Here is a 56,680-nt window from a genome sequence, read left to right on the forward strand (position 1 = left end):
CTACTGCAGCGTCAATCATGCTCCTGCCGCGACCCCAGACCGTCTCATCCTGATTGTCGCGCTCTCCATCCTGATTGTCGCGCCATAGAGCGGCGATCCGCTGGACATGGATCGCCCGTCGCTGAGACGCCGGACCGTGCTGCTTGCGCCGGATCGCCGGGCGCAGGACGTTGCGCACCTCATCGTGAGCCCGACAGAAGCGGGCGGCACTGTTGGAGGACTTGAAGCCGGTCACCTCTCCAGAGAGGTGATCCTCTACGTCAGCCCTGCGCCGCCGGACAAGAGGGGGCGAAGGCTGACAGAGCTGTCTGGTTAATGATCTGCGCGGCATGCGCGACCGTGCTATCCTGCTGCTCGGCTTCGCCGGCAGGCTGTGGCGCAGCGAGATCGTCAGCCTCGACCATGGCGCGGAGGAAACTGCCGACGGCCGGCGTCTAGGTCGATGTCGGGCCGGGCAGCACGCCGCCGAGCAGCCCGATGGTGACGTTGAAGAGCTGGATGGAGTTGGGCCGCATCGCCCACGACGGGAAGCGGGTTTTGACTGACCGACTATCCGACAAGCATGTCGCCCGCCTGGTTGGTCACCGCCGCCGAAGTGAATTGTGAGCGGGTATAGGCTCCGCCGGGCAAAGGCGCTCCTCGCCCAAGGGCTCACGGTTCCTGAAGCCGCTGCGCGGATCAAGGTCGGGAAGACCCTTCCCTATGCAACACTTGGCGTAATGGGAAGAAGAAGCTAATCGCCGAAAGGAGTTTTTTGTCCGCTCCGCGCTGATGCTGTTAAGTTGACGCCCGTCGCGCTGCCCTCAAGTATAACTGGAGGAAAGCTGACTATGAATAGCGTCGGATACTCTTTCGAATCCCTTTAAGATCAGAATAATTTAGATAATATATTCTCCAACACTGGGAATTGTCCCAGTTCCAATCCCGCGATCTCGGCGGACGGAACGAAGATCGCTTTTTCCAGTAGTGCCGATAATCTGGTGCCAGGTGACGGCAACGGCGGCAAAGACATATTCGTAAGGGATCTGAACACAGGGAAAACCATCCTGGCCAGTCGGACCATGGATGGAAGGCAGGCATCAGGGGTCTTGGGCATACCATCCATTTCAGATGATGGACCAAACTTGTCTTTTCCAGCAACGACGATGATCTGGCTCCAGACGACAGCAACGGAACCGATGATGTCTTTCCAAAGGACTTGGTGACAGGCAATCTGACGCTGATTAGCCGTAACCAATACGGCATGCCGGGAAACGGGCAATCCATACTGCCAACCATTTCAGGGGACGGAAGAAGAGTTGCCTTCACAAGCGTCGCCGCCCTCGTTCCAAAGGATGGTCCCGCCTCCGCATATGACATCTATGTGAAGGATTTGACCGCCGGTGCGCTGATACTGGCCAGCGAGACCGGTGACGGTGTCCAGGCAAACGGCTCCTCATTCGGAGGCGTCATCTCGGCCGACGGATCACATGTCGGCTTTCAGAGCTTTGCCGAGACCCTCTCACCCGACGATGCCAACGGGGGGCTGACCGACGTCTTCCTCGCGACCCTCGGCCCACTGGAAGGCCCGCGAAGGAACCAGTGGAGCGGATACACTGACGGGCGGGTGGCTCGGGAAACGACAGGCTCGGCGGCGGATTGGGCAACGACCTGCTGATCGGCGGCGATGGCAATGTTCTTCAACGCGGACGATGGCAAGAATGGGCGCCAGCTCTGGATGAGCGATGGCACCGCCGCGGGTACGCGCATGGTCAAGGAAGTCGCTTCAGGTCCTGATTGGACAGCGGCAGACGATTTCAGCGCCGTCGGCGGCCAGCTTGTCTATAGCGCACTCGATACTCAACAGAATCGGGTGCTCTTCTCGTTCGATGCTGCCTCCCTGAGCGTTAATCGGATCGGCAGCGCCGACCTCGCAGGCGCATCCTACGACCTGAAGGGTATCGTTTCAATTTGAGGTGAGCCCACGGTGCGCATCAAGCCGACGGTGGACGGTTGTCAGAGGGGCGCTGTTACCGGAAGGTTGGTGGCCCGCCGCAGCCTTTCACCGTGACAGCTCGGAGCACAAGCCATGTCCCAGCGAGCACAGTTTATCACCCATGACGTGCAGAACCAGCCCGACCCCATGCCGGCCTACAACGCATGGCTGGGTGACCGGCCCCTGCGCCAGGCCGTAGAGCGGGAAGGGGGCGCTTGGGCCGCCGGCACCCTGACGATGTATGGCTCCCTTGCCGGTGGCGCGCTGATGGAACTGGGAGCGCAGGCCAACGAGAACCGGCCGAAGCTCCAGAGCTTCGATCGCTATGGTCGCCGCATCGACGAGGTGGCGTTTCACCCCGCCTACCATGAGGTGATGCGGCAGGCCATGCACTTTGGTGTTCACAGCTTCGCGTGGCGCAACGCCGGCCAGCCGGGTGCCCATGTGGCACGCGCCGCGCTGATGTACATGGGCAGCCAAGCAGAAGCCGGCACCTCCTGCCCGCTGACCATGACCTACGCCTCCGTGCCGGCGCTGCGCCAAGCGCCTGATCTGGCAGCCGAATGGCTGCCGCGGGTGACGGCGTTGGAGTACGACCCGCGCTCGATCCCCGCCGGGCACAAGACCGCCTGCACGATCGGCATGGGAATGACGGAAAAGCAGGGCGGCTCCGATGTACGCAGCAACACCACCCGGGCGATACGGCAGCGGGATGGTGGCTACGAACTAGTCGGGCACAAATTCTTCTTTTCCGCTCCGATGTGCGACGCCCATCTGGTGCTGGCGCAGGCGGAAGGGGGGCTGAGTTGCTTCCTGGTGCCGCGATTCCTTCCTGACGGCACGCGCAACGCGGTGGAGATCCAGCGCCTCAAGGACAAGCTCGGCGATTGGAGCAATGCCTCTGCCGAGGTGGAGTTCCTGGGGGCGTCCGCCAGTATGGTCGGCCACGAGGGACGAGGTGTGGCCACCATCATCGAGATGGTGGCGCTGACGCGGCTTGACTGTATGATCGGCTCGGCCGCACTGATGCGACAGGCACTGGTGCAGGCGCTGCACCACACCAGCCAGCGCCGCGCGTTCGGCCGCCTGCTGATCAACCAGCCGCTGATGTGCAACGTCCTTGCCGACTTGGCGCTGGAAAGCGAGGCGGCCGTCGCCTTGGCGATGCGCGTCGCCCGTGCCGTGGACTCCACCACCCGCAACAAGGAAGAGGCGGCGTTCGCCCGCATCGCCACCGCCATCGGCAAATATTGGATCTGTAAGCGCTGTCCGCCGATGGTGAATGAAGCGCAGGAATGCCTGGGCGGTATCGGCTATGTCGAGGAGAGCAATCTACCGCGCCTTTATCGTCAAGCCCCGCTCAACTCGATCTGGGAGGGAAGTGGCAACGTGCAGTGTCTGGACGTGCTGCGCACCTTGAAAAAGGAACCGGACAGCGCCCAAGCCCTGCTCGGCGAGTTGGACACTGTCCGGGGTCGGAGCACGGATCTGGACCGCGAGGCGGAGTGGCTTGCCGCCACCTTTGCCGATGCCGACGGACTGGAAGCACGCAGCCGACGTGTGGTGGAGCGCGCTGCCCTCGCGTTGCAGGCGACTGTTCTGTTGAAGGGCGACGACCCGCTGGTGGCCGAGACCTTTTGCCGTTCGCGCCTGGGCGGGGACCGCGGTCTGGCATTCGGCACGCTGGACCCGCATGCGCCGCTGTCCGCGCTTATTCGCCGCGCGACGATCGACGGGTAATGGGTCGCGCTTCAATCAGGAGCGTGTGGCGGGACAGGCGCGACGAGCGGCTCTTCGCTCGGGGCTTCCTTCCTACCAGGACATCCTCGATCACTGCTGCTTTGCCTGCGTCTTGGGGAAAGCGACCGCAGACGGAGGAAGACAAAAGGGCGGCCCCGCCGGATGAACCAGGCGGGGCCAAGATCATGGGATGGGAGGTGGATAATTCGCTGCTCAGCGCTGGCGAACAAGGGCGCCTTGGCCGGCGACGTTGCCGATGCCGGCGGCGAGGTTCTGCACGTTGGCGACGTTCGGAGGGCCAAAAGGCGTCCGGCCACCGGAGCGCTGGAGCACCGTCACGCCCTGCGACGCCGAGTTGCCGATGCCCGCCGCAGTGTTCGACACATTGGCCATCGAGCCGCCGGGGAACAGCCCGCCGCTGCGCTGGCCGACGAACACGCCTTGGCTGGCGGTGTTGCCGACGCCGGCCGAGAGGTTGGAAACGTTCGCCATGTTCGGGCCGCCGAACAGTCCGCCGCTACGCTGCAACGTCGTGACGTTCTGGGTGGCGGCATTGCCGATGCCGGCCGCGGTGTTCGACAGGTTGGACACATTCTGCGCCATGGCGGGAGCGGCGAACAGGGCCAGGGTGGCGAAGCCGGCGAGCAGCGAGGTGCGGATCATGGTGCGGTCTCCTTGGTGGGGCCGGTGCTCTGCATCCGGCGGGTGGTCTCGATGACATGACCCTAACGAACTCCGCCCGCCGCCGATGTGAGCTTGGCCACAGGCGGCCGCATGTCTCGTCCACGCCGAATGTTCCCCATTACGGAGGGACGGAGCGTTCGCGGCGATGCGCGCCGAATGGCGCGGAGTTTGCGCAAGCACAAAGAGGAGCCGGCATTGTCGTGGCATGGTCCGACCATGACCTTTCCATCATTTTACGATGCGGCGCCGCGGCTCATTGTGCGCGATCCGCTGAGCGAGTTCCTCGGCGCGGCCGAGGGCGGCCTGCTTCACTACGGATATGCCGACGCTGTGCGGCTTGCCGGCCATTCCTGTCCGACCGTCGCGGGATCTTACCTGATGACTGTACGGTCATTGGAGAAGCTGTATCCCGATGAAGTGCCCGAACGCGGGGCTGTTGCAGTCTCCGTTCGTGAGGCCGCCGACGAGGGTGTGGCCGGCGTGATGGCCAGCGTCGCCACGCTGCTGACCGGAGCGACGAAAGACACCGGCTTTAAAGGCATCGCCGGACGCTTCGACCGCCGGAACCTCCTGTCCTTCGGCATCGGCATGCAAGGCGCAATGGCCTTCGTCCGCACCGACACGGGGGCGGGCCTGCAGGCGACACTCGACATGAGTGTCGTTCCGGTGGATCCAGCGATGCCTCGCCTTCTGCAGCGCGTGTTGTCCGACGCGGCCACAGCGGACGACGCGGCGCAGTTCCGCAGCCTATGGCAGGAGCGGGTCCGACGCATGCTGGTGGATCACGCCGACGACCCACGTTTGGTCAGCCTTACCGTTTGGAATTCCCGCCCCGGCGCGTAACGGCGGATGAGAGCGGCGATGGCACATCGGCAACGACATGACCTCCTCCCCTTGGCGACGCTGACCGCTTCGCCCCTCAGCGCTGGCGCCAGTCCGGATGGGCTCGCCCCGGCGCGTGATCTCCTTTCACAAGGTTTCGGACATGCACACCAATAGCCAGACCGGTCAACTCCTGCACGACGATCACCACCGGACCATCGATCTCTTGAACGTTTTCGAGGCCTACCTCCAACGCACTCCGGAGGACGACGTCCCGACTCTCGACGTGGACGGCCGCGCTCTGCTGGCCACCCTTGGCAAGGAACTGGGCCAAGACCTTGAACGGCATTTCATATTGGAGGAACAGGGACTCTTCCCGCCCATCGCCACCGCCGGCGCCTACGAGATGACGGCTGACCTGGAGGCCGACCATGAAGCTCTGCGCCCACTTGTCCGCCGCCTCGCCCGACTGTGCGCCCTGGCTCTGCGTGAGGGCTTCGATGAGGAAAGTTGGCCGGTCTTCCGCCATTTCGGACACCAACTGATCGACGGACTCGTTCTCCATATCCAGAAGGAAGAGACCGCACTGCTCAGCGCCGTCGATGACGTGCTCACGCCGGCGCAGGACGTCACCCTTGCGTCGGCTTACAGCCAGGGGGAGGATTGGTTTGCCGATCTGGGTGATCACACGCCATCGCTGAATGTTCAGGGAGCGTGAAACGGCGTTTGGCTGGGTCTCCGAACCGCATCAGGTTTCGGCTCTTTCCCCGGCCGCTTCCAACCAAGTGAATGCGCGGCCGTCGATCCCGATACCGGCGAGATGCTGGCGGACGGCGCCTACGACGGCGAAGCGGTCTACCGTGCCGTAACCGCCCAAAGCCCGTACGCCAAGGTGATCGTCCCGCCGCGCTCGAGCGCGGTGGCGAGCGACACGACCGGGAGCACCCCAGCCAACGCGGCCGCCACATCCAGATGATCAACGAGCGTGGTCGGCTCGGCTGGCAGTGGATCGTACCCAACGTAAGGCGCTGGCCTCCTCGTCAATGCGTCCCCGGATTGGCCCGCGCCCTCGTCACCGCGTTCGCCACGTCGGTCCAGGCCGCCTTGTCCGGTGCGAAGCGGCCGCGCAGATACGCCATCAGATCCGCAATCTGGCGGTCGGACAGGCTGTCGCGGAAGGCCGGCATATAGCCGAGGTCGCGGGTCGCCGGGTTCTGGATGCCGTGCAGGATGACGCGGGCAAGATTGTCGGGGCTGTCGCTGTGGACGTTGCTGTTCACCGCCATGGAGGGGCTGACGCCGAACAGCGTCGGCCCTTCGCCGTCGCTGTGGCAGGCTTGGCAGGCGCCGTTGAAGATGCGCTCTCCATTGGCGGAACTGACGGGGGCGGGGGCGGCTGCAGGCGCTTCCACCGCATCACCGCCCACCTCGCCGCCCAGGGAGGCGAGATAGACCGCCATCGCCCGCACATCCGCCTCCGGCACGGTGGACAGCTCGTGCACCACCGCGGCCATCGGGCCGGCGGCGACGCCATGGCGCTGGGAGAAGCCGGTGCGCAGATAGGTGAACAGGTCGTCCTCCGTCCAGGGCTTCGGCGCCTTGGACAGACCGTTCAGGGCCGGCGCCTCCCAGGCATCGACCGTGCCTCCGGCCAGGAACGCGTCGCCCAGCTTCTCCGCCCCCAGCGCGTTGCGCGGGCTGTGGCAGGCGGCGCAGTGGCCGAGGCCGTTGACCAGATAGTTGCCGCGGTTCCACTCCGCAGTCTTCTGCGGGTCCGGCTTGTAAGTCTCGCGGTTGAGGAACAGCGTGTTCCACCCCGCCATCATCGGGCGCAGGTTGAAGGGGAAGCGCATGGTGTTGGCCGGCGTCTCGCTGCGCACCGGCTGCTGCGTCATCATGTAGGCGTAGAGCGCCTGCATGTCGTCGTCGGTCATGTTGCGGAAGGCGGTGTAGGGGAAGGCCGGATAGAGATGCCGGCCGTCGCGGCTGATCCCCTCGCGCATCGCCCGGTCGAAGGCGGCGAAGGACCAGCGCCCGATCCCGCTGTCCGGGTCCGGCGTGATGTTGGTGCTGTAGACGGTGCCGAACGGCGTCTCGAACGGCCGACCGCCGGCGTTGGTCGCACCATTCTCCACCGTGTGGCAGACCGCGCAGTCGCCGAGTGCCGCCAATTGCCGCCCGCGTTCGATGGTGGCGGACGACCACAGCCCGGCAGATGGCGGCGCCACCGGGGCGATCTCGGCGCGGAAGGGCAGGGCGCTGCTCGCCATGCCGATCATCACCCCGCATAAGCCGGTCAGCGAGGCGCCGAGCCATGCCTTCCAGCCGCGCTTGCGCGGCTTGGCCGCTTCCGGCGGGGAGGGAGGGACCGGCTCGGACGGGCCGTTCAGCGCCTCCCGCACCCGTTCCGCAGTAATCGGCAACTCGCGGAAGCGGATGCCGGTGGCGTCGAAGATGGCGTTGGCGATGGCCGCCGCGCTGGGCACGGAGGCGGATTCGCCCGATCCCAGCGGCGGTTCGTTCTCGCGCGGCATCATCAGCACGTCGATGTCCGGCACCTCGGGGAAGGTCATGATCGGATAGCCGCCCCACTCCTTGGCAGCGACCACCGAGTCTTCGAACTCCACCTGTTCCTTCAGCACGCGGCTGGTCGATTGGATGACGTTGCCGTGGATCTGGTGGCGCACGCCGTCGGGATTGATCATCTGCCCGGCGTCATGGCCGACCACCACGCGGGTCACCGCGATCTCGCCGGTCTTGCGGTCCACCGCCACGTCCGCCACCCAGGCCGCCCAGGCGGCGCCGAAGCCGGGGAACTTGCTGTGGATGTAGCGGGCATAGGCGAAGCCGCGACCGCGCAGCACGTCGCCTTCCGGCGGGGTCTGCTGCGGGGCGGTGCGCGGTTGCCAGTTGGCGCGGCCGGCGACGGCGCGGATCAGGTCGGCGGCGCGTTCGTCCTCGCGCAGGTGGCGCAGGCGGAACTCCACCGGATCGACCCCGGCGGCGAAGGCCAGCTCGTCGATGTAACTGTCATGGGCGAAGCTGTTGGGCATCGCCGACACGCCGCGCATCCAGGAGGCGCGGACGATGGGGGCCATGTCGTTGATGACCACCCGCATGTTCTCGTAATCGTAGGGCGGGATGGAGGTGCGGTCGCCCATCTCGAACACCGCCGCCACCGGATCGACCCGCCCGGTCAGCAGTAGCGCCAGGGTCGGCGCGCCGTTCGACGGGTAGCTGGTGGCGAAGTCGTAGGCGACGATGCCGCCATCGGCGCTGATGCCGCCATCGACCTCCATCAATTGCGCGGTGCCCTTCGGCTCCCACAGATGTTCCTGCTCGCGGGTCAGCTGGACGCGCACCGGACGGCCGACCGCCTGCGACAGCAGCAGCGCATCCGCCGCCACGTCGTCGGCGCAGTTGCGGCCATAGCAGCCGGCAGCCTCCATTCGCACCACGTCGATCCGCTCCTCCGGCCATTCCAGCAGCCAGGCGAGGTCGGCGCGCAGCAGATGCGGGTTCTGGGTGCCGGACCAGACGGTCGCATGATCTTCCTTGCAGTCGGCGACGGCGCAGGACGGCCCGATCGAGCCGTGCATCTGGTAGGGCCAGACATAGGTGCGCGTCATCCGCTGATCGGCGGCGGCAAGCGCGGCATCGACGTCGCCCTTGTCCAGCACTTTGCGCGGCGTGCTGGGGTTCTCGCGCAGCGCCTGGGCAAGGTTCGACAGGTCGGGCAGCTTGCGGGTCCAGGGCCTCCAGGTGATCTTCAGCTCGCGAGCGGCCTTGATCGCCTGCTCCTCGCGCTCCGCCACCACGCCGACGAAGTCGCGAAGCACCACCACCCTGACGACGCCGGGGATGTGGGCGATGGAGCCCTCATCGACGCTTTCCAGGCTGTTGCCGACGAACTCGCCGCTGTCGATGCCGGCATAGGGCGGGCGGACCACCCGGCCATGCAGCATTCCGGGAAGCCGCAGGTCGTGGACATACGAGAATTCGCCGGTCGCCTTGGCCGGGATGTCGACGCGCGGCGCGCCCTTGCCGACCAGCTTGTACTGTTCGCGCGCCTTCAGCGGGGCCTTGCCGCTGATGCGCAGTTCCACCCGCTCGCCCCGCACCAGTTCGCCGTAGGAGATGCGGCGGTTGCCGTCGCCGGCGATCACCACGCCCTCTTCGACCCGCAACTCGCCCGCCGGCACGCCGAACAGGGCGGCGGCGCGCTCCAGCAGGAAACGGCGCGCTTCGGCTGCCGCATTGCGCAGGGGCACGGCGGAGATCTGGATGGTGGCGCTGGCGATGGTGGCGCCCTGGTTCGGCGTCCGGCCGGTGTCGCCCAGCACCATGCGCAGCTGGTCCATGCGCAGGTCCAGCTCCTCCGCGACGATCTGGGTCAGCGCCGTCTGGATGCCGGTGCCGAGATCGACATGGCCGTTGAAGGCGAAGACCTGCCCGTCGTCACGCACCGCCAGGAACAGGGCGGTCTCCGGCGGCTTCGGCGTCGCGATGCCGCCCTTGGCGACCAAGCCGGAGGGCGGCTGGATCTCGTCAACGATCAGCAGGACGCCGGTCGCCGCCATCAACTCCGCACGGGTCGGCGTCGGCTGGGATTGCGTTTCGGGCGTCGGGCCGGGCGTTGGGTTGATCGTCATGATGTGCTCCGGGGGAGGAGAGAAGCCGCGCGGCCCGCATGACGGCGCGCAGGATTTCGACATGGGTGCCGCAGCGGCACAGATTGCCGGACAGGGCGCGGCGCACCTCGTCCATGGTTGGGGTCGGATTGCGGTCGAGCAGCGCCTTGGCGGTCATGATCATGCCGTTCATGCAATAGCCGCACTGGGCGGCCTGCTCGTCGATGAAGGCCTGCTGGACCGGGTGCGGGGCGGCACTGCTGCCCAGTCCTTCCAGCGTCACCACCTCGCGCCCCTCCACCCCCGCCAGCGGGATGACGCAGGACCGCGCGGCGACGCCGTCGAGGATGACGGTGCAGGCCCCGCATTCGCCGAGCCCGCAGCCGTACTTCGGCCCGTTCAGGACCAGATCGTTGCGCAGGATGTAGAGCAGCGGCGTATCGGCCATCGCCGTCACCGAGACGGCGCGGCCATTCACCCGCAGCGCGATGGTCTTTTCCATAAAGCGTCCGTCCGGTGCGATAGGTCCCGCATCCCCGCGGGCCTCCGCGGGAGTCTTGTTTGGAAGGCGTCGGCGGGAGGTTACTCCTCCCCGTCCTGTGCGATCATCTTCTGCAGGACATGGGTGACGGCTAGCCGTTCCGCCGGGTTCAGCTGTCCCATGGTCAACTCGCTGATCCGCTTGGCGCAGGGCACCATGTCCTCCAGCAGTTGCCGCCCCTCGTCGGTGAGGCAGTTGATGACCTTGCGGCGGTCCTGCGCGTCGGAGGTCTGGCGGATCAGCCCGCGCGCCTTCAGCCGGTCGACGATGCCGCGGATCGTCGCCTGGTCGATGGCGGTGGACTTCACCAACTCGATCAGCGAACTCGGCCCGTTGTCGCGAATGGCGCAGAGCGTGACGAACTGCACCGAGGTCAGTTGCGGATCGCAGGCGTTGCGCTGGAAGATGGCGAGGTGCCGCTGATAGGCCCGCCGCAGCAGATGGCCGATCTGGTCGGAGAAGACGTAATCGGCTTCTCCGGAGCCAGCGTCGGTACCGTCTTCAGGCAACAGGTCTTGGGTCATCGGGGTCAACATGCGGTGGACCGGTGGGTAGCGGACGATAGCAGCGGCGGCGGGGGCAGGGAAGGGTGGCGGGCTTCCGCCCTCATGCCGCACGTCATGCCCTGGAGGCTTCCGGCGCCACCACGTCGCCGGCCAGCACCACCGGCTCGCCGTCCAGCAGGATGTCGCAGCCGCGCAAGGGGATGTCCATGTGGCAGGGGGTCTTGCGGCTGCCGCCGACCTCGGTGTTCGGGCCGGTGGAGAACAGGAAGTTTCCGTAGAAGGCGCGCGCGTCCATGCACATGCCGTCGTTCTTGTCGTGCAGCCCCATCGCCGTCCATTGCGCCCGCGGCTGCAGGCCCCAGCCGATGTGGGAGATGCCGTAGACCTCCGGATCCTTGAAGTAGGCCATGTAGTCGCGCAGGTATTCCGCCTCGAACCCGCCATGGATGCGGCGGATGAAGCCCTCCTCGATCTCCAACGTCACCTTCTCCCGCACATAGGTCTTGAAGGGCAGCAGGATGTCGCCGACGTCGAGAACCAGCGTGCCTTCGGCACTGTCCTCGTCCGGCCAGGAGAACAGGAAGCCGCTCGGCCAATGGTCCCAGCGGCCCGGCTCGTCGGCGAATCCGTACTCCGTCACCGTCGGATACTGGCCGAGCGTCGCGCGGAAATCGCTGCCGGCCTTGGAGGTCACGGTTATGGAGCGGGCGCGCTTCAGCCGCTCCGCCGCGGCGTTGACGCGGATCTTGTCCTCTTCGGTCGGCAGGATGCGGGCCAGCACCTCCGGCGGCTCGACCGCCAGCAGGATGCGGGTGCCGGTCTTCAGGATCTGCTCCTGTTCCGGCGAATGCAGCAGCATCATGGTGTCGACGATCAGGTCGGCCGCCTCCAGCGCGCGCTGGGCGGCGAGGTTGCCGGTCAGGGGCGTGTCGCCGCAATAGGCGGTCATGTCCATGCCCATGGCGCGCGGGTGGTTGAAGGCCGGCAGTTCGACCCCGTAGACGTTCGCGCCCAGGCGCTGTGCCGCGTCCATCGCGGCGCGCACGATGCGCGGGTTGGAATAGTCGCTTTTCAGCACAGCGACGCTCTGGGTCTTGTCCACCTTGGACAGGGTCAGAACCCGTTCGAACATCTGCGTCAGTTCGCGATCACTCACCGGCATCTCATCTCTCCCAATCTTGGTGGCCATAGTCGCTGAAGCGCGATCCGGGCCGTGTTTTCGGGTGGACAACCGCCGATCATCGCGGCGGGCTGACCAGGATATATAGAGCGTATAAGCTTAATTCGACCACGAACAGTAAGGTGGTAAACCCTTCGCCGCCGCCGTGTCGATATGAACGTTAAATAGGCAACCCTGATTTAAAATGAGGCTGAACAAGGCTAAATCGTGGTCACTCCGTGCCGCAAACGGCCCTGCCCGCCCCGCAAAGGCTGAGTAGCGTTGTATGGCGAATTGTGTTGCATGGCAAGCTGAAACAGCGTACACACTTCATATCGAGTTCAATGCAACGGTCGACGGCCGGAGCCGGGGCGAGAAGCCCCCGGACACTCCTCCCGCACCCTTGCATCCGGTCGCGAGCCCTTCGGCGGCGCCGACCGAACACCCCCACGTCAGCAAAGGGCCATATCCATGGGAAAGACTCAGAGAATCGCTATCGTCGGGGCCGGCCTGGGCGGAGCCGCCGCCGCCGGGCTCCTGCAGCAGGCCGGGTTCCAGGTGGATGTCTACGAACAGGCGCCTGAATTCTCCCGGCTCGGCGCGGGGATTCATGTCGGTCCCAACGTGATGAAGGTGTTCCGCCGCCTTGGCATCGAAAAGCCGCTGGAGGCGATGGGCTCCAAGCCGGACTTCTGGTTCAGCCGCGACGGCTTCACCGGCGATTACCTGTCGCGCATTCCCTTGGGTGACTTCGCCAAGCGTGAGTACGGCGCCGCCTATGTCACCGTTCACCGCGGCGACATGCATCTGCTGCAGATGGACACGCTGGCCCCCGGCACCGTCCAGTTCGACAAGCGGTTGGAAACCATCACCGACAGCGGCGACGACGTGCGCCTGACCTTCGCCGACGGGACCGAGGCGCGCGCCGACATCGTCATCGGTGCCGACGGCATCAACTCCCGCATCCGCGAGGCCCTGCTGGGCGTCGAGGCGCCGAACTACAGCGGCTGGGTCGCCCACCGCGCCCTGATCCGCGGCGATCAGCTCGCCAAATACGACCTGACCTTCGAGGACTGCATCAAGTGGTGGACCGAGGACCGTCACATGATGGTTTATTTCACCACCGGGAAGCGCGACGAATACTACTACGTCACGGGCGTGCCGCATCCGGCCTGGGACTTCCAGGAGGCCTTCGTCGACAGCAGCCGTGAGGAGATGTTCGAGGCGTTCCAGGGCTATCACCCGACCGTCCAGGCGCTGATCGAGTGCACGGAAGAGGTCACCAAATGGCCGCTGCGCAACCGCAACCCGCTGCCGCTGTGGAGCCGCGGCCGGCTGGTTCTGCTCGGCGATGCCTGCCACCCGATGAAGCCGCACATGGCGCAGGGCGCCGGCATGGCGATCGAGGACGCGGCGATGCTGACCCGCTGCCTTTCCGAAACCGGCCTGACCGACTACCGCACCGCCTTCGCCCTGTACGAGGCCAACCGCAAGGACCGCGCGACCCGTGTGCAGGCGGTGTCCAACGCCAACACCTTCCTGCGCAATCAGGAGGATCCCGCCTGGGTCTTCGGCTACGACGTGTATGAGCAGCCGCTGCGCGAAGGCATCGCGGCATGACCGCCTCGACCTTCCTCTACGGCGCCAACGTCCAGGCCAACGGCATCCGCCAGCATTACCTGCGCTATGGCGGGGAGCGGCATGCCGGCCGCCCGGCCATCGTTCTGATCCCCGGTATCACCAGCCCGGCCGTCACCTGGGGCTTCGTCGCCGAGCGCTTCGGGCAGCAGTTCGACACCTATGTGCTGGACGTGCGCGGGCGTGGTCTGTCGGAAAGCGGTCCGCATCTGGATTACGGCATCGATGCCTGTGCCGACGACGTGAACGCCTTCGTCGCCGCGCTTGGCCTGACCGATTACGTCCTGGTCGGCCATTCCATGGGCGCCCGCTTCGCCATCCGCGCCTCGGTGCGCGGAAATGCGAAGGGCCTGCGCCAGCTGGTGCTGATCGACCCGCCGGTCTCCGGCCCCGGCCGCCGGTCCTATCCCAGCGGCCTGCCCTGGTACGTCGATTCGATCCGCCAGTCGCTGAAGGGCATGGATGCCGACGCCATGCGCGCCTTCTGCCCGACCTGGACGGAGGAGCAGCTGCGGCTGCGCGCGGAATGGCTGCACACCTGCTACGAGCCGGCCATCGTCCGGGCCTATGAGGGCTTCCACCAGGACGACATCCATGCCGACCTGCCGAAGCTGCCGGTTCCGGCGCTGCTGATCGTCGCCGGCCGCGGCGGCGTCATCCAACCGGAAGACGAGGAGGAGATCGCCCGCCTCCAGCCCGCCATCCGCATCGCCCGCGTCCCCAACGCCGGGCACATGATCCCCTGGGACGACCTCGACGGCTTCTTCGCCGCCTTCGGCGACAGCCTCGGTCATCCGCTCGCCTGACACACAGGAACCAATCCCATGTCTTCGCTGTACCGCATCGGCCAGATCGTCCCCAGCTCCAACGTCACCATGGAAACGGAAATCCCGGCCATGCTGACCGCGCGTCAGGCGATCCGTCCCGAACGCTTCACCTTCCATTCCGCCCGCATGCGGATGAAGACGGTCAAGAAGGAAGAGCTGGCGGCGATGGACGCCGAGTCCGACCGCTGCGCCGTCGAGCTGTCGGACGCCCGCGTCGATGTGCTGGGCTATGCCTGCCTCGTCGCCATCATGTCGATGGGCCTGGGCTATCATCGCGATTCCGAGGCGCGTCTTGCGCGCAAGACGCTGGAGAACGACGCGCCGGCCCCGGTGGTCACCAGCGCCGGCGCCCTGGTCGACGGGCTGAAGGTGATGGGCGCCAAGCGCATCGCCATCGTCGCCCCCTACATGCGCCCGCTGACCGAGCTGGTGGTGGACTACATCCGCGCCGAAGGCTTCGAGGTGCAGGACTGGCGCGCGCTGGAGATCCCCGACAATCTCGACGTCGCCCGCCACGATCCCAACAACCTGCCGGACATCGTGCGCGGCATGAACCTGGAGGGCGTGGACGTGGTCGTTCTGTCCGCCTGCGTGCAGATGCCGTCGCTGCCGGTGGTGCCGCGGGTGGAGGCGGAAACCGGCAAGCCGGTGCTGACCGCCGCCATCGCCACGACCTACGCCATGCTGAAGGCGCTGAAGCTGGAGCCGGTCGTGCCCGGCGCCGGCGCCCTGCTGTCCGGCGCTTACTGAGGAGCGACCACATGACCGACGGGCAAAGCGCATCCGACAATTACAAGGGCGTCTGGGGCAACCGGATCGGCTTCGGCGAGCGGCCGGCCCTGCTGGTGATCGACTTCATGCAGGGCTACACCACCGAAGGCGCGCCGCTCTACGCCCCCGGCGTGGTGAGCGCGGTGGCGGAGACGGTGGAATTGCTGGACGCCGCCCGCCGCCATGGCGTGCCGGTCGTCCACACCAACATCCGCTACCATCCCGGCCATTTCGCCGATGGCGGCATGTGGGTGCGCAAGGCCCCGGTGATGAAGGATATGGTGGAGGGCAACCCGCTCGCCGCCTTCTGCCCGGAGGTTACGCCGCGAGCCGACGAGGTGGTGATCTCCAAGCAGTATGCCAGCGCCTTCTTCGGCACGAGCCTCGCCCCGATGTTGCATGCGATGGGCGTCGACACGGTGGTGCTGACCGGCTGCTCGACCAGCGGCTGCATCCGCGCCACGGCCGTCGACGCGGTCCAACACGGCTTTCGCACCATCGTCGTGCGCGAGTGCGTCGGCGACCGCCACGATGGCCCGCACGAGGCCAACCTGTTCGACATCGACAGCAAATACGGCGATGTGGTCAGCAAGCAGGAGGTGCTCGACCGGTTCGGCCGGTGAGGGTGCGGGGACATCCCCTCTCCCCCCCGGGGAGAGGGTTAGGGTGAGGGGGGCGCGCGGCGAGGATCCTCAAGAGTCGCGCACCTCCGTGCCATAGAGAATCCACGCAATGCATCCCCCTCACCCCGACCCTCTCCCCGGGGGGAGAGGGGGATGAGCAGTTCAGGAACAATAAAAAGAAAACCGGGACCGACACCCGGCGCCGCACCCGAGACAGGCGGCGCCGGCATGCAAAAACAGGACGGGTTCACAACGCGATCAGCGTAAGGAGACAGACAGCATGTCTTATGCCCAGACGACAACAGCGAATGCCGCACCCAATGCAGTTTTGGGCGCGGCGCAGTCCGTCGATGCGGATCAGCTTTATAAGAAGATCACCTGGCGCCTCATTCCCTTCCTCTGCTTCTGCTATCTGGCAGCCTATCTCGATCGCATCAACATCGGCTTCGCCAAGCTGCAGATGATGGGCGACCTCCAGTTCAGCGAGGCGGCCTATGGTCTGGGCGCCGGCCTGTTCTTCGTCGGCTACATCCTGTTCGAGGTGCCGAGCAACCTCGTGCTGACCAAGGTCGGCGCGCGGCTGTGGATCGCCCGCATCATGATCACCTGGGGCCTGTTGTCGGCCGCCACCATGCTGGTCTCCACCCCGACGCAGTTCTACATCGTCCGCTTCCTGCTGGGCGCGGCCGAGGCCGGCTTCCTGCCGGGCGTGCTCTATTACCTGACGCTGTGGTTCCCGACCTATCGCCGCGGCCGTATCATGGCGCTGTTCGTCATCGGCCTGCCGCTGTCCAGCGTGATCGGCGGCCCGCTGTCGGGCTGGATCATGGGCCATTTCGACCATGTCCAGGGCCTGCGCGGCTGGCAGTGGCTGTTCCTGCTGGAATCGATCCCCAGCGTGCTTCTCGGCTTCCTGACCTTCGTGGCGCTGCCCAACTCCTTCCGCGATGCCAAGTGGCTGTCGGGCGATGAGAAGGCCCGGATTGCCGCCGACCTGCATGGCGACGATTCGGAAGCCAAGCATGCCGGCCACAGTTTCAAGGAAGGGCTGCTGAACCTGAAGGTGTGGATGCTGGGCGGTATCGATTTCGCCATCCTGCTGACCGCTTACGCCATCGGCTTCTGGCTGCCCACCTTCATCCGCAAGACCGGCGTGGTCGACCCGTTCCACATCGGCCTCTTGACGATGATCCCCAACATCCTGGCCGTGATCGGCATCCTGCTGATCGGCGCCAGTTCCGACCGGATGCGCGAGCGGCGCTGGCACATCATCGTCCCCTTCCTGGCCGCCTCGGCCGCCATGGCGGCCAGCACCTTCTTCGCCGAGAACCTCGTCGCCACCGTGGCGCTGTTCACCATCGCGTCGGTCGGCGTGCTGGGTCCGCTTCCGGCCTATTTCAGCCTGCCGGCTACCTTCCTGAAGGGCACGGCGGCGGCCACCGGCTTCGCCATGGCGATCTCGCTCGCCAGCATCGCCGGGCTGGTCAGCAACTCGCTGATCGGCATCGTCATCGACCTGACCGGCAGCAGCAACGCCGCCCTGTGGTTCTTCTCCGGCTGCTTGTTGATCGGCGCTCTGCTGGTCTACGCCCTGCCGCCGAAAGTGGTGAACCGCTGACCAAATGGTGTAGCACGTAAACCATATGTGAAAGTCTGAATGGAATAATCTTGCAGTCGGCCCGGCCGGCGTCTCACCAGCGGGTGCGGCGCCGGCTCGGCCGTTCCGACAGGGCCTATCCAGCAAGACGCCAGACGCCGAGGGACGAGAGAGACATGATTTCCGCATTGCGTGGTATCCGGGGGCGCCTGTTGCTGCTGCCCCTGATCACCGTCCTGGCGCTGGTCGGCGCCGGGGCCATGACCGCCAGGACGCTCGGCACCGTGATGATGGAGGAGCGCCAAGCCCGCGCCCGCGTCGCGGTGGAGATGGTGACCTCCATCATCGAACGGTTCGAGCAGCGGGCCGCCTCCGGCGAGCTGCCGGTCGCCGACGCGCAGAAGCTGGCGCTCGACATCGCGCGGTCGGCCCGCTACGACGGATCGGAATATGCGCTGATCCTCGACCGCAAGGGCAACATCCTGGCCCACCTGAACCCGCAGGTCGAAGGCAAGGCGATGTGGGACAGCACCGACAAGAGCGGCCGGCTGTTCGTGCGCGACGAGATCAAGGCGGCCGAATCCGGCGGCGGCTATTCCTCCTTCTCCTTCCCCAAGCCCGGCTCCAGCGATCCGGTGGAGAAATCCGCCTATTCCAAGCTGACCAAGGGCTGGGGCTGGGTGGTCAGCTCCGGTGTCTATCTCGACACGGTGGCCGCCGCGCGCCTGCAGACCATGCTGAACATCGCCGCGGTGATCGCGGTGCTGGCGGCGGTCAGCCTCGGCCTTGCCGTGTGGATCGGCCGGCGCATCACCACGCCGATCCTGCAGCTGACCCAGGCCACCAACCGCATTTCCACCGGCGACCTGTCCGTCGCGATCAACCACCAGGACCGCAGCGACGAGGTCGGCACGCTTGCCCGCGCGCTGGAGGAGTTCAAGCGCAACGGGCTGGAAGTCCGCCGTCTCCAGGCGGAAGCCGAAGCGCAGAAGGATCGCACCGAGGCCGAACGCCGCGCCGCCCTGCTCGACATGGCCGCCCAGTTCGAGGCCCGCGTGATGGGGATGGTTGCCGCCGTCGCCGCCGCGGCGCATGAGATGGAGAAAACCGCCTCCGGCATGGCCACCGCCGCAGACCGCTCCGGCACCCAGGCGCAGGCGGTGTCGCAGGCCTCCGAACAGGCCAGCAGCAACGTCAACACCGTCGCCGCCGCGACGGAGGAACTGTTCGCCTCCATCGCCGAGATCGGCCGTCAGGTGACCATGTCCACCAGCGTCGCCGGCCGTGCGGTGGATGAAGCCACGAAGATCGACGGCATGATCCAGAGCCTGGCGTCCGCCGCCCAGGAGATCGGACAGGTGGTGGAACTGATCAACGCCATCGCCGGCCAGACCAACCTGCTGGCGCTGAACGCCACCATCGAGGCGGCCCGCGCCGGCGAGCACGGCAAGGGCTTCGCCGTCGTCGCCTCGGAGGTCAAGGCGCTGGCCAACCAGACCGCCAAGGCCACCGAAGACATCCAGGCCAAGGTGCAGGAAATCCAGCAATTCACCGGAAATACGGTGACGGCGGTGCAGGGCATCGGCAGCACCATCACCTCGGTCAGCGACATCGCCACCGCCATCGCTTCGGCGGTGGAGCAGCAGAGCGCCGCCACCAAGGACATCGGCGCCAACATCCAGCAGGCCGCCCGCCACACGGCGGAGGTCAACAGCAACATCGCCGGCGTCGCCCAGACCGTCGGCCAGACCGGCAGCGCCGCGTCGGGCGTGCTGTCCGCCTCCAGCGGTCTGGTCCGCGAAACGGTCAGGCTGCGCAGCGAGGTCGAGGACTTCCTGTCGACCGTCCGCGCCGCCTGATCGGAGGCCTCAGCGGGCGGGGAGAGCACGACGTCGACGAAAGCCCGCCCGCGAGCGGCATCGCCCTTTGCCATCACGGTGATGCCGCACTTCGCACCATCGTCGCCCATGCCGGCACCTGTCCGGTGCTCTGCCGCTGGATCGGTGTCGACTCCGTCCTGCTGAGGCCGCCCGACGCGTCGCCTGTCACCCTGACGGGCGGCCGTCGCTCCCGGAACCCGTAGACCCGCGCAAAACAGGAGTCGCCAAACAATCCGTCCTTGTCATAGTATGCAAGTCCATATCTGTCCGACGTCACGCCAGGGGGCCGCGGCTGGGTTTCAGCGGGGTTCCGACGTGATGGAGCGGGCCGGAGCAATGGCGCTCCAATCCGGGCCGACAGCCCTGATTGGGGCTTTTTTTGTTTTATTCGCAACCGGATAGCCACCGGTTGGTCTGAGCGCGGGTTGCGGCGTGAGTGCGACGAAGAGGTGGATGCAGATGGATTGTACCCCCAAGAGCGGTGAACCGTGGAGAGTCGGCGTGCTGTTCTCGCAGACCGGGGTCACGGCGGGAATCGAACGCACCCAGCTCCAGGGCACGCTGATGGCGATCGAGGAGATCAATGCCGGCGGCGGGGTCAACGGCCGGGAGATCCTGCCGATCGTCCAGGATCCGCAATCCGATCCGGCGGTGTTCGCGGCTCTCGCCGAACGGCTGATGACCGAGGAGCGGGTCAGCGTCCTGTTCGGCTGCTATATGTCGAGCACGCGCAAGGCGATCCTTCCGGTGGTGGAGCGGCGCAACGGGCTGCTGCTCTATTCGACCCTCTACGAAGGGTTCGAATGCTCGCGCAACGTCATCTACACCGGCGCCGCCCCCAACCAGAACGGCCGGCAACTGGCCGATTATCTGACGCGGGAATATGGCAGCCGCGTCTACATGGTGGGATCGGACTACATCTATCCCTATGAATCCAGCCGGATCATGCGGGAGTTGGTGCTCCAGCGGTCGGGCAAGATCCTCGCCGAGAAGTACCTGCCGCTGAATGCGACGCAGAAGGCGTTCGCCCCGGTCATCCGCGACATCCGGCGCAAGGAGCCGGACTTCATCTTCTCCACGGTGGTCGGCGCCGCCACCGCCCACCTCTACCACGCCTATGCCGAGGCTGGGTTCGATCCGGCGCGGATGCCGATTGCCAGCCTGACCACCAGCGAGGCGGAAATCAGCGACATCGGCGTCGCCGCCTCGCGCGGGCACGTCACCGCCGCCCCCTATTTCGATTCCATCGACAGCGAGGCGAACCGCCGTTTCGTCGCCCGCTACCGCGAGCGGTTCGGGGAGCACGAGCGGACCAACGCGTCGTGCGAGGCCGCCTATTTCCAGGTCCACCTGTTCGCCCAGGCTCTGCGCATCGCCAACTGCATGGACACCGACCGGCTGCGCGACGCCATCTTCGGGCAGGAGTTCGATGCGCCCCAGGGGCGGGTGCGGATCGATCCCGACAACAACCACACCTACCTGTGGCCACGCGTCGGCCGGGTCGATGCGGATGGCCGGTTCGAGATCGTCGCGGAGTCGCTGGTGGCGATGAAGCCCGATCCCTATCTGGTGGATCATAACGTTGCCGGCGAGGCGAACATCCGCTGGCGGCGGCAGGCCACGGTCTGACTGCAAACGGGGCAAACGCCGCATGTCGATCAACCTGCTCCGCGACATCCGTTCCTTTCGCGTCGTGGTCATCCACCCGCAGGACGCCGAGGCGGAGGAGCTGTTGCGCCAGCTCCACCGCATCGGCTGTCAGGCCCGAGCCGAATGGCCGCCGCCCAAGGACCGCCCCAGCGGTGTCGATCTGATCTTCCTCGACATGACCCGGCTGCTGTCGGGGCAGGGTCGGCTGTCCTGGTCCACCGCCGACGAAGGACCGCCGATCGTCGCCGTGCTCGATTATGAGAGCCCGACCGTGCTGAAGGCGCTGGTCGATTACGGGGTGCGCGGCTTCGTCAGCAAGCCGATCCGCGCCTTCGGCCTGCTGACCACCATGTTCATGGCCCACCGTGCCGCGGAGGGCGAGCGCGGCATGCGCAAGCGCCTCCAGAAGGTCGAGCAGCGGCTGGACGGCATCAAGAAGGTGAGCAAGGCCAAGGCGATCCTGATCGAGCAGCGGCGGATCACCGAGGAGGAAGCCTACCGCTTCATCCGCGAACGCGCCATGGCCCGGCGGACGACCATCGAGGCGGTCGCCGCCGCCATCATCGACGCCAGCGAAATGCTGATGGCGGAAAATCCGACTCGCTGATCATTTTTGATATTGACGATAAGGCGGTGGGATGTGCATCTTACTAAGCAAGTGAAGCAAATCGCTCGCGTCCGCCAATGATGTCGGATCGACGGGCAGGCGATGAAGCCCCTGAAGGTGTGAAAGCCTTGCTGGGGTTTTTTTGTGTTTGAACCTAATGTACCGACGCGCACTCCGGCACCACAGATGCGAGGGAGGCCGATGGGCAGGTTTGTGCAGGGATAAGTCCGACCGTTCAATCCTTATGGACCGACGCGGCAACTCTCTTGTCGCGCAACGGTTCCTTTTACCCGGCGTCCGATCCATTCGGGGTCGGCCGGAACAATACTGGACAATCGACGCCACCATTCGTTGAATATTTTAAAATCAGCCTACACACCTTGAGACCGCACCAGGCACACCCCCGCCGATGACGCCGGGAGTTGCGCCAGGCAATGAAGCCCCAGCAGGCCGCCGGCCTGGGTGGGGCTTTTTTGTGCGCTCTCCTGTCTGTGCCGAAGAACCAGCAAGAACAGGCAAACGAGGAGGAAACACGTCATGACCTTCACACGGCGTAATTTTCTGAAATCGACGGCTGTCGCCGGATTGGCCGGATCGGTCGGCTTTCCGCACATCTGGATAAAGGACAGCGGCGTCGCCTGGGCGGCGAACGGCGAGATCAAGGTCGGCGTCCTCTTCTCGCTGACCGGCACCACCGCGGTCGTCGAGAAGTCGATGCACAACGCCACCCTGATGGCCATCGACGAGATCAACGCCGCCGGCGGCATCAACGGGATGAAGCTGACCGCGGTCGTCGAGGACCCGGCCTCCGACCCCGCCACCTTCGCCGACAAGGCCAACAAGCTGGTGCTGAACGACAAGTGCGTCAGCGTCTTCGGCTCCTACACCTCCGCCTCGCGCAAGGCGGTGCTGCCGGTCTTCGAGAAGCGCAAGAACCTCTACTGGTATCCGACGCTCTATGAGGGCCGCGAGTGCTCGAAGAACGTCATGTACACCGGGGCGGTGCCCAACCAGCAGCAGAAGGAGTTCATCCCCTGGCTGGTCAAGACTTTCGGCAAGAAGTTCTATCTGATCGGCTCCAACTACATCTATCCCAAGGAAGAGAACAACGTCTGCAAGATCCTGCTGAAGGAGTTGGGCGGCGAGGTGGTCGGCGAGGAATATGTGCCGCTCGGCCATTCGGAGTTCGGCTCGGTGCTGAACAAGTTCCGCGAGACCAAGCCGGACGTGATCTTCTCCACCGTGGTCGGCGACAGCGTGATCGCGCTGCACAAGCAGTACAAGGCGGCGGGCTTCAACCCGGACAAGATGCCGATGGCCAGCCTGACCACGTCGGAGGTGGAGATCGCGGCGATGGGCGGCGAGTACGCCGCCGGCCACTTCACCTCCGCCCCGTACTTCATGGGTCACCAGTCCAAGGAGAACGAGGTTTTCGTCGAGAATTACCAGAAGCGCTTCGGCAAGGATTCGGTGACGCACTTCGTGTCGGAGGCGGCGTATTTCCAGATGCACCTGTTCCGCAAGGCGGTCGAGAAGATCGGCAAGGGCGACATCACCCCCATCGCCGTCCGCGATGCCACGGCGGGCCTGGAGATCATGGCGCCGCAGGGCAAGGTGAAGGTCGATGGCGACAACCTGCACTGCTACCTGTGGCCGAAGATCGGCCAGGCCCAGGCCGACGGCCAGTTCAAGGTCATCCAGCAATCGTCGGATTGGGTGAAGCCGGAACCCTATTGGGCCTATCCGGGCCAGAGCTGCACCAAGGACGGTCTGAAGGGTGCGTGAGCAATAGAACGGGCTGGGGAGGGCGTCGCCCGACGCTCTCCCCGTCGGAGGGGCTTATGGATATTTTCTTCGGTCAACTCTTCACCGGGCTCAGCATCGCTTCGATCCTGCTGCTGGTGGCGCTCGGGCTTGCGATCATCTACGGCGCGATGGGGGTCATCAACCTCGCCCATGGCGAGTTCGTCATGCTCGGCGCCTACGGCACCTGGTTCCTCCAGTCGCAGTTCGGCCTGCCGCTGATCCCCTGCCTGCTGCTGGTGTTCTTCATGGTGGCGGCGGCCGGCTGGGTGGTCGAGAGCACGGTGGTCCGCTTCCTCTACCACCGGCCGCTCGACACCATCCTGGCGACCTGGGGCATCGGCATCATGCTGCAACAGGCGGTGCGCCTGTCCGCCGGGGCCGAGCTGCGCTATGTCCAGACGCCGGAGTTCCTGTCCGGCAGCATCGACATCGCCGGGGTTGGCGTCCCCAGCTACCGCCTGTTCATCCTGGCGCTGACCGCCGCCCTGCTGGCGCTGACCTGGTTCATCATCCAGCGGACCGAGTTCGGCATGAAGCTGCGCGCCGTCACCCAGAACCGCGAGATCGCTAGTTGCTACGGCATCAACAGCGCCAGGATCTACAGTCTGACCTTCGCCTTCGGCTCCGGCCTTGCCGGGCTGGCCGGGGCGCTGGTGGCGCCGATCAAGAGCGTGGCGCCGGACATGGGCACCAACTTCGTGGTCGATGCCTTCATGGTGGTGGTGGTCGGCGGCGTCGGCAGCCTGATCGGCACGGTGGTCAGTTCCGGCCTGCTCGGCAGCGGCACCGCGGGCATCGCCTTCCTGCTGAACGACACGCTGGCCAAGGCGCTGGTCTTCCTGGCGGTGGTGGTCCTGATCCGCTTCCGTCCGCAGGGTCTGTTCGTCGATCAGCGGCGCCGGTGAGGGGGACCAAGTCAATGACCAGTGTCCAGTTCCCCGACGACCAACCTTCCAACCTCCGCCAACCAGAACTCCGTAACGGGGCCAGTCCCCCGGTCAGTCCCGTCGCCCGGAGCCCGCTTATGTCGAAATCGACCCTGTCGCGCAGCAAGCCGTATGCGCAGTTCGCAGTCTATCTCCTGTTCTGCGCCGTCATCCTGGCGGTTCCCAGCTTCGTCACCGACGCCTTTCTGCTGAACAAGTTCGCCCGCTATCTGGCGCTCGGCCTCGCCGCTGCCGCGCTGGCCTTGAGTTGGGGCTATGCCGGCATCCTCAATCTGGGGCAGGGGGTCAGCTTCGGCATCGGCGCCTATGCCATCGCCATGCATCTGAAGCTGAAGACCAGCCCGGTCCACACCGGGTCGGCCGGCCTGCCGGACTTCATGGTGTGGAACAACCTCGATCACCTGCCCTGGTTCTGGCAGCCCTTCCATTCCAGCCTGTTCGCGGTGCTGGCCGGCATCCTGGCCCCGGTGGTGGTGGCGCTGCTGCTGGGATCCTTCATGTTCCGGGCCCGGATCGCCGGGGTCTATGTCGCCATCATCACGCTCGCCATGCTGGCGGTGGTCAACCTGCTGTTCATCGACCAGCAGGCCTACACCGGCGGCTTCAACGGCATCACCGATCTGGCGTGGCTGGAGGTCGGCAGCATCACCTTCGATCCCTACAGCCCGGCCTTCTACTATCTGTCCGCCGGGGCACTGTCGCTGTGCCTGCTGCTCGGCCTCGTCTTCACCCGCAGCAAGGCCGGGCTGATCCTCCAGGCCATTCGCAACGACGCCGACCGGGTGCGCTTCTTCGGCTACGACGTCGCCGCCTACCAGTCGCTGGCCTTCGCGGTGTCGGCCGGCATGGCCGGGGTGGCGGGCATGCTCTACGCCATGGTGCTGGAATTCGCCTCGCCCACCTTCATGGGGGTGCCGCTCAGCCTGTCGATGGTGATCTGGGCGGCGGTCGGCGGGCGCGGCTCGCTGCTGGGTGCCGCCATCGGCGCCATCCTGGTCAACTTCATGCAGGGCAGCCTGTCCGAGAGCTTCCTCGACACCTGGCAGCTCATCCTGGGCGGCATGTTCATCCTGGTGGTGGTCTTCCTGCCCAATGGGTTGTCGAGCCTGATCGGCATCCTGTCGGACCGCCTGACCCGCCCGGCCCGGCCCGCGCCGGCCTCTGCCCTTGCCGATGCGCCGCACGCCCGCCGCAAGCTGAGCTGAAGGAGACGACCGACATGGCCTATCTCGAACTCCACGGGCTGGAAGTCAGCTTCGACGGCTTCAAGGCGGTCAACGGCCTGCATCTGGCGGTCGAGCGCGGCGAGTTGCGCTGCCTGCTGGGCGCCAACGGGGCCGGCAAGTCCACCACCCTGGACCTGATCTGCGGCCGCACCCAGCCGACCGGCGGGCGCATCCTGCTCGATGGTCAGGACATCACCCATGCGCCGGAATATCGGCGCGCCCGCCATGGGGTGGGCCGCAAGTTCCAGGTGCCGAGCGTATTCAAGGAACTGACGGTGCGCGAAAATCTGGAGGTGGCGCACTCCCGGCTCCCCAGCCCGGCACGGACCATCCGCCTGTTCCCCGGCCTCCGCCTCAACCGGCGCATCGCCGAGGTGCTGGAGATCGTCGAACTGGCCGACGAGCTGGACACCAGGGCGGCCTTCCTGTCGCATGGCCAGACGCAATGGCTGGAGATCGCCATGCTGCTGGTCCAGGACAGCGCCCTGATCCTGATGGACGAGCCGACCGCCGGCATGACCATCCAGGAGACCGGCAAGACCTCGCGCATCTTCCAGCGGCTGCGCGGCCGGCACACGCTGATCGTGGTCGAGCACGACATGGGCTTCGTCCGCGAGATCGCCGAGACCATCACCGTTCTGCACCAGGGCAAGCGCCTGTCCGAAGGATCGATCCGGCATGTGGAGAACGATCCCAAGGTGCGCGAGGCCTATCTTGGAAGCGGGGGCATCTCCCATGCTTGACATGACCGACGTCTATTCCTTCTACGGCAGCAGCCCGGTGTTGCAGAACGTCAGCTTCGCGGTGCCCAAAGGCAGCCTGCTCAGCGTGCTGGGCCGCAACGGGGTTGGGAAGACCACGCTGATGCGGACCATCATGGGTCTGACCGACCGCGTCACCGGCTGGATCGGGCTGGGTGGCAGCGATATCCGGAGCGAGCCGACCCACCGCCGCGCCGGCCTCGGCATCGGCTACGTCCCGCAGGGGCGCGGCATCATCGGCAAATTCACCATCCGCGAGAACATCCTGATGGGCACCTTCGCCCGTCCGGACGGCAAGCGCGAGATCCCGCCCCTGGTGTTCGAGATGTTCCCCTATCTGCGGGACAACCTGAACCGCAAGGGCGGCGACCTGTCCGGCGGGCAACAGCAGCAGCTGGCGATCGCGCGGGCGCTGGCGGCAAATCCGCAGGTCCTGCTGCTGGATGAACCGACCGAGGGTATCCAGCCCAACATCGTCGAACAGATCCAAAACGTGATCATGACCCTGAACCGCCAGTACGGCATCACCGTCGTGCTGGTCGAACAGAACGTGACGTTCGCCCGGCAGGCCTCCGACCATTTCCTGATGCTCGACAAGGGGCGGGTCGCCGCCCACGGGCTGACGGAAAGCCTGACCGACGATCTGGTGCACCGGCACATGGCCGTTTAGGCCGCAGTTCCGGTCCCATTCCCGCCAACCCCGAAACACGGGTTCGCCGTCCCGCCTCGCACCGGGACGGGACGCCCTCTCCTTGTCCATCGACAGACCAAGCATCCACAGACGAAGCCAAGCATCCACAGACGAAGAAGGAAACGCACCATGTTGCACGGCGATATTTCCAGCAGCAAGGACACCGTCGGCGTCGCGGTCGTGAACTACAAGATGCCGCGCCTGCACACCAAGGCCGAAGTCCTCGACAACGCCCGCAAGATCGCGGAGATGGTCCAGGGCATGAAGGTCGGCCTGCCGGGCATGGATCTGGTGATCTTCCCGGAATATTCGACCCACGGGATCATGTACGATTCGAAGGAGATGTACGAGACCGCCTCGTCGGTTCCCGGCGACGAGACCGAGATTTTCGCCGACGCCTGCCGCAAGGCCAAGGTCTGGGGCGTCTTCTCCCTGACCGGCGAGCGGCATGAGGAGCATCCGCACAAGGCCCCCTACAACACGCTGATCCTGATGAACGACAAGGGTGAGATCGTTCAGAAGTACCGCAAGATCATGCCCTGGGTGCCGATCGAGGGCTGGTATCCCGGCAACTGCACCTTCGTCACCGAAGGACCGAAGGGGTTGAAGATCAGCCTGATCATCTGCGACGACGGCAACTATCCGGAGATCTGGCGCGACTGCGCCATGAAGGGCGCCGAACTGATCATCCGCTGCCAGGGCTATATGTATCCGGCCAAGGAGCAGCAGGTCATCATGTCCAAGGCGATGGCCTGGGCCAACAACACCTATGTCGCGGTGGCGAACGCCGCCGGCTTCGACGGGGTCTATTCCTACTTCGGCCATTCCGCCATCATCGGCTTCGACGGCCGGACGCTGGGCGAGTGCGGCACCGAGGAGAACGGCATCCAGTACGCCCAGCTCTCCACCTCGCTGATCCGCGACGCGCGCAAGAACATGCAGTCGCAGAACCACCTCTTCAAGCTGGTCCACCGCGGCTACACCGGCAAGATCAACTCCGGCGAGGATTCCAAGGGCGAGGCGGCCTGCGCCTACAGCTTCTACCATGACTGGATCAACGATCCGGAAGGGACCCGCGCCCGCGTCGAGGCGATGACCCGCGGCACCGTCGGGACCGAGGAATGCCCGATCGACGGCATCCCCAACCCGGAGACCGCACTGCATCGCTGAAGGACCGAGACCCCGTCCGCCGAATCTCCCGGAGGATTCGGCGGACGGCGCGGCGGGTGCCAGGGGACGCCCGCCGCATCTCTCCGGACCGAGGCCATTCACAAGGAGACGCGCCGATGGCGCTGGACGCACACCGGATTCTGGAGGAGCCCTATTACCGGCCCGTCGCCGGGGAGGTGGCGCTGTTCGAGGCCGCCTATGCGGCGCGCATGCCGATGATGCTGAAGGGTCCCACCGGCTGCGGCAAGACACGCTTCATCGAGCATATGGCGTGGCGGCTTCGCCGGCCGCTGGTGACGGTGGCCTGCCACGAGGACATGACCGCGTCGGATCTGGTCGGGCGCTTCCTGCTCGACCCTGGCGGCACCGTCTGGCACGACGGGCCGCTGACCCAGGCGGTGCGGCACGGCGCCATCTGCTATCTCGACGAAATCGTCGAAGCCCGCCAGGACACCACCGTCGTCATCCACCCGCTGACCGACGCCCGCCGCATCCTGCCGTTGGAAAAGCGCAACGAGCTGGTCCAGGCGCATCCGGACTTCCAGCTGGTGATCTCCTACAACCCCGGCTACCAGAGCGTCCTGAAAGACCTGAAGGAATCGACCAAGCAGCGCTTCGCCGCCATCGAATTCGGCTATCCCGGCGCCGCGGTGGAGGCGGAGATCGTCGCCCATGAATCGGGCGTCGCCGCCGACACCGCGGCCTTGCTGGTCCGCATCGCCGCAAGTTCGCGCAATTTGAAGGGCCATGGACTGCAGGAGGGGGTTTCCACCCGCATGCTGATCCATGCCGGCCGGCTGGTGGCGCAGGGGATCGCGCTGGAGACTGCCTGCCGGATCGCGCTGGTGCTGCCGATCACCGACGATGCCGACGTGCGGGACGCCTTCTCCGCCGCCGTGTCCGCGGCGATTGCCTGACCCATCCCTCTTCAGGGAGAGGAAAGAGGACCGGAGCCCAAATGCCCGACGACCAGTCGCGCCAATTTTCCGCAGACACCGCCTTCTCCTCCGTCGAGCGCCGGCTGGTCGCCTATCTGGTCGCCCTGTGGCGGTTGCGGGTGCCGATCCGCCATGCCAAGCCGGATGCCGCCGGCAACCCGCCGCGGCGGGTCAGCCTGTCGGACGGGCTGATCTGGATGCCCGGAACCTTCCGCGGCGTCGATGGCCGCCGCTCCGGCGCGCTGTTCCGCGCCGCCCTGGTTCATGCCGGGGCGCATCTGCGCTTCACCGGTCCGCGCTTCCCGGCCGCCGGGCTGAAGCCGATGCAGCTGGCGCTGGTCTCGCTGATCGAGGATGCGCGGGTCGAGTATCTGGCGATGCGCGAGCATCCCGGCCTGCTGCGGGTCTGGCGGCCCTTCCACGTCGCCGAGCCGGACGGCGCCGGCACCGCGCCCGCTTTGATGGCGCGGCTGGCCCGTGCGTTGATCGACCCCGACTACCGCGACGACGACGCCTGGGTCGCCAAGGGCAGGCGCCTGTTCTTCGCGGCGGAGTCCGAGTGGGACAGCCCGGCGGTAAGCCGCCGGATCGGCGGGCTGCTGGGCAACGACCTCGGCCAGATGCGGGTGCAATTCAATTCCAAGGATTACGTCGTCGAGCCAGCCTACCGCGACGACAATCTCGGCCTGTGGGACCATGGAGAGGCGCCGCCGACCCCGCCCAGCGATGCCGAAACCGTGTTCGAGGCCTTCCGCACCGAGCAGGAGGAGCGCGACCACGGCCGCCCGGACGATCAGGTGGGGGAGGGCGCTACCCCGGCCAGACTGTCCGCCACCGATGTCCCCGCCCGCGCGGTGGGAGAGGAGGAGATCACCGCCCCGCCGGTGCGCTACCCGGAATGGGACTACCGCGTCGGCATCGACCGTCCCGACTGGGTCGTGCTGAACGAACGCCGGACCGAGACCGGCGACCCCGCCGCCATCGCCCGCATCGTCGAACGTCATCAGGCGACCGCCGACCGGCTGACCGCGCTGGTCCGCTCGGCCAAGGTCAGCCGGCCGGTGCGCCTGCGCCGTCAGCCGGAGGGCGACCGCATGGATCTGGACGCCTGCATCGACGCGATGGTCAGCCACCGCCGCGGCGAGGCTCCCGATCCGCGGGTGCACGAAGTGCTGGTCCGCCGCAACCGCGACCTGTCGGTCCTGCTGCTGCTCGACGTCTCCGCCTCGACCGACGATCCGATCGCCGGGGGCGGACGCAGCGTGCTGTCGGTGGAGCGGGAGGCCGCGACCCTGTTCGCCCAGGCGCTGGACGAGCTGGGCGATCCCTTCGCCATCCATGCCTTTCGTTCCAACGGGCGGCAGGACGTCAGCTATTACCAGATCAAGGCCTTCCGCCAACCCTACGATGCCGCGGCCAAGGGGCGGCTGGCCGGATTGAAGGCCGGCCTGTCCACCCGGCTGGGCACCGCTCTGCGCCATGCCGGACGGCTGCTGGAGCAGCAATCGACCCATCGCCGCCTGCTGCTGGTGGTGACCGACGGCGAACCGTCGGACATCGACGTCGCCGACCGCCGCTATCTGCTGGACGACGCCCGCCGTGCCGTGCTGGGGCTGGCGTCGCGGGGGATCGACTGCTTCGTGATCGGGCTCGATCCGCAGGGCCGCGATTACCTGACCCGAATGTTCGGGGCGCGCAACGTCATGGTGATCGACCGCGCCGAAAAGCTGCCGGAGGTGCTGCCGACTTTCTACCTGCGGCTATCGACATAAATAAACCGGCCATGGTGGATCGTGCCCCTGAGCGAGGTGTAGGAGCCGGGTCGCCCATCCGATTCTCCGGCCGGTCTGGCCAGATGGTCAGGCGGCCACAGCAGCTCCTACACCACTTCAAGGAACACGACCGAGTTGGTTGACGCCGGTAAGTTGGAAGAGGGTCAATCAGCCTGTCAGTTGCCGCAGCCCCACGGATCGGGTTGACCAGTATTGACCGGCGCCGGTCGGACGGGGCAGGCTTCCGGCCGTGCGCCTCCGAACGTCCGCAAAGCGCCAAGAGCGGTCATAACGGCCGATGCTGTTTCACTTCCGTTGCGCCCGGGTTATTGGGAATGTACAACGCATTTCCGCAAGGACAGAGAAAGCAATTGATTAACGACAAAGCCCTCTCCGAAGAAGATGCCACTGCGCTGGCACTTGCAGAATGGCTGCGCGATACTATCAGCAGATTCGTACGCAGCGTGAGGAATGAGACAGATACGCCAACGACATCTCAGTCTGAAACCCTGTTGCTTCTTGAAAAACGCGGTCCGTTGAGTGTCGCCGAACTAGCGAACTGCCGTAATGTCCGACATCAAAGTATGCGACTGGTGACCGCTCAGCTTGAAACCGAGGGCTTGGTTTGCAGATTGCCCAATCCAGCGGACGGGCGCAGCCAACTTCTATCGATCACCGAAAAGGGGCGAGAGGGATTGTCTCGCTCCCGCGAAGCTCGGACATCGAAGATCGCCGCTCTGATAGAGGAACGTCTGTCCGAAGAGGATAGACGGACGCTTGAAGCCGCAATTCCCATTATCGAACGGCTTTGCTAGGCTGAAATCACGCCTTTGACAGTGCAGCAAGAACATTCGACAGAGTGTTCACGCCCCAATGTTCAGCGTATTTGCCGTCCTGAACACGCACGATATCGATAACGTCGATGGCAACGTCACGTCCTGTCGCAGGAATCCCGGCCAGTGTAGCGGAGTGAACCCCGCTGATTGTCTTGCGGGTGGTGACCTTGTCACCCTCGGCGATCTGGTCATGGATTATCACCCTCAAGCCCGACAGGGCGGGCCGAAGAATGTTCTGGAAGGTGTTCCACATGCTTTCCGGACCGTTAGGCATGCCCTGGGGTGCGGCGTGATTGATGAAGTCCGGCGCCATCAATGCGTTGAATGCGGCTTCATTGCCGTTCTGAATGACCTCGATGTTGAAGCGGCGAACCAACTCCTTGTTGTCAATCGTCATACTCGGCCTTTCAAGAACGGTTACCGGATGCACAGTCTCACTGTATATCCGGTAACCGTTCCGACGCCCGATTGCAAGCGATCTCGAAGACTGAAACACCTGATATCGCCATCCCCGATGACCGCTTCGGGTCAGATGCGGACGGTTGAAGGTGTCGCGAAAAGGGCGGTATGGCCATCTCGCCAGTATCGCGGCGGGCAAGTTGGCCAGCACCGGCCCGGCCAGTCGGCCGCCGCGTCCTCCAGGTACTGCATCACCGGGTCTCCGTCGAATGGACCTCGATCGAATGGCAGGGCCGCCCGTCCGCGGCGGCAAGATCGGCCAGGAAAGCGTCAAGCTCCAGCCCATAGGCCTCGGCCGCCTCGCGCACCGTCATGAAGGGCGCCATGGCGCAGCCGGGGCAGGCGAGGCCATGGCGAAGCAGCACCGGCACCACCGCCGGCCGCGCGCTCATCAGCTCGGCCATCGTCAGATCGGCGAGCTTCATATCGGCAAGCGCCATATCGGCGACCGTCATTTCCGCATGCTCCGGCACAGGGGGACAGGCCGCCACCATAGCCACCACGCCGCAAGCGATCTTTGCGCCACAGCAACCCTGCCGGAGATCACTCCCGCCCAGGCACCGGCGGCTTCACCGGCGGCGGCACCGGCGGCAGATCCTCGGCGATGACGACCAGCGCGTGGGGCTTGCGGATCACCACCTGCTGCCGGCCGCTCTCGACGATGCCCTGGCTTTCCCAGGCCGACAGGGTGCGGCTGACCGTGTGCAGCGTCGTCCCCGTCATCTCCGCCACATCCTGGCGCGACAGCGGAAAGTCGATCTCCACCCCCGCCTCGACCCGCCGTCCGGCCTGCCGCACCAGCCGCAGCAGGGCATGGGCGATGCGGCGCTCCACCCGCTCCGTCGCCACCTCGCGCAGGCGGTTCTGCAACTCGCGCAGCCGGCCGCCGATGATCGACAGCGCGTTGCGGGCGATGGCGGGATGGCGGTCCATCAGCTCGGTCATCGTCGCCGCCGGCCAGGACAGCTCGACGCAATCGGCCACCGCCACCGCATCGGCCGGATAGAGCCCGTCGGTGAAGATCGCCAGCGTCCCGAACATCTCGCCGGGGCCGATGAAGCGCATCACCACCTGCTGCCCGTCGGGGCCGGTCTGCACGATCTTCACCCGCCCGTCGATCAGCGCATGGCCGGCCGCCGCCGGCTCCCCCTGGGTGAAGACGGCGGTGCCGCGGGGATGCAGCCGGGGCCGCGCCAGCGCCACCGCGTCGGCCAGCGCACCGGCGTCGAGGCCGGCGAACAGCGGCATGCTGCGCAGAACGGCGGGATCGGGGGGCGGGGGCATGGCGGTCGTCCTGGCTCGCTGTGCGTGATCTGTATCCATTCGTGCACGACTTTGTTGCGGCTCAAAGCGCGAAATCCCGGCCGCCGCCAGAATGACGCGCTACACCACCGCCTGACAGCACCGCCTGACAGCACAATTGAAAGCCCCCACACCATGCCCGCTCCCGTCACCAGCGCCCACCGGCTGATGTATCCGGCCGCGTCCCTCTTCGCCGCGCTGGCCGTTCCGCTGTGGCTGGCGCAGATCGGCGGTCTGCTGCCGCTGGGCTGGTCCCCGGCGATCCATGCCCACGAGATGACGCTGGGTTATGCGCTGGCGGTGGTCGGCGGCTTCCTGATGACCCGGCTGTCGCGCCCGATGCTGGCGGCGGCATTCCTGTCCTGGCTCGCCGGACGGCTGGCGCTGCTGGCCGGACTGCCGGCGGCGCTGGCCCTGCCGCTCGCCTTCGCCTATCCCGTTCTGCTGTTCATTGTCGCCGGCCTGCCGTTCCTGCGGACCAGCCGCAGCGGCCACAACGCGGTGTTCGGCCCGCTGATCGGGGCTTTCCTGCTTGCCGAAGCACTGTTCTGGGCGTCGCAACTGGGTCTCGTCCAAGGCGTCGGCCAACCGGTCAGCCTGCTGCTGATCGCCACGCTGCTGCTGACCATGGGCGGGCGCGTCATCCCCGCCGCGACCGCCGGCGCCCTGCGCCGCCAGGGGATCACCCTGACGCAGCGAGTCCAACCGAGGCTGGAGGCGATGGGCATCGCCGGCGCCGCCCTCTGCCTGCTGTCGGCCGCCACCGGCCTGCTGCCGCTGCTGGGTGGCGCCGGCGCCGCGCTGGCGGGGACGAGCGCGCTCCTCCGCCTCGCCCGCTGGAAGCCCCATCGCCTGCTGCGCCAGCCGGAGATCGCCAGCCTGCATCTGGGCTATCTCTGCCTCGGTGCCGGCTGGCTCCTGGTGGCTGGCGCGGCGCTGTTCGAACTGCCGCCCGCCGCCGGCTGGCACCTGCTGGGGATCGGCGCGCTCGGCATCCTCGCCAGCGCCATGACCATCCGCACCACCCTGCAGCGGGAGGCGGAGCCCGATCGTTTTCCCCCCGCCGCCACCGTCGCCGTCGCGCTGATGGCCAGCGCCGCCGCTCTCCGCGTGGCGGCGGTCTGGATACCGTCGATGCCCCTGCTGACCGCCGCGGCGACCGCCTGGACGCTTGCCCAGCTTCTGACCGCCGTCGTGCTGCTCACCCGTCCCAGACGGGCAAGGCGATGACCCCTCACCCCCGCTGCCAGATCCCCTTGCCGGGCAGCCGCTCACGGTCATGCGGACGGTCGAAGTCCAGCGCCGGCCCCTTTGGCACGATCAGCGTCGGATTGATGGCGGGATTGGTGTAATAGCCGGCCTTGATATGGTCGATCTTCACCGTGTCGCGGATGCCCGGCCACTGGTACAACTCGCGCAGGTAGGCCGACAGGTTCGGGTAATCCTCGATCCGCCGCAGGTTGCACTTGAAGGCACCAAGATAGGCGGCGTCGAAGCGCACCAGAGTCACGAACAACCGCCAATCGGCCTCGGTCAGATGCTCCCCGGCCAGATAGCGGCTAGCCGACAGATGCTCCTCCAGCCGGTCGAGCGTGGCGAACAGCCCGTCGAATGCCTCGTCGTAGCTGGCCTGCGACTTGGCGAAGCCGCAGCGGTAGACGCCGTTGTTGACGCTGGCATAGACCGCCTCGTTCCAGCGGTCGATCTCCGGCCGCAACGGCTCGGGATAGAGGTCCAACCGATTGCCGGTCAGATGATCGAAGGCGCTGTTCAGGATGCGGATGATGTCCGCCGACTCGTTGTTGACGATCCGCCCCTCCTGCCGATCCCACAGAACCGGGACCGAGACCTTGCCGGTGTAGGTCGGGTCGCTCGCCGTATAGAGGCTGTAATGGTGGCGGAAGCGGTCGATGCGCGGTCCGCCGTCCTGCTCCTCGGCATAGACCCAGCCATCCTCGCCCAGCACCGGCTCGGCGGCGGACAGGCCGATCACCCCCTCCAGCCCTTTCAACACGCGGAAGATCAGCGTGCGCGAGGCCCAGGGACACAGGTAGGAAACATAGAGGTGATAGCGCCCGGCCACCGCCGGCAGGGTGGGGCGCCCGTCAGCGTCCGGCGCGCCGTCCGGCGTGATCCAGCTGCGGAAGCGGGTCGGCTCGCGGTGGAAGGCGCCGCCCTTGATCTCGCTGGCCGCGATGTCGCCCTTCACCCAAACGCCGTTCACAAGCTGCGGCATCGCGGTCTCTCCTGTCGATGTGGCACATATGCGAAGGGGCCGGCGAACCGGCCCCTCCATCCTACAACAAGTGATAATGGCCCTCTCCCGCCCCGGGAGAGGGAGGAAACCCACGAAGTGGGGAGGGTGAGGGGTAAGGCGAGAATCCCGAACCGCATGGTTCCTTGGATCACCCCTCACCCTTCCCACCGCTTCGCGGCGGGCCCCTTCCCTCTCCCGAGACGGGAGAGGGAGACATATGCAACAGCCGAAATCCGCCGGCGATCAGCTCTTGACCGCTTCGACCTCGATCAGCAGCTGGATGTCGTCGCCGATGGCCGGGGCGCCGTACTTCATGCCGAACTCGGTGCGCTTGACCGTGCCGCGGGCGGAGAAGCCGGCGGTCTCCAGCTTGCTGGCCGGGCTGACGCCGTCCTTGTTGAAGGTGACGTCCAGCACCACCGGCTTGGTCACGCCCAGCATGGTCAGGTCGCCATGCAGCTTGCCGGTCTTGTCGCCGGTCTTCTCGATCTTCGTGCTCTTGAAGGTCATCTTCGGGAACTCCTTCGCATTGAAGAAGTCCGGCGAACGCAGATGCTCGTCACGCTTGGCGTGGTTGGTATCGACGCTGGTGGTGTCGATGGTGACGTTGACCACGCTCTTCTCGACGGCGTCCTTGTCGAAGGTCACGTCGCCACCGACCGTGTCGAAGCGGCCGATGACGTTGGAAAAGCCGACATGGTTGACGATGAAGACGACGGCCGTATGCGCCGGGTCGATCTTGTAGCTGACCGGGGCGGCGAAGGCGGGAACAACCGAACCGACGGCGGTCGCGGCGAACAGGGCGGCGGCGAACAGGGTCTTCTTCATGAACGGAACTCCGAAAAAACAGGATGAATGGAGGAAAGAGGGGATCAGTAGGGCGACGCCTCGCCGCCGGTCAGCGCATAGGCCGCACCGATGGCGACCAGCGCCGGAAGGACCGCGACCACCGTGACGGCCGCCGACGAAGCGGCACGGCCGATCAGGCCGTCGCCGCGGGGAAGGAAGCGGCGGACATGGCCAGCGAACAGGGCGGGCAGGGCCAGCAGCAGCACCGCGGCCTGGGTCTGGGTGTACAGGGCCAGCACGGCGGCCAGCAGCACGGCGATGCCGGTCGCCACGCGGCCCGACAGGCCCCAGCCATGGCGCTCCACCGGCCAGTTCCACAGCAGGAACCCACCGGCCGACGCCGCGAGCGCCAGCGCCATCTGGGCGATTGAGGCCGAGGAGGCGATCAGCGCCGTGCCGCCGACGGCCAGCGCCAGCGCCAGCAGCGAGGCCGCCGGCGCCGTCGGGCTCTCCACCGTCTCGGAGCCATGGGGCTCCGAACCGCGGGCAAAAGCGACCCACGCCGCGGTGCCGAGCAGGACCAGCACACTGACGACCGCCGCCACGGAATCGAGCGCCGGCAGGGCGATCCACAGCAGCGAAGCGGCCAGCCAGACCGCCAGCACCACCGAAGCGATCCGCCCGCGCAGCCCCGCCGCATCGGCACCAACACCCAGCAGCAGCCCGGCGGCCGAGGCCCAGAACAGCTTGCCCATGCTGGACGGCGGCGGCAGGGCCGGCAGGCCGATCACCAGCGCGAAGACGACCAGGAAGCCGGCGGCGATGCCGGCCGCCGCCAGCGAACGGCGCAGCAGATGCAGGACGCCGACCAGGACCAGCCCGACCAGCAGGGGCAGCACGCTGGATTGAACGAAGGGGTCTTGAAGCAGCTCGGACATGGGGGAACAGCCGGGTCTCGATAGGGTGGCGCAGGTTGCGCTTGGTCGAGACCCTAACCTGTGCTCTGGTAAGCGCGAATTCAGGAGATTTGCAAAAAGCATCTGCAGGAATGAGCGGGAATAAATGCTGAGTAGCAGCAACTGGGACGATCTTCGCTTTCTGCTGGCCGTGGCGCGGCATGGGTCCTTGTCGGCGGCGGCGCGTGTCCTGGGGGTGAACCACAGCACGGTTCTGCGCCGGGTGACTGCATTGGAGCAGGCGATGGGCGCCCGGCTGTTCGACAAGATGCCCGGCGGCTATGTCCTGACCGCGGCCGGCGACGAGATGCACCGGGTGGCGCAGAAGATGGAGGAGGATCTGGCCGCCGCCAACCGGTTGCTGTCCGGCCGCGACACCCGGATCAGCGGCAGCCTGCGGGTGACCACCGTCGACATCCTGACCCTCTACATCCTGCCGCGCCACATCGCCGCCTTCCGCCGGCTGCATCCGGAGCTGCGCGTCGATCTGGTGGCGGCGGAGGCCTCGCTCAGCCTGACCCGGCGCGAGGCCGACGTGGCGATCCGCGCCACCAGCAGCCCGCCGGAGAATCTGGTCGGCCGTGCGGTGTCGGGCCTCGCCTTCGCCGTCTATGGCGCCGCCGCTTATCTGGACGGGACGGACCGCACCGGCGATCTCGACCGCCACCCCTGGGTCGGGCTGGACGAGTCCTTCGACCACACCAACCTCGCCCACTGGATGAAGCGGACGGTGCACGAGGCCTCCGTCGGCTACCGCGTCAACTCGGTGGCGGGCGCGGTGGAGGCGGTGCGGGCGGGAATCGGCCTTGGCCTTCTGCCCTGCGGCGTGGTCGACCGCGACCCCGCCTTCCGCCGCATCGGCGACCCGGTGCCGGAGGCCGACGCCAAGCTCTGGCTGCTGACGCACGAGGATTTGCGCCACATGGGCCGCGTCCGCGCCTTCCTCGACTTCATGGCCGACGCCCTGACCCGCGACCGCGACCTGCTGGAGGGGCGGTGTCCCTGCCCAATCTCCCTCTCACTCCCGATATCCCCCTCTCCCCCCGGGGAGAGGGTCGGGGTGAGGGGGATGCACAGGGTGGAGTCATCAGGGACCGTAGAGTGCGCGATGCTTGAGAATCCTCGCCACGCGCCCCCCTCACCCTAACCCTCTCCCCGGGGGGGAGAGGGGACTCCGCCGGCGCCGCGAGCTGCGTGCATCCCAAGGCCCGCCCGACCAGCCCGATGCGACCCCCGCCGCCGGGTCGACCACTGGTACTGCGGATCGTCGACGATCAAATGCCGGTGGTCCGACAGCCGGTTGCGCTCCAGCCAGCCGACCGTCGCCTCCAGCTCCGACAGCGTCATTTCGGAGCGTGCCTTCTTCATCAGCCGCTTCAGCACGGCGTTGTAGATGTGGTAGCCGGTCGGCCCCTCGGCGACGAGGTTGTTGTCCTCGTCCTCGATCACCTGCGCGGCGACCAGCTGGCCGATGCGCTGGCGCAGGTGATGTTCCGCCGCGCTCGGCGTCAGCGGCAGTTCCCCCGGATCGCGCGATTGCGCACCGAAATCCGGCCCCGGCGCCACCACGGCGAAGCTCAGCGCCGTCGCGTTGGATTCCAGCGGGATGATCTCCGGCTCCCGCTCCGCCGACCGTTCGAAGGGAAGCTCCTGCTGCGGGCGGCGGGTCTTCACCATGGCGCGGGTGCCCTGCTGGGTCTCCACCATGGTGCGGAACTGCTCGAACAGCGCGTCGGAGGGGTGGTAGATCAGCGCCCGCTGCCGGTCATAAGGTCCGCCATGCGGGTCCACCCGCGTCGCCCGCGCGATCGCCTGCTCCAGCCAGGGGCGGGAGCGGATGTGCGTCAAACAGGCGACATGGGTGATCGACGGCGCGTCCAGCCCCTCATAGGCCATGGCGACGGAGACCAGCACCGCCGGCTCCGGCCGCAGCCGGAAGGCGGCCACCACCTCCTGCGCGTCGCGGCAGTCCGAAATGGCGAGCCGCGCCATGCGCCCGGCCTGCTCCTTCGGCATCCAGCCCTGCAGGGTTTCCAGATAGAAGCGCGCCGTCCCCTGGTCCGGGGCGATCACCAGCAGCTTGCCCAGCCCCGGATCGTCGCGCCCGCGCGGCAGCTTCAGCTCCGCCCGCCGTTTGGCCCGATGCTCCCGGCAGGAGCGGTAGGCCTCGCGCAGCATCACCTGGGCGAAGCCGGTGCGCAGCGCGGTGAACAGGGCGTCGCGCGTGTTCTCCCCCGCCTTGGACAGGGCATCGACCCAGCGGTTGGTCCGCTCCGCATCCAGCCAGGAGGCCGAGCCGTCCATCGCGCCGAAGGTGACCGGCAGGATCGCCTTCTCCGCCAGCGCCTGCCGGCGGGAATAGCCGACCACCGCCCAGCCCGGCGCCTTGAAGTCGATCTCCCGCACCTTCCGCGTCCCCTGCGGCGCGCGGTAGGGCAGCCACAGGATCGGCCGCCCGTCGGCGCGCTCCAGCGTCCCGCTCATCAGCAGCCGGGCCGACGCGTTTTCCAGCAGCGGCAGGATCGACCGGCTCCACGCCGTTTCCTCCTCGACCGCCGCCATGCGGTCGGTGTCGAACACCGCCGGCAGATGGTGCAGTTCGTCGACCGCCAGCAGGTAGCGGTGGCGGCGGAACTCCTGCAGATGCAGGTCCGGCGCGGCGGCGACCGCCTGATAGGTGGTGACGTAGCCCTCCAACCCGCGGCAGAGGTCGCGCCCGTTCTCCGCCGCCCGCAAGGCGATGGTGTGTCCCAACAGCTCGCGCCAGCGCGGATCGACGAAGGCCTCCTCCGCCTGCTGGCGCAGGCTGTCGCGCGGCACGATCCAACAGACCCGGTCGATCCGCCCGGCCTTGTGCAGCGCCGCCGCCATGATGACCGGCAGCAGCGATTTCCCCCCGCCGGGCGTCACCGCCGCCAGAACGTCGCGAACCTCCGTCTGCTGCTGGCCGATGGCGTTGGCGATGGCGCTGACCAGTTGCTGATGGGTTCTCAGCTGCGGCATTCCACCCTGCTGGCTGTGGCACGAGGGAGGAGCAAGCCTAAATTCCCGCGTGTCCCCCGGTCATGGGTGCAATCGAAGGTGTCGAGCCCCATCGGGAGTAGCGCAGTCTCCGGTCGGGGGCAGCGATTCGCGCCGCCTAAGCCCAATGACGACGAACCGCCGACTCATTTTGACGTACGCACCTAAAATCGTGGGTCCGGCAACCTGCTGAATTTCACAGCGGATCGGCCGGACGTCAGAGCTTGTCGTTTTTACGGGCCTCCCTCGGCCGTCATCCCCGCGGAGGCGGGGATCCAGGCTAATCCGCTTCTTGGACCCTTAGAACGTCTGGATTCCCGCCTTCGCGGGAATGACGGCCGAGGCGGGCTCATGATGGGGTCCAATGCGAAGCGGTTCAAACTTGAAGCGTCTCTCAACAGGACTCACGAAAAACCACAAACTTTTAGAGCACCAATCACGCTTCAGTTTTTGAGTTGCGTACCTCAAAACACCGGCATATGTTCGCGGCATGAACAATCAAGTCAACGACGCACCCCTGACCCTGCGTGACGTGGCTGCTGCGGCCGGCGTCAGCCTTGCCACGGCCGACCGGGTGGTCAACGGCCGCCCCGGCGTCAGCGCCAAGACCGCGACCAAGGTGCAGGAGGCGGTGCAGCGTCTGGGTTTCCGCCCGCTGGCTGCCGCGGCGGAGCTGGCGCGGGCGCGATCCTGGCGCTTCGCCGTGGTGCTGCCCGGCGGCGGCAACCGCTTCATGATGGACATCGCCGACAACGTCCGCGCCCAGGCCGACTGGTTCCGCGCCCGCCGCATCGCGGTGGAGATCGTCGAGACCGACGTGTTCGACGCCGACACCCTGGCGGCGGAGCTGGCCACCCTGCCGGGCCGTTTCGACGGGGTGGCGCTGGTCGCGCTCGACCACCCGCGCATCCGCGCCGCCATCGACGATCTGGTGGAGGCCGGCATGGCGGTGGTGACGCTGGTGTCGGATGCGCCGTCTTCACGGCGCCAGCATTATGTCGGCATCGACAACATCGCTGCCGGCCGCACCGCCGGATCGCTGGTCGGCCGTTTCCTCGGCCCGCCGCGCACCGGCGAGCCCGGCGGCTCCGTCGGCATCGTCACCGGCTCCGGCAGCCTGCGCGACCATGCCGAACGCCGTTTCGGCTTCGGGCAGGTGCTGGCGGAGGAATACCCCCACCTCACCCGCCTGATCCCGGTGGAGGGGCGCGACGATCCCGAGCGCAACCGCGATCTGGTCCGCCGCATGCTGGCCGACACGCCCGGTCTGGTGGCGATCTACAACACCGGCGAAGGCTCGGTCGGCATCGGCGAGGCGCTGGCCGAGGCCGGCCTTGCCCGCAAGATCCTCTGCGTCGGGCACGAGCTGACCCCCGCCACCCGCCGCATGCTGTTGGACGGCACCTTCGCCGCCCTGGTCGCCCAGGATCCGGGGCACGAGGCGCGCTCGATGGCGCGGGTGCTCCACGCCCTGGTTACGGGCCAGGAGATCGTCGCGGCGCAGGAGCACATCCGGGTCCAGGTCATCCTGCGCGACAACCTGCCCTGACCACTCGGGGCATCAGATAAGGTCGACAGTCATGTTTCTCGGGATCGACATCGGCACGTCCAGCGTCAAGGCGGTGCTGACCGACGCCGACGGGGCCGTCGCCGGCAGCGCGTCCCGCCCCTGCACCGTCTCCCGCCCCCACCCCCTGTGGTCGGAGCAGGAGCCGGAGGACTGGGTCGCCGCCGCCATCGCCGCGGTGGACGAACTGGCCGAACGCCAGCCGGCGGATCTCGCTGCCGTCATCGGCATCGGCTTCTCCGGCCAGATGCACGGCGCCGTCCTGCTGGGCGCCGACAACCGGGTGCTGCGCCCCGCCATCCTGTGGAACGACGGCCGCTCCCACCACCAATGCGCGACGCTGGAGGAAACCCTCCCGACTCTGCGCGCCATCAGCGGCAACATCGCCATGCCCGGCTTCACCGCCCCCAAACTGCTGTGGGTGGCGGAGGAGGAGCCGGACATCTTCGCCGCGCTGGCCAAGGTGCTGCTGCCCAAGGCCTATGTCCGCTGGCGGATGACCGGCGCGATGGTGGAGGAGATGTCCGACGCCTCCGGCACGCTGTGGCTGGACGTGGCGCGGCGCGACTGGTCGGACGATCTGCTCGCCGCCACCCGCATGACCCGCGCCCACATGCCGGATCTGGCCGAAGGCTCCGACGCCGTCGCCCGGCTGTCGCCCGACCTCGCCCGCCGCTGGGGCATGCCGACGACGCCGGTGGTGGCGGGCGGGGCAGGGGACTGCGCCGCCAGCGCCGTCGGCCTCGGCGCCATCACGCCCGGCGACGGCTTCCTCAGCCTCGGCACCTCCGGCGTGGTGTGGCGGACGACCGACCGCTTCCTGCCCAACCCGGCGATGGCGGTCCATGCCTTCTGCCACGCGCTGCCGGGCGTCTGGCACCAGATGGGCGTCATGCTGTCCTCGGCCGCCTCGCTCGCCTGGGCCGCCTCCACCCTCGGCGCGCCGGAGGCGGAGCTGCTGGCCCCGCTCGGCGACGCGGTGGACGGCCCCTCGCCGGTCGCCTTCCTGCCTTATCTGTCGGGCGAGCGCACCCCCCACAACGACGCCACCGTGCGCGGCCTGTTCGCCGGCCTGTCGGCGGAGACCGACCGCAACGCCATGGTCCAGGCGGTTCTCGAAGGCGTCGCCTTCGCCTCCCGCGACAACCTCGTGGCACTCGGGGCCGGCGCACCGACGGTCTTCGACCTCGCCGGCGGCGGCTCCCGCTCGCGGCTGTGGGCGCGCATCTGCGCCGACGCGATCGGCGTCACCATCCACCGCATCGAGGACGGCGAGGTCGGAGCGGCTCTCGGCGCCGCCCATCTCGGCCGCATGGCGGCGACCGGGGAAGCCCCCGCCGCCGTCTGCCGCAAGCCCCGCCGTCTCGAGACCTTCACCCCCGATCCGGCCCGCGCCGAGGCGTACAGCCTGGCCTGGCTGCGCTGGCGCCGGCTCTACCCCCTTGCCAAGGAGTTCGCGTCTTGAGCACCGCCTCTTTCTTCGGCGACCTGTCCCCGGTGGCCTATCGCGGCCCGGACAGCCGCGACCCGCTGTCCTACCGCTGGTACGACAAGGACCGCGTGGTGCTGGGCAAGCGGATGGAGGACCATCTGCGGCTGGCCGCCTGCTACTGGCACAGCTTCTGCTGGCCGGGCGGCGACCCCTTCGGCGGCGAGACCTTCCAGCGCCCGTGGATGCGTCCCGGCCAGGACCCGATGGCGGCGGCGCGCGCCAAGGCCGACGTCGCCTTCGAGATGTTCCGGCTGCTCGACATCCCCTTCTTCTGCTTCCACGACCTCGACGCCGCCCCCGAAGGCGCCACGCTGGCCGAGAGCACCGACAACCTGAAGGCCATCACCGAGCTGTTCGCGGCCAAGATGGAGACCGCCAAGGTCCGTCTGCTGTGGGGCACCGCCAACCTGTTCTCGCACCGCCGCTACATGGCCGGCGCCGCGACCAACCCGGACCCGGACGTCTTCCTCTACGCCTGCGGGCAGGTGCGCGCGGCGCTGGAGGCCACTCACGCGCTGGGCGGCGCCAACTACGTCATGTGGGGCGGTCGCGAGGGCTATGAGACGCTGCTGAACACCGACCTGAAGCGCGAGCTGGACCAGATGGGCCGCTTCCTGGCGATGGTGGTGGAGCACAAGCACAGGATCGGCTTCGACGGCCCGATCCTGATCGAACCGAAGCCGCGCGAGCCGACCAAGCACCAGTACGACTTCGACGTCGCCACCGTCTACGGCTTCCTGGAGCGCTACGACCTGCTGGCCGACGTGCGGGTGAACATCGAACAGAACCACGCCATCCTCGCCGGCCACAGCTTCCAGCACGAGGTGGCCTTGGCGCTGGCGCTCGGCATCTTCGGTTCGCTCGACATGAACCGCGGCGACGCGCTGCTGGGCTGGGACACCGACCAGTTCGCCAACGACATCGGCGAGCTGACGGTGGTGATGCACGACATCCTGAAGGGCGGCGGCTTCACCACCGGCGGCCTGAATTTCGACGCCAAGATCCGCCGCCAGTCGCTCGACCCGGCGGACCTGCTGCACGGCCACATCGGCGGCATCGACTCTTGCGCCCGCGCCCTGCTGCAGGCGGCCCAAATGCTGGAGGACGGCGCCCTGACCAAACCGCTGGCCGAGCGCTACGCCGGCTGGGACGGCGCGGAGGGGCAGGCGATCCTGTCCGGCAAGCGCGACCTCGCCACGCTCGCCGACCGGGCGCTGTCCGGCACCCTCAACCCCCAGCCGCGCTCCGGCCGGCAGGAGTATCTGGAGAACATCGTCAACCGGTACGTTTGAGAAGGGCATGTGACATGCCCTCTCCCGCCCCGGGAGAGGGAGGGGACCCGCCGAAGGCGGGGAGGGTGAGGGGGATTCCAAGAATCCCAAACCGCATGGTTCCTTGCACCACCCCTCACCCTTCCCACCGCTTCGCGGCGGGCCCCTTCCCTCTCCCGGGACGGGAGAGGGAGTTCATGCCACCCCTCGGAATTCTGCTCACGTCCATCAACAAGGCCGCCGCCCCAGGACGGCCACACAGGGAGGAAACACGATGAAGCACCGCCTCACCGCCACCATGGCCGGCCTGTTCCTGACGCTGGCCGCCGCCACCACCATGACCGCCACCGCCGCGCTCGCCGCCGGCACCACCGTCGGCGTCTCCTGGTCCAACTTCCAGGAAGAGCGCTGGAAGACCGACGAGGCCGCGATCAAGGCCGTCATCGAAAAGGCCGGCGGCACCTATCTCTCGGCCGACGCCCAGTCCTCCCCGGCCAAGCAGCTCTCCGACATCGAATCGCTGATCTCGCGCGGCGCCAACGCGCTGATCATCCTGGCGCAGGACAGCGACGCCATCCGCCCGGCGGTGGAGAAGGCCGCCGCCGAAGGCATTCCGGTCGTCGGCTATGACCGCCTGATCGAAATCCCGTCCGCCTTCTACATCACTTTCGACAACAAGGAGGTCGGCCGCCTCCAGGCGCGCAGCGTCTTCGCGCTGAAGCCCAAGGGCAACTACGCCTTCATCAAGGGCAGCTCCACCGACCCCAACGCCGACTTCCTGTTCGCCGGCCAGATGGAGGTGCTGAAATCCGCCATCGACCGCGGCGACGTGAAGAATGTCGGCGAGGCCTATACCGACAAATGGCTTCCCGCCATCGCCCAGCAGAACATGGAGCAGATCCTGACCAAGACCGGCAACAAGGTCGATGCCGTGGTCGCCTCCAACGACGGCACGGCGGGTGGCGCCGTCGCCGCGCTGGCGGCGCAGGGCTTGGCCGGGACCGTGCCGGTGTCGGGCCAGGACGGCGACAAGGCGGCGCTGAACCGCATCGCGCTCGGCACCCAGACGGTCTCGGTGTGGAAGGACGCCCGCGAACTCGGCCGCCGCGCCGCCGAAATCGCCATGGAGCTGGCCGGCGGCAAGAAGATGACCGACATCGCCGGCGCCACCAGCTTCGACGGCGGCCCGAAGAAGCAGAAGATGACCTCGCTGTTCCTCACCCCGATCGCCATCACCAAGGACAACCTCGGCCAGGTGATCGACGCCGGCTGGGTGACCAAGGACGTGGTCTGCCAGGGCGTGAAGCCCGGCAGCGTCAAGGCCTGCAACTGATGGCGGAGCCGTCCTCCCTGTCCCCGGCGTCGTCCTCCTCGGAGGCGCCGGCCGGCCGGCGGGCCGGCATCGGCGACGCCCTGCGCGCGCTGGAGCTGGACACCCGCATGGTCGGGATGATCGGGGCGCTCGCCGTCGTCTGGATCGGCTTCGACATCCTGACCGGCGGCGCCTTCCTGACCCCGCGCAACCTGTGGAACCTGTCGGTGCAGACCGCGTCCGTCGCCGTGATGGCGACGGGCATGGTGCTGGTCATCGTCACCCGCAACATCGACCTGTCGGTGGGCTCGATCCTGGGCTTCACCGGCATGGTGGTCGGCGTGCTCCAGGCCCGCGTCCTGCCGGAGATCTGGGGCTTCGACAATCCGCTGACCTGGGTGGTGGCGGTGCTGGCGGCGATCGCCGTCGGCGGGGCGGTGGGGGCGCTGCAGGGTGCCGTCATCGCCTATCTCGGCGTGTCGTCCTTCATCGTCACGCTGGGCGGGCTTTTGGTCTGGCGCGGCGCCGCATGGTGGGTGACGACCGGCCAGACGGTGGCGCCGATGGACGGGCTGTTCAAGCGGCTGGGCGGCGGCTTCGACGGCGCCATCGGTGCCGGTCCCAGTTGGGCGGTCGGCATCGCCGCCATCCTGCTGTCGGTCGCCGCAATCGTGATGACGCGGCGGCGCCGGGCCGGCTTTGGTTTCCCCGTCCGGCCGCTGTGGGCGGAGGGGGTGGTGATCCTGCTGGTCGCCGCCGCGATCACCGGCGCCGTGCTGGTGGTCAACGCCTATCCCCTGCCGATGCCGGTGGTGCGCCGGATGATGGAGGCGCAGGGTCTCGCCACCGACGGCACCCTGCCGGTCGTCGCGCACGGCTTCGCCATCCCGGTGCTGATCGCGCTGGCGGTCGGCGTGGCGGTGACCTTCCTGTCGCGGCGCACCCGCTTCGGCCGCTATGTCTTCGCGCTCGGCGGCAATCCGGAGGCGGCGGAGCTGTCGGGCATCAACACCAAACGGGTCCTGGTGATGGTGTTCGGCCTGATGGGGGCGCTGTGCGGCCTGTCCGCCTGCATCGCCACCGCCCGGCTGAACGCCGCCACCAACGCCAACGGCACGCTGGACGAGCTGTATGTCATCGCCGCGGCGATCATCGGCGGCACCTCGATGGCCGGCGGCGTCGGCACCATACTGGGGGCGATGCTCGGCGCCATGGTGATGCAGTCGCTGCAGTCCGGCATGGTGCTGCTGGGGGTGGACGCGCCGATGCAGAACATCGTCGTCGGCGTCGTGCTGGTCGCCGCGGTCTATATCGACACGCTCTATCGCAGGGGGATGAAATGACCGGCCTTGCCACGGCGGAACCCCAGGCCGCGACCCGCCCGCTGGTGGAGATGCGCGACGTCTCCATCGCCTTCGGCGGCATCAAGGCGGTGGACGGCGTCAGCATCGACCTCTATCCCGGCGAGGTGGTCGGGCTGCTCGGCCACAACGGCGCCGGCAAATCGACGCTCATCAAGATCCTGTCCGGCGCCTATGCCGCCGACCATGGCGAGATCCGGGTGAACGGCGAGCCGGTCCACATCGCCAGCCCGCGCGACGCCAAGCGCTGCGGCATCGAGACGATCTACCAGACGCTGGCGCTGGCCGACAATGTCGACGCCGCTGCCAACATCTTCCTCGGCCGCGAGAAGCTGACCCCCTGGGGCACGCTGGACGACCACGCGATGGAGGCGGAGGCGCGCAAGGTGATGGGCCGCCTGAACCCGCATTTCCGCCGCTTCAAGGAGCCGGTCAAGGCCCTGTCCGGCGGCCAGCGCCAGTCGGTCGCCATCGCCCGTGCCATCCATTTCGACGCCCGCGTCCTGATCATGGACGAGCCGACCGCAGCATTGGGTCCCGCCGAAACCCAGCAGGTGGGCGAGCTGGTGAAGCAGCTGAAGCAGGAGGGCATCGGCATCTTCCTGATCTCCCACGACATCCACGACGTGTTCGATCTGGCCGACCGCATCCATGTGATGAAGAACGGCAAGCTGGTCGGCACCGCCCGCGTGTCGGATGTGACCAAGGACGAGGTGCTGGGGATGATCATCCTCGGCAAATGCCCGCCGGGCGCGGTGCCCGGACCGGGGGCGGCGGCCTGACCCCCGGGCGCAGGCGCGCTGCCCCCTATTGCGGCGACCGCGCCTGCCACAGCAGGAACTGCTCGAACAGCTTTTCCGCCTGCTGGGGCGGCACCCCGCGCTGTTCGACGAAGCTGCGGAACTCCTCCTTCCTCGCGGCGGCGGTCTGCGGCTCCTTCGCCGCCGACGCCTGACGCAGCCACTGCTCGGCCGGCTCGAAGCGGGTCCAGCCGGGCACGTCCGCCGCCAGATTGACCTCCTTCCATTTCGGATGGCGCGGCGGCTTCAGGAACTCGTCGAACTTGCTGAAGAAGGCGTCGACGAAGCGGGCGACCTTGCGATGGCGGTCCACGTCGCGGTCCCAGCCATAGACCGCCATCACCGCGCCGACCGCCACCGTGTCCACCTCTTCGCCGGGCTTGACCAGCCCCTCATAGTCGGTGCTGGTCAGCCGCGACGGCAGATAGGTGTCGAGCAGGGCGGCGCTCATCGGGATTGACAGGAAATGCAGCCCGTCATTCCCTTTCAGGTCGCGGAACAGCCGGGTCGGCTTGCCGGCGACATAGGCCATCGCCGCGATCTCGCCCCGGCGCAGCTTTTCCAGGGCCAGGGCCTGGTCGTCCGCCTGCGGTTCCACCTTGATGCCCAGCATGTCGAAGACCAGCGAAGCCGTCATGCTGGTCCCGCTTCCCTGCACGTCGACATTGACCTTGCGGCCTGCCAGATCCTCGATCCGCGTCACCCCGGGGCCGGCGAGGATGTGCATTTCCTCGTTGTAGAGCTTGGCGATGTATTTGATCCGCCGGTCGAGATTGGGCAGAAGCCTTTCGCGCTTGGCATAGGCGAGAACGTCCGACTGCACGATGCCGACGTCGATCCCCTTCAGCAGCACGATGTCCTTCAGGTTCTGGACCGACCCCTTGCCCAGCATCGGCAAGACGCGCAGCGTGTCGCCGTCGTCCAGCACCGACGCCAGATCGGCGGCGATGCGCACATAGGTCCCCTCGACGCCGCCCGACACGATGCCGACGGTACCGCTGTTGGCGTTGACGCCGCGCGCATCGGCGGCCGACGCCGTGCCGGCCCCCGCCATCGCGCTGCCGGCGATGCATGCTCCCAACGCAAGCATGCGGCCCAAAAGAAGAATACGGCCAAAAAGAAGACTATGGGCGACCGATGCCTTCATGATGCTCCCCCCTCGATGGCTCCGCCTGCGCCCGGCTATCTGGACTTGCCGGCGAGCCAGTCGGTCAGTTTCTTCAATTGCTGTTCGGCGTCGCCGCTGCCGGCGGCGACCGCCCGCCGGTACCAGGAGGCCGCCTGCTCCGGATCGGGCGGAAGCCCGCGGACATGCAGCCGCTCATGGACCAGCGGATCGTGGGTGCGGCCGAGCGCGAAGGCGGCCTTCGCACTGCCGGTCGCGGCCACCATCTCGTAATAGAGCCGCGCCCCCGCCAGATCGCCCTGGGCGAACAGGTCGTCGCCCCGCTTCATCAGCGCCGCCTCGGGAATGCCGGACGGCAGCTTGGGCGGGCGCTGCACCGCCACCTCGCGCTGCTGCGGCGGCGAGGGGGAGGGCGGGGCGGCCACCGCCGGCGCGGCCGGAAGGGCGGCGGTGGTGACCGGCGGTTCCGGCACCGGCGGCGCGGCGACAGCCTCCTGAACAGCGGCCTGCACGGTCACTTCGGGGACGGCGTCAATCTCCCGATCCGGCGATTCGACGGGTGCCGGATCAGGGGTGGCCTTGCTCGCCACGGCTTCGCTTGGCGGCGGTTCCTGCGGCGACGGTGACGCGGCGCTTCCCGATCCCACCGGCCCCGTATCCGGACCGGTCGCCGCCATGGCCTGCTCCATGGTCGGGGACGAGCCCCCATGCGCCGGCGGCGTGTCCGGCACCGACGATTCGGCGGCGGCGACCGCTTGGGAGACCGGGATCGCCAGGGTCACCGCCTGTTTGGCGACCACGCCGCCGCCATGGTCGGTCACCGCCGTGATGCGCAGTGTCACCGGATCGGAGCTTTCCGGCGGCAGGGTCAAGGTCAGGTCGGGCAGCCCTTCCAACTGCACCTTCCACGCGCCGTCCGCGCCCCTCTCGCCATTCGAAAGACGGGCCTTCGCCGGCAGATTGTCGATCAGCACATAGGTGATCGCTTCATGCTGCGGGTTCGGCTGGCCATAGGGGGCGGTGACGGCGATGGACAGCAGGATCGGCTGCCCCGTCCCGCTGGCGGAGGCCTGGGCGGCAACGAACGGCATCAGCCGCCAGTCGGTCTCCGCTCCGTCGCTCTTGGTCCCGGCTCCTTTGGCCTCTTCCCGTTTCGGGATCACCATCGTGCGCGTGGCGACGGCATCCGCCGGCGGGGCGGTGGCTGGCTGGGCAATGGCCGGCGGCTTCTCGCGCACGACGAGCCAGGAATCCAGCGTGCTGTCCGCGCCGCCCTCCTCTCGGCCATCCTCCCCCTGCGCCATTCCGGCAAGCAGCACGCCCGACCGCCAGGAAACGCCGTCCAGTTGCACCGGCAGCGCCAGGACCGTCAGCACGGCCAGACAGGGGCGTAAGGAGCCCGGACTCCGCGGTCTGGCGTCACCATGCTGAAAACCGCGCCGCAAATCGGCACGATGCAGGAAAGGGCGCAGAAAACCGGACCGCATCTCGCGCATGGCGGCATCCTCCCAGACAAAATCCCTCAAGACCAGCCTTGCAGCCGGACCGAATTTCGGGACTTTTGAAAGATATGCGGCGATGTTTTACGCCGTCAGTTGTTTCGATTTCTTTATTATCTTACCGACCGCTTTAAGGTCGTTTTATTTTAAGATGTAGCGGGGGAAAAACAACCATCCCGTAGAGGGCATTTCCCGCTTTACGGCAAAGGGTGGATTACTTCCTTAGATCCGAATCCGGAACCGATCGGGCGGCACCCATGCCGGCCGGGCCGGGCGATGCCGGAACGGGGTGCCGACATCGCGCAGATCCGCCTCACCGGTCCTGACGCGAACCGGCGGGACGGCATTCAATCCGGAATGCTTTGACAGATCACCCTTCGCCCTGGGCGCCCAGCAGGCTGCCGCGGCGGCGGCGGATCTCGACGCTCTGGCCGGGGGTGATCGGCAGGAACTCCCGCGGGCGCTCGTCGCTACCGGCCAGGGCGCGGTAGGTGGCGGCGTTCGCCTCCTGCACGTCGTTGCCGCGGCGGACCTGATCCAGGAACTTCTTGCTCGGCATCATGATGTATTCGATGTCGTTGATGCGCCGGCCATCCTTCGACACCGTCTTCTCGACATGGTCGAGGATTCCCTCCTCCACCAGAGAATCCACGGCCAATGTCACGGTGCGCAGCGTGTCGCGCCGCCGGCTCCACTCGTTCATGCCGCTGTTGTTGATGATGTCGTCGGCCGACAGGATCATCGGCGGCACGCCGTCCGGCATCCGCGTCAGGTCGAGGTCGCCATACTCGATGGACAGCCGGTTGTAGAGCCAGCGCGCCACCGGGCTCTTCAGCCGCATGATCCACTGGTAGGAGATCGGCTTGAATTCCAGGTTGCGGATGGCCGAGGCGACCAGCGCGTTGAACTCCAGATAGGTGTCGTTCTCGTCGTCCTCGCCGCCCTCGCCGGTGCGCGGACGGATGTAGAGGGTGGGGAAGACCGAGGATTCCAGGACGGGCCGCGCCGACTTGCGGCCGTTCTCCGGCACCTTGCTGATGATCATGCGGGTACGGGCCAGGATCTCCAGCGCCTCGCGGATCTCCGCCGTGTCCATGGTGCGGTTGACCGCCCGCAGTTCGCGCCGGATCTCGTACAGCGAGAAATGCACGCGCACCCGGTCCTGCTTGTCGCCCATCAGCGACAGGCGCGAGCGGTCCATGGCGAGGCGGCGGACCACCTGCTCGACGATCTGCTCGCGCTCCGACGGGAACACCTCATATTCGACCATGCGCTTGTCGGCCGGATCGTCGCCGGGGCCGGGCTTGGCCGGGCGGTAGATGCGGGCGGGCTGCAGGGTCAGCGAGAACAGGGCGTCCTTGAAGGGGAACTCCTTGTGCACCGACTGGACGAACGCATTGGCGGCCGGCAGCTCCGGCTCGGTCCCGCGGCCCTTCGACACGAACACGAATCGCGGCGCCGTGTCGTAAAGCGCGATCATATGGGACTGACTGCGGTCCTCCATCTCGAACAGAGTCAGCTGGACCGCGTTCGCCTTGCTCATGGCTCATCCCTCCTCGCCAACCGCCACGATAGGGGCTGGCGTCGGACGGACGCAACCGGCGGCTCCTATCCGCCGCCAAGCCCTGTGTCCCGTTTGGCCGCGCTTGTGTAGGAATTGCCCGCGCCTGTGTCCCGAATGCCCGCGCTTCGACCGGATCGTCGCCGCCCGACCGTCCCGGAACCACCCCGATCGTCCCGAATCGGGAGCGGAACGGCGAAGCGCGAGCATTTGGGACAGAGACTCGGGAGCCCCAATTCTCCCGCCAGCACGACGAAACGCGGGCAAATGGGACAGCCCGGATCGCAGCGGACTCCAAAACGCGAGCATTCGGGACACAGGCTTGACCGCATAAGCTGTGACAGCGGGCGCAAACGCGGGCAAATGGGACCGAATCTCTTCTCTCCTCCGCCAGCCCACACGACCATCCGCCCGTCCAACCGCGAGCAAGCGGGACAACCCGCCCCCACAAAACGCGGGCAAACGGGATCGAATCCGATTCGCAAGCCTGCCGCGGCCAAATGGGACCGCTTCGCGACCAAAGGCGACACAGGCGCGGGCTGATGGGACACAGCTGCGGGCGAAGGGGACACACCGGACTCGGTCCCATTTGCCCGCGATTCGACGCCCGCGCCGACCGGCGGAATCCTTCGCGCAAGTTCACCGGCCGTCCAGTTGGCTCACTCCAGCTGGCCGCCAGCCGGTCCCGATGCTTTGCGGAGTTTCCCATGTCGCACCCGACACCACATCCGGCACCACATCCGATGGCCGGCCATCCCCTCGACAATCGCAGATGGGGCCGGATTCCGGCATGGTGGCTCGACCACCCCGGCCTCGACGCCGATGGGTTCGCCGTGCTGGCGGCGCTGGCCACCTTCGCCGACGACGGCGGCCTGTGCTGGCCGTCGCAATCGACGCTTGCCGCCAAGCTGAAGCGGTCCCGCCCCACCATCAACCGCATCATCCAGGGTTTGAGCGACCTCGGTCTGCTCAGCGTCGAGCATCGCCGCGGCCGTGACGGCGCCCGGCTGTCCTGCCTCTACCGCCTGCGCTTCACCCCGTCGGATGTGGAATCGCCGGACGTCGCCGCCGCGACCCGCCCTGTTCCGGCCGCCGACAGGCCTGTCCCAACGGACGACAGGGATGACTCGGCGACAAACACCCCCTGTCCGCCGACGAGTCAGGAACAGGTCCATTCCAAACAGATTCCGGACTCGCACGCCCCGGGCGAGCCCACGGACGGACGCGGGCCCATGGACACACGCGAACGGGCACAGCCGGTTCCGGAGGACTGGATGCCGACCGCCGCCGACCTCGCCTGGGCCAAGGCCCGCCATGCCGACATCGACCTTGGCCGCCATGTCGAGGGCTTCATCCTGCGCTGCCGCGCCCATGGCTACCGCTACCGCGACATCTCCTCGGCCTGGAGGGCGTGGCTGTCGCAGGACGCCGCCGTCGGCAAGGCGCCGGTGTCCCGCGACCGCTCCCCGATAACAGCGCCGGGCCGCCCCACCGCCACCGCCGCCGAACAGCGTCTCACCGCCTGGAGCGCCGCCGCCGCCGAACTGCGCCAGCGCTCCACCCCCTCCTGGTCATGAAGGGAAAGCCGATGACCGCAAGACCCGCAAGCGCCCGCACTGGAAACTCCCCCTCTGGCAGCGCCACCATCACCGCCCTGCCACGCGCCCACAGCCCCGCCGCGCCGGCCGCCGCCTTCGACCCGGCGCTGCCCGCTCCCCAGCGCCGGATCCGGCTGACCGCCGCGCTGCCGCCGCCGCTTCAGGAGCTTCTGGCCCGGGGCCGCACCGACCGCCGCCCGCGCTTCGGCGAGGATGGCTTCGACGGCATGATCGAGCAGTGGTCTCCCCCCGCCGGCGTCACCGCCGCCCAGTCGGCGCTCGCCCGGCAGACCCTGGAGGAGCTGTCCGCCACCGTGCTGGCCCCGGCCGACAGCGACCATCTGCTCGGCCGTGTGCTGACCCTGCTCAGCCATTTCCCGGCCAAGGGCCTGTCTCCGGAGGTGGAGCGGATGATGGCGCTCGACTGGGCCGACGATCTCGGCGAATACCCGGCCTGGGTGATCGACGCCGCCGCCCGCAACTGGCGCCGCAGCCGCAAATGGCGGCCTTCCATCGCCGAGATGCGCGCCCTGTGCGAGGAGATCTGCGCCCCGGAACGCGCCCTGGCCGACCGGCTGCAAGCGCTCGCCGACGCCGCCCCGCGCGAGGCGGCCGCCCCGGATCCGAGGGTATTGGCGACGGGAGCGCTGCGCCGCATGGGGTGATGCCGCCTGCGCCCGGCCTCGCGGTGGAAGCCGCAGTGGAAGCCCGGTATCCGCGGTCCATATTAAGCGGCCCGTCCGCTTCCTCATGCCGTCCGATGCCCGACAGCTCCTCCCTGCCGCTCCCGTCCGCCGCCCGTTTCGGCTGGTGCTGCCAGTTTGTCCCGCCCGATGGCGACGCCGCCCTTGCCAAGCGCATGAATCCCGGCACCGTCACCATCGCGACGCTGAGCAAGCTGAGCCCCGCCCGCGCCGAGGAAAAGCTGACGGAGGTGCTGCGCCGCAATCTCCACGCCCTGCACCTGCAGCTGGACGAGGTCGCCCGCCATCCGGCCTACCGCCGCCTGCTGCGCGTCAACAGCGGCCTGCTGCCGGCCTACACCCATGAGGTCGGGCGGCCGCTCTACCAGCAGCCCGGCGTCCAGGCGCTGGTGCGGAGCGGGCTGGAGCATGCCGGCCGCAAGGCGATGGAGGCGGACATCCGCATCGGGCTGCATCCGGACCAGTATTGCGTGCTGAACAGCGCCAACCCCGCCACCCTCACCAATTCGGTGGCGGAGCTGGAATACCATGCCGACATCCTGCGGATGATGGGTCTGGCCGGCGGCTGGCACCCGCGGGGCTCCCACGTCAACATCCATGGCGGCGGGCGCGGGGAGGGGACCGCCGGCTTCCGCCGCGGTCTTGCCCTGCTGTCGGAGGATGCCCGCAACCTGCTGACCGTCGAGAACGACGAGATGTCATTCGGCCTGGACGATCTGCTGCCGCTGGCCGACGCGGTGCCGGTCGTGCTCGACCTCCACCATCATTGGGTCCGCAGCCAGGGCGAGTATCTGCGCCCCGATGATCCGCGAATCGCCACCGTGATCGGCTCCTGGCGCGGGGTGCGGCCGGTCGCCCATATCAGCGTGTCGCGCGAGGATCTGCTGCCGGACTGGCCGGCCGACAGCCTGCCGGACTATGCCGCGCTGGCGGCGCGCGGGCTGACGACCAAGGATCTGCGCGCCCATTCCCAGCGCATGTGGAACCACGCCGTCAACCGGCTGGTGGCCGACCACCTCACCTGGGCCGATTTCGAGGTGGAGGCCAAGGCGAAGAACCTCGCCGTCGACGACCTGGAGCAGGACGCCCTGCGCAGCGGCGCCGTGGCCGCCGCCACAGGCGGGCTCCCCTGATCGCCAGCCCCCTGATTGGCAGTCTTGACCAACGGTTGCACTCAACTACTCTGTGACTGAAGAGGGATGAGAGGTCGAGGGTGAGACGTGGCCAGCAACAATAACGGGCTCGATAACCGGCCCGGTGACCGGGAAGACAACCGGGGTGCCCTGTCGCAGTTGCAGGCGATGCTGGACACCGTGCCCGACGGGGTCGTCATCATCGACGCCCGCGGCCGGATCACGTCCTTCAACCCGGCCTGCGAACGCCTGTTCGGCTGGACCACGGCAGAAGTGGTCGGCCGCAACGTCAACATGCTGATGCCCTCCCCCTATCGGGAGGAGCATGACGGCTATCTGGAACGCTACCACCGCACCGGAGAGCGGCGGATCATCGGCATCGGCCGCGAGGTGACCGGCCAGCGCAAGGACGGCTCCTGCTTCCCCATGGACCTGTCGATCGGCGAGGCGGCGCAGGACGGCGTCCCCGTCTATATCGGCATCATCCGCGACCTGACCGCCGCCAAACAGGCGCAGACGGCGCTGCGCGAGCGCGAGGCGCGGCTGACCTCCATCCTCCAGACGGTGCCGGAGGCCATCATCGTCATCGACGAGAAGGGGCTGATCGAATCCTTCAGCCCGGCGGCCGAACGGCTGTTCGGCTGGACGGCGGCGGAGGTGATCGGCCGCAACAT

The 56,680-nt window shown here is 67.3% G+C and carries 50 protein-coding genes and 2 pseudogenes (1 of these 52 cut by a window edge); 36 read left to right on the forward strand and 16 right to left on the reverse strand.

Going from position 1 to position 56,680, the window contains the following annotated elements:
- Positions 1-235: hypothetical protein (locus TSH20_RS35455; protein WP_211100358.1), on the reverse strand; the 235-nt coding region annotated here is incomplete at its 3' end.
- A gap of 94 nt (positions 236-329) precedes the next feature.
- Here TSH20_RS35455 and TSH20_RS34615 point away from each other — a divergent pair.
- From TSH20_RS34615 to TSH20_RS12555, 4 genes are all read left to right on the forward strand, one after another.
- Positions 330-545 (forward strand): hypothetical protein, encoded by a 216-nt coding sequence (locus tag TSH20_RS34615; RefSeq protein WP_146205406.1) that lies wholly within the window; start codon positions 330-332, stop codon positions 543-545.
- Between the two features lie 656 nt (positions 546-1,201).
- Positions 1,202-1,657: a hypothetical protein gene (locus tag TSH20_RS34940; protein ID WP_158281989.1), complete on the forward strand. Its 456-nt coding sequence runs from the start codon at positions 1,202-1,204 to the stop codon at positions 1,655-1,657.
- Positions 1,658-1,666: 9 nt separating this feature from the next.
- Complete coding sequence (locus tag TSH20_RS12550) at positions 1,667-1,954, forward strand: hypothetical protein (protein ID WP_109075059.1); 288 nt, start codon at positions 1,667-1,669, stop codon at positions 1,952-1,954.
- A 114-nt stretch (positions 1,955-2,068) separates the two neighbouring features.
- The gene (locus TSH20_RS12555) at positions 2,069-3,715 is read left to right on the forward strand and encodes an isovaleryl-CoA dehydrogenase (RefSeq protein WP_109075060.1); all 1,647 of its coding nucleotides are present in this window, start codon (positions 2,069-2,071) and stop codon (positions 3,713-3,715) included.
- 213 nt (positions 3,716-3,928) lie between these two features.
- Here TSH20_RS12555 and TSH20_RS12560 read toward each other — a convergent pair whose 3' ends face one another.
- Positions 3,929-4,378: a hypothetical protein gene (locus tag TSH20_RS12560; RefSeq protein WP_109075061.1), complete on the reverse strand. Its 450-nt coding sequence runs from the start codon at positions 4,376-4,378 to the stop codon at positions 3,929-3,931.
- A gap of 177 nt (positions 4,379-4,555) precedes the next feature.
- Between TSH20_RS12560 and TSH20_RS12565 the strand changes: the two genes are divergently transcribed.
- From TSH20_RS12565 to TSH20_RS35670, 3 genes and pseudogenes are all read left to right on the forward strand, one after another.
- Positions 4,556-5,242 carry an FmdE family protein gene (locus TSH20_RS12565; RefSeq protein WP_247874465.1) on the forward strand — a complete coding sequence of 229 codons (687 nt, stop codon included), beginning with the start codon at positions 4,556-4,558 and terminating at the stop codon, positions 5,240-5,242.
- 142 nt (positions 5,243-5,384) lie between these two features.
- Positions 5,385-5,939: a hemerythrin domain-containing protein gene (locus TSH20_RS12570; RefSeq protein ID WP_109075103.1), complete on the forward strand. Its 555-nt coding sequence runs from the start codon at positions 5,385-5,387 to the stop codon at positions 5,937-5,939.
- 108 nt (positions 5,940-6,047) lie between these two features.
- Positions 6,048-6,226, forward strand: a pseudogene (locus TSH20_RS35670) (IS5/IS1182 family transposase); the annotation flags it as partial.
- Positions 6,227-6,261: 35 nt separating this feature from the next.
- On the opposite strand, the gene TSH20_RS12575 reads toward TSH20_RS35670, so the two are convergent.
- The 4 genes and pseudogenes from TSH20_RS12575 to TSH20_RS12590 all read right to left on the reverse strand — a co-directional run bounded on the left by TSH20_RS12575 (position 6,262) and on the right by TSH20_RS12590 (position 12,061).
- On the reverse strand, positions 6,262-9,873 hold the full coding sequence (locus TSH20_RS12575) for a molybdopterin cofactor-binding domain-containing protein (RefSeq protein ID WP_109075062.1): 3,612 nt from the start codon (positions 9,871-9,873) through the stop codon (positions 6,262-6,264).
- Between the two features lie 43 nt (positions 9,874-9,916).
- Positions 9,917-10,354, reverse strand: a pseudogene (locus TSH20_RS12580) ((2Fe-2S)-binding protein); the annotation flags it as partial.
- Between the two features lie 80 nt (positions 10,355-10,434).
- The gene (locus tag TSH20_RS12585) at positions 10,435-10,917 is read right to left on the reverse strand and encodes a MarR family transcriptional regulator (RefSeq protein ID WP_211099765.1); all 483 of its coding nucleotides are present in this window, start codon (positions 10,915-10,917) and stop codon (positions 10,435-10,437) included.
- Positions 10,918-11,011: 94 nt separating this feature from the next.
- Positions 11,012-12,061, reverse strand: coding sequence for a 2,5-dihydroxypyridine 5,6-dioxygenase (locus tag TSH20_RS12590; RefSeq protein WP_109075064.1), 1,050 nt, complete (start codon positions 12,059-12,061; stop codon positions 11,012-11,014).
- A gap of 468 nt (positions 12,062-12,529) precedes the next feature.
- On the opposite strand from TSH20_RS12590, the gene TSH20_RS12595 reads away from it, so the two are divergent.
- The 17 genes from TSH20_RS12595 to TSH20_RS12675 all read left to right on the forward strand — a co-directional run bounded on the left by TSH20_RS12595 (position 12,530) and on the right by TSH20_RS12675 (position 31,777).
- Positions 12,530-13,678 carry an FAD-dependent monooxygenase gene (locus tag TSH20_RS12595; protein ID WP_109075065.1) on the forward strand — a complete coding sequence of 383 codons (1,149 nt, stop codon included), beginning with the start codon at positions 12,530-12,532 and terminating at the stop codon, positions 13,676-13,678.
- Positions 13,675-14,502, forward strand: a complete 828-nt coding sequence (locus TSH20_RS12600) for an alpha/beta hydrolase (protein ID WP_109075066.1) — start codon at positions 13,675-13,677, stop codon at positions 14,500-14,502. Before TSH20_RS12595 ends, TSH20_RS12600 begins: the two co-directional genes overlap by 4 nt.
- 69 nt (positions 14,503-14,571) lie before the next feature.
- Positions 14,572-15,273, forward strand: a complete 702-nt coding sequence (locus TSH20_RS12605) for an Asp/Glu racemase (protein ID WP_199232049.1) — start codon at positions 14,572-14,574, stop codon at positions 15,271-15,273.
- Between the two features lie 11 nt (positions 15,274-15,284).
- Positions 15,285-15,917, forward strand: a complete 633-nt coding sequence (locus tag TSH20_RS12610) for an N-carbamoylsarcosine amidohydrolase (RefSeq protein WP_109075068.1) — start codon at positions 15,285-15,287, stop codon at positions 15,915-15,917.
- Positions 15,918-16,197: 280 nt separating this feature from the next.
- Positions 16,198-17,535 carry an MFS transporter gene (locus tag TSH20_RS12615; protein ID WP_211099766.1) on the forward strand — a complete coding sequence of 446 codons (1,338 nt, stop codon included), beginning with the start codon at positions 16,198-16,200 and terminating at the stop codon, positions 17,533-17,535.
- Between the two features lie 191 nt (positions 17,536-17,726).
- Positions 17,727-19,373, forward strand: coding sequence for a cache domain-containing protein (locus tag TSH20_RS12620; protein ID WP_247874466.1), 1,647 nt, complete (start codon positions 17,727-17,729; stop codon positions 19,371-19,373).
- 480 nt (positions 19,374-19,853) lie between these two features.
- Positions 19,854-21,023, forward strand: a complete 1,170-nt coding sequence (locus TSH20_RS12625) for a transporter substrate-binding domain-containing protein (protein WP_109075105.1) — start codon at positions 19,854-19,856, stop codon at positions 21,021-21,023.
- A gap of 22 nt (positions 21,024-21,045) precedes the next feature.
- A complete protein-coding gene (locus TSH20_RS12630; protein ID WP_109075071.1) occupies positions 21,046-21,651 on the forward strand; it encodes an ANTAR domain-containing protein in 606 nt (201 codons plus the stop codon).
- 537 nt (positions 21,652-22,188) lie between these two features.
- On the forward strand, positions 22,189-23,436 hold the full coding sequence (locus TSH20_RS12635) for a transporter substrate-binding protein (protein WP_109075072.1): 1,248 nt from the start codon (positions 22,189-22,191) through the stop codon (positions 23,434-23,436).
- Between the two features lie 56 nt (positions 23,437-23,492).
- Complete coding sequence (gene urtB, locus TSH20_RS12640; RefSeq protein WP_109075073.1) at positions 23,493-24,362, forward strand: urea ABC transporter permease subunit UrtB; 870 nt, start codon at positions 23,493-23,495, stop codon at positions 24,360-24,362.
- 119 nt (positions 24,363-24,481) lie between these two features.
- Entirely contained in the window at positions 24,482-25,609 is a 1,128-nt protein-coding gene (urtC, locus tag TSH20_RS12645; protein WP_109075074.1) for an urea ABC transporter permease subunit UrtC, read from the forward strand.
- 14 nt (positions 25,610-25,623) lie between these two features.
- Complete coding sequence (urtD, locus tag TSH20_RS12650; protein WP_109075075.1) at positions 25,624-26,373, forward strand: urea ABC transporter ATP-binding protein UrtD; 750 nt, start codon at positions 25,624-25,626, stop codon at positions 26,371-26,373.
- Positions 26,366-27,061 carry an urea ABC transporter ATP-binding subunit UrtE gene (gene urtE / locus TSH20_RS12655; protein WP_109075076.1) on the forward strand — a complete coding sequence of 232 codons (696 nt, stop codon included), beginning with the start codon at positions 26,366-26,368 and terminating at the stop codon, positions 27,059-27,061. The genes urtD and urtE overlap by 8 nt, the downstream gene beginning before the upstream one ends.
- A gap of 150 nt (positions 27,062-27,211) precedes the next feature.
- The gene (locus TSH20_RS12660) at positions 27,212-28,252 is read left to right on the forward strand and encodes an aliphatic amidase (protein ID WP_109075077.1); all 1,041 of its coding nucleotides are present in this window, start codon (positions 27,212-27,214) and stop codon (positions 28,250-28,252) included.
- 116 nt (positions 28,253-28,368) lie between these two features.
- Entirely contained in the window at positions 28,369-29,169 is an 801-nt protein-coding gene (locus TSH20_RS12665; RefSeq protein ID WP_109075078.1) for a CbbQ/NirQ/NorQ/GpvN family protein, read from the forward strand.
- Between the two features lie 41 nt (positions 29,170-29,210).
- On the forward strand, positions 29,211-30,962 hold the full coding sequence (locus tag TSH20_RS12670; protein WP_109075079.1) for a VWA domain-containing protein: 1,752 nt from the start codon (positions 29,211-29,213) through the stop codon (positions 30,960-30,962).
- Positions 30,963-31,297: 335 nt separating this feature from the next.
- Positions 31,298-31,777: a MarR family transcriptional regulator gene (locus TSH20_RS12675; RefSeq protein ID WP_109075080.1), complete on the forward strand. Its 480-nt coding sequence runs from the start codon at positions 31,298-31,300 to the stop codon at positions 31,775-31,777.
- 7 nt (positions 31,778-31,784) lie between these two features.
- Here the strand turns inward: TSH20_RS12675 and TSH20_RS12680 are convergent, their stop codons facing one another.
- From TSH20_RS12680 to TSH20_RS12690, 3 genes are all read right to left on the reverse strand, one after another.
- Positions 31,785-32,195 (reverse strand): ester cyclase, encoded by a 411-nt coding sequence (locus TSH20_RS12680; RefSeq protein ID WP_109075081.1) that lies wholly within the window; start codon positions 32,193-32,195, stop codon positions 31,785-31,787.
- Positions 32,196-32,448: 253 nt separating this feature from the next.
- Positions 32,449-32,712, reverse strand: coding sequence for a DUF1858 domain-containing protein (locus TSH20_RS12685; protein ID WP_109075082.1), 264 nt, complete (start codon positions 32,710-32,712; stop codon positions 32,449-32,451).
- Between the two features lie 88 nt (positions 32,713-32,800).
- Entirely contained in the window at positions 32,801-33,541 is a 741-nt protein-coding gene (locus TSH20_RS12690) for a Crp/Fnr family transcriptional regulator (protein WP_109075083.1), read from the reverse strand.
- Positions 33,542-33,694: 153 nt separating this feature from the next.
- Here TSH20_RS12690 and TSH20_RS12695 point away from each other — a divergent pair, with 153 nt between their 5' ends.
- Entirely contained in the window at positions 33,695-34,789 is a 1,095-nt protein-coding gene (locus TSH20_RS12695) for an NnrS family protein (protein WP_109075084.1), read from the forward strand.
- Between the two features lie 4 nt (positions 34,790-34,793).
- On the opposite strand, the gene TSH20_RS12700 is transcribed toward TSH20_RS12695, so the two are convergent.
- The 3 genes from TSH20_RS12700 to TSH20_RS12710 all read right to left on the reverse strand — a co-directional run bounded on the left by TSH20_RS12700 (position 34,794) and on the right by TSH20_RS12710 (position 37,543).
- Positions 34,794-35,795, reverse strand: a complete 1,002-nt coding sequence (locus tag TSH20_RS12700) for a glutathione S-transferase family protein (protein WP_109075085.1) — start codon at positions 35,793-35,795, stop codon at positions 34,794-34,796.
- A gap of 264 nt (positions 35,796-36,059) precedes the next feature.
- Positions 36,060-36,644: a YceI family protein gene (locus tag TSH20_RS12705; RefSeq protein ID WP_109075086.1), complete on the reverse strand. Its 585-nt coding sequence runs from the start codon at positions 36,642-36,644 to the stop codon at positions 36,060-36,062.
- 44 nt (positions 36,645-36,688) lie between these two features.
- Positions 36,689-37,543, reverse strand: a complete 855-nt coding sequence (locus TSH20_RS12710; RefSeq protein ID WP_109075087.1) for a hypothetical protein — start codon at positions 37,541-37,543, stop codon at positions 36,689-36,691.
- Positions 37,544-37,667: 124 nt separating this feature from the next.
- Here TSH20_RS12710 and TSH20_RS12715 point away from each other — a divergent pair, with 124 nt between their 5' ends.
- Positions 37,668-38,708, forward strand: a complete 1,041-nt coding sequence (locus TSH20_RS12715; protein WP_247871456.1) for a LysR family transcriptional regulator — start codon at positions 37,668-37,670, stop codon at positions 38,706-38,708.
- Here the strand turns inward: TSH20_RS12715 and TSH20_RS12720 are convergent.
- On the reverse strand, positions 38,705-40,564 hold the full coding sequence (locus TSH20_RS12720) for a DEAD/DEAH box helicase family protein (RefSeq protein ID WP_109075088.1): 1,860 nt from the start codon (positions 40,562-40,564) through the stop codon (positions 38,705-38,707). The two genes, TSH20_RS12715 and TSH20_RS12720, sit on opposite strands and share 4 nt — an antisense overlap.
- A 508-nt stretch (positions 40,565-41,072) precedes the next feature.
- Between TSH20_RS12720 and TSH20_RS12725 the strand changes: the two genes are divergently transcribed.
- The 6 genes from TSH20_RS12725 to TSH20_RS12750 all read left to right on the forward strand — a co-directional run bounded on the left by TSH20_RS12725 (position 41,073) and on the right by TSH20_RS12750 (position 48,367).
- Positions 41,073-42,131, forward strand: coding sequence for a LacI family DNA-binding transcriptional regulator (locus TSH20_RS12725; RefSeq protein ID WP_109075089.1), 1,059 nt, complete (start codon positions 41,073-41,075; stop codon positions 42,129-42,131).
- A 31-nt stretch (positions 42,132-42,162) separates the two neighbouring features.
- Positions 42,163-43,614 carry a xylulokinase gene (xylB, locus tag TSH20_RS12730; protein WP_109075090.1) on the forward strand — a complete coding sequence of 484 codons (1,452 nt, stop codon included), beginning with the start codon at positions 42,163-42,165 and terminating at the stop codon, positions 43,612-43,614.
- Entirely contained in the window at positions 43,611-44,933 is a 1,323-nt protein-coding gene (gene xylA / locus TSH20_RS12735) for a xylose isomerase (protein ID WP_109075091.1), read from the forward strand. The genes xylB and xylA overlap by 4 nt, the downstream gene beginning before the upstream one ends.
- Positions 44,934-45,186: 253 nt before the next feature.
- Positions 45,187-46,245 (forward strand): D-xylose ABC transporter substrate-binding protein, encoded by a 1,059-nt coding sequence (gene xylF, locus TSH20_RS12740; RefSeq protein ID WP_199232046.1) that lies wholly within the window; start codon positions 45,187-45,189, stop codon positions 46,243-46,245.
- Entirely contained in the window at positions 46,245-47,567 is a 1,323-nt protein-coding gene (locus tag TSH20_RS12745) for a sugar ABC transporter permease (RefSeq protein ID WP_109075092.1), read from the forward strand. Before xylF ends, TSH20_RS12745 begins: the two co-directional genes overlap by 1 nt.
- On the forward strand, positions 47,564-48,367 hold the full coding sequence (locus TSH20_RS12750) for an ATP-binding cassette domain-containing protein (RefSeq protein WP_109075093.1): 804 nt from the start codon (positions 47,564-47,566) through the stop codon (positions 48,365-48,367). Before TSH20_RS12745 ends, TSH20_RS12750 begins: the two co-directional genes overlap by 4 nt.
- Before the next feature lie 25 nt (positions 48,368-48,392).
- Here the strand turns inward: TSH20_RS12750 and TSH20_RS12755 are convergent, their stop codons facing one another.
- The 3 genes from TSH20_RS12755 to TSH20_RS12765 form a co-directional block, all read right to left on the reverse strand.
- Entirely contained in the window at positions 48,393-49,466 is a 1,074-nt protein-coding gene (locus tag TSH20_RS12755) for a TAXI family TRAP transporter solute-binding subunit (protein ID WP_247871457.1), read from the reverse strand.
- Between the two features lie 101 nt (positions 49,467-49,567).
- A complete protein-coding gene (locus tag TSH20_RS12760; RefSeq protein WP_109075095.1) occupies positions 49,568-50,887 on the reverse strand; it encodes a sel1 repeat family protein in 1,320 nt (439 codons plus the stop codon).
- 493 nt (positions 50,888-51,380) lie between these two features.
- Positions 51,381-52,553, reverse strand: coding sequence for a plasmid replication protein (locus tag TSH20_RS12765; protein ID WP_109075096.1), 1,173 nt, complete (start codon positions 52,551-52,553; stop codon positions 51,381-51,383).
- 761 nt (positions 52,554-53,314) lie between these two features.
- On the opposite strand from TSH20_RS12765, the gene TSH20_RS12770 reads away from it, so the two are divergent.
- The 4 genes from TSH20_RS12770 to TSH20_RS12785 all read left to right on the forward strand — a co-directional run.
- Positions 53,315-54,148 (forward strand): helix-turn-helix domain-containing protein, encoded by an 834-nt coding sequence (locus TSH20_RS12770; protein ID WP_109075097.1) that lies wholly within the window; start codon positions 53,315-53,317, stop codon positions 54,146-54,148.
- 11 nt (positions 54,149-54,159) lie between these two features.
- A complete protein-coding gene (locus TSH20_RS12775; RefSeq protein ID WP_109075098.1) occupies positions 54,160-54,834 on the forward strand; it encodes a hypothetical protein in 675 nt (224 codons plus the stop codon).
- Between the two features lie 95 nt (positions 54,835-54,929).
- Complete coding sequence (locus tag TSH20_RS12780) at positions 54,930-56,006, forward strand: UV damage endonuclease UvsE (RefSeq protein ID WP_109075099.1); 1,077 nt, start codon at positions 54,930-54,932, stop codon at positions 56,004-56,006.
- 87 nt (positions 56,007-56,093) lie between these two features.
- Positions 56,094-56,680, forward strand: the 5' end (the start) of a protein-coding gene (locus TSH20_RS12785) for a PAS domain-containing sensor histidine kinase (RefSeq protein WP_247871458.1). It continues 997 nt past the right edge of the window; the window shows 587 of its 1,584 coding nt (coding positions 1-587); it begins with the start codon at positions 56,094-56,096; its stop codon lies off the right edge, out of view.

Origin of the sequence: Azospirillum sp. TSH20 (genome assembly GCF_003115935.1) — a bacterium.
Taxonomy (GTDB): domain Bacteria; phylum Pseudomonadota; class Alphaproteobacteria; order Azospirillales; family Azospirillaceae; genus Azospirillum.

What these genes read in the sequence shown, in the direction of transcription:
- TSH20_RS12610 (WP_109075068.1), top strand. Translation starts at nt 15,285, where the DNA reads ATGACCGACGGGCAAAGCGCATCCGACAATTACAAGGGCGTCTGGGGC.
- urtE (WP_109075076.1), top strand. Translation starts at nt 26,366, where the DNA reads ATGCTTGACATGACCGACGTCTATTCCTTCTACGGCAGCAGCCCGGTG.
- TSH20_RS12600 (WP_109075066.1), top strand. Translation starts at nt 13,675, where the DNA reads ATGACCGCCTCGACCTTCCTCTACGGCGCCAACGTCCAGGCCAACGGC.
- TSH20_RS12750 (WP_109075093.1), top strand. Translation starts at nt 47,564, where the DNA reads ATGACCGGCCTTGCCACGGCGGAACCCCAGGCCGCGACCCGCCCGCTG.
- TSH20_RS12770 (WP_109075097.1), top strand. Translation starts at nt 53,315, where the DNA reads ATGGCCGGCCATCCCCTCGACAATCGCAGATGGGGCCGGATTCCGGCA.
- TSH20_RS12575 (WP_109075062.1), bottom strand. Translation starts at nt 9,873, where the DNA reads ATGACGATCAACCCAACGCCCGGCCCGACGCCCGAAACGCAATCCCAG.
- TSH20_RS12765 (WP_109075096.1), bottom strand. Translation starts at nt 52,553, where the DNA reads ATGAGCAAGGCGAACGCGGTCCAGCTGACTCTGTTCGAGATGGAGGAC.
- urtB (WP_109075073.1), top strand. Translation starts at nt 23,493, where the DNA reads ATGGATATTTTCTTCGGTCAACTCTTCACCGGGCTCAGCATCGCTTCG.
- xylF (WP_199232046.1), top strand. Translation starts at nt 45,187, where the DNA reads ATGAAGCACCGCCTCACCGCCACCATGGCCGGCCTGTTCCTGACGCTG.
- TSH20_RS12675 (WP_109075080.1), top strand. Translation starts at nt 31,298, where the DNA reads ATGTACAACGCATTTCCGCAAGGACAGAGAAAGCAATTGATTAACGAC.
- TSH20_RS12775 (WP_109075098.1), top strand. Translation starts at nt 54,160, where the DNA reads ATGACCGCAAGACCCGCAAGCGCCCGCACTGGAAACTCCCCCTCTGGC.
- TSH20_RS12615 (WP_211099766.1), top strand. Translation starts at nt 16,198, where the DNA reads ATGTCTTATGCCCAGACGACAACAGCGAATGCCGCACCCAATGCAGTT.
- TSH20_RS34615 (WP_146205406.1), top strand. Translation starts at nt 330, where the DNA reads ATGCGCGACCGTGCTATCCTGCTGCTCGGCTTCGCCGGCAGGCTGTGG.
- TSH20_RS12725 (WP_109075089.1), top strand. Translation starts at nt 41,073, where the DNA reads ATGAACAATCAAGTCAACGACGCACCCCTGACCCTGCGTGACGTGGCT.
- TSH20_RS12745 (WP_109075092.1), top strand. Translation starts at nt 46,245, where the DNA reads ATGGCGGAGCCGTCCTCCCTGTCCCCGGCGTCGTCCTCCTCGGAGGCG.
- TSH20_RS12560 (WP_109075061.1), bottom strand. Translation starts at nt 4,378, where the DNA reads ATGATCCGCACCTCGCTGCTCGCCGGCTTCGCCACCCTGGCCCTGTTC.
- TSH20_RS12565 (WP_247874465.1), top strand. Translation starts at nt 4,556, where the DNA reads ATGGCGCGGAGTTTGCGCAAGCACAAAGAGGAGCCGGCATTGTCGTGG.
- TSH20_RS12660 (WP_109075077.1), top strand. Translation starts at nt 27,212, where the DNA reads ATGTTGCACGGCGATATTTCCAGCAGCAAGGACACCGTCGGCGTCGCG.
- TSH20_RS12585 (WP_211099765.1), bottom strand. Translation starts at nt 10,917, where the DNA reads ATGACCCAAGACCTGTTGCCTGAAGACGGTACCGACGCTGGCTCCGGA.
- TSH20_RS12720 (WP_109075088.1), bottom strand. Translation starts at nt 40,564, where the DNA reads ATGCCGCAGCTGAGAACCCATCAGCAACTGGTCAGCGCCATCGCCAAC.
- xylB (WP_109075090.1), top strand. Translation starts at nt 42,163, where the DNA reads ATGTTTCTCGGGATCGACATCGGCACGTCCAGCGTCAAGGCGGTGCTG.
- TSH20_RS12670 (WP_109075079.1), top strand. Translation starts at nt 29,211, where the DNA reads ATGCCCGACGACCAGTCGCGCCAATTTTCCGCAGACACCGCCTTCTCC.
- urtC (WP_109075074.1), top strand. Translation starts at nt 24,482, where the DNA reads ATGTCGAAATCGACCCTGTCGCGCAGCAAGCCGTATGCGCAGTTCGCA.
- TSH20_RS12680 (WP_109075081.1), bottom strand. Translation starts at nt 32,195, where the DNA reads ATGACGATTGACAACAAGGAGTTGGTTCGCCGCTTCAACATCGAGGTC.
- TSH20_RS12715 (WP_247871456.1), top strand. Translation starts at nt 37,668, where the DNA reads ATGCTGAGTAGCAGCAACTGGGACGATCTTCGCTTTCTGCTGGCCGTG.
- TSH20_RS12630 (WP_109075071.1), top strand. Translation starts at nt 21,046, where the DNA reads ATGTCGATCAACCTGCTCCGCGACATCCGTTCCTTTCGCGTCGTGGTC.
- TSH20_RS12595 (WP_109075065.1), top strand. Translation starts at nt 12,530, where the DNA reads ATGGGAAAGACTCAGAGAATCGCTATCGTCGGGGCCGGCCTGGGCGGA.
- TSH20_RS12665 (WP_109075078.1), top strand. Translation starts at nt 28,369, where the DNA reads ATGGCGCTGGACGCACACCGGATTCTGGAGGAGCCCTATTACCGGCCC.
- TSH20_RS12695 (WP_109075084.1), top strand. Translation starts at nt 33,695, where the DNA reads ATGCCCGCTCCCGTCACCAGCGCCCACCGGCTGATGTATCCGGCCGCG.
- TSH20_RS12780 (WP_109075099.1), top strand. Translation starts at nt 54,930, where the DNA reads ATGCCCGACAGCTCCTCCCTGCCGCTCCCGTCCGCCGCCCGTTTCGGC.
- TSH20_RS12605 (WP_199232049.1), top strand. Translation starts at nt 14,572, where the DNA reads ATGGAAACGGAAATCCCGGCCATGCTGACCGCGCGTCAGGCGATCCGT.
- TSH20_RS12570 (WP_109075103.1), top strand. Translation starts at nt 5,385, where the DNA reads ATGCACACCAATAGCCAGACCGGTCAACTCCTGCACGACGATCACCAC.
- TSH20_RS12550 (WP_109075059.1), top strand. Translation starts at nt 1,667, where the DNA reads ATGGCAATGTTCTTCAACGCGGACGATGGCAAGAATGGGCGCCAGCTC.
- TSH20_RS12590 (WP_109075064.1), bottom strand. Translation starts at nt 12,061, where the DNA reads ATGCCGGTGAGTGATCGCGAACTGACGCAGATGTTCGAACGGGTTCTG.
- TSH20_RS12710 (WP_109075087.1), bottom strand. Translation starts at nt 37,543, where the DNA reads ATGTCCGAGCTGCTTCAAGACCCCTTCGTTCAATCCAGCGTGCTGCCC.
- TSH20_RS12555 (WP_109075060.1), top strand. Translation starts at nt 2,069, where the DNA reads ATGTCCCAGCGAGCACAGTTTATCACCCATGACGTGCAGAACCAGCCC.
- TSH20_RS12700 (WP_109075085.1), bottom strand. Translation starts at nt 35,795, where the DNA reads ATGCCGCAGCTTGTGAACGGCGTTTGGGTGAAGGGCGACATCGCGGCC.
- TSH20_RS12705 (WP_109075086.1), bottom strand. Translation starts at nt 36,644, where the DNA reads ATGAAGAAGACCCTGTTCGCCGCCGCCCTGTTCGCCGCGACCGCCGTC.
- TSH20_RS12635 (WP_109075072.1), top strand. Translation starts at nt 22,189, where the DNA reads ATGACCTTCACACGGCGTAATTTTCTGAAATCGACGGCTGTCGCCGGA.
- TSH20_RS12625 (WP_109075105.1), top strand. Translation starts at nt 19,854, where the DNA reads ATGGATTGTACCCCCAAGAGCGGTGAACCGTGGAGAGTCGGCGTGCTG.
- TSH20_RS12690 (WP_109075083.1), bottom strand. Translation starts at nt 33,541, where the DNA reads ATGCCCCCGCCCCCCGATCCCGCCGTTCTGCGCAGCATGCCGCTGTTC.
- TSH20_RS12685 (WP_109075082.1), bottom strand. Translation starts at nt 32,712, where the DNA reads ATGACGGTCGCCGATATGGCGCTTGCCGATATGAAGCTCGCCGATCTG.
- urtD (WP_109075075.1), top strand. Translation starts at nt 25,624, where the DNA reads ATGGCCTATCTCGAACTCCACGGGCTGGAAGTCAGCTTCGACGGCTTC.